The sequence below is a fragment of the Clostridium sp. B9 genome (genome assembly GCF_050509515.1).
Taxonomy (GTDB): domain Bacteria; phylum Bacillota; class Clostridia; order Clostridiales; family Clostridiaceae; genus Sarcina.
Genome location: NZ_JBNWKA010000003.1, coordinates 2,645,044 through 2,702,714, shown reverse-complemented (window position 1 = coordinate 2,702,714; position 57,671 = coordinate 2,645,044). Strand labels below are relative to the sequence as shown.

54 protein-coding genes, 1 other RNA gene and 1 riboswitch (2 of these 56 only partly in view) are annotated in these 57,671 nt (G+C 28.2%); of the genes, 43 read left to right on the top strand and 12 right to left on the bottom strand.

The window, feature by feature from the left end; genetic code table 11:
- The 4 genes from ACQZHJ_RS11820 to ACQZHJ_RS11805 all read left to right on the top strand — a co-directional run.
- Positions 1-685: the 3' portion of an ABC transporter permease gene (locus ACQZHJ_RS11820; RefSeq protein ID WP_430485760.1), read on the top strand. It extends 251 nt beyond the left edge of the window; only the last 685 of its 936 coding nucleotides appear in the window; the start codon falls outside the window, past its left edge; it ends in the stop codon at positions 683-685.
- Positions 686-706: 21 nt separating this feature from the next.
- Complete coding sequence (rbsB, locus tag ACQZHJ_RS11815; protein ID WP_430485759.1) at positions 707-1,612, top strand: ribose ABC transporter substrate-binding protein RbsB; 906 nt, start codon at positions 707-709, stop codon at positions 1,610-1,612.
- Positions 1,613-1,772: 160 nt separating this feature from the next.
- Positions 1,773-2,774, top strand: coding sequence for a LacI family DNA-binding transcriptional regulator (locus ACQZHJ_RS11810; protein ID WP_430485758.1), 1,002 nt, complete (start codon positions 1,773-1,775; stop codon positions 2,772-2,774).
- A gap of 118 nt (positions 2,775-2,892) precedes the next feature.
- Positions 2,893-6,147, top strand: coding sequence for an SNF2 helicase associated domain-containing protein (locus ACQZHJ_RS11805; protein WP_430485757.1), 3,255 nt, complete (start codon positions 2,893-2,895; stop codon positions 6,145-6,147).
- Between the two features lie 199 nt (positions 6,148-6,346).
- Here ACQZHJ_RS11805 and ACQZHJ_RS11800 read toward each other — a convergent pair whose 3' ends face one another.
- Both ACQZHJ_RS11800 and ACQZHJ_RS11795 read right to left on the bottom strand, forming a co-directional pair.
- On the bottom strand, positions 6,347-8,272 hold the full coding sequence (locus ACQZHJ_RS11800; protein ID WP_430485756.1) for an FUSC family protein: 1,926 nt from the start codon (positions 8,270-8,272) through the stop codon (positions 6,347-6,349).
- 223 nt (positions 8,273-8,495) lie between these two features.
- The gene (locus ACQZHJ_RS11795; RefSeq protein WP_430485755.1) at positions 8,496-9,161 is read right to left on the bottom strand and encodes a hypothetical protein; all 666 of its coding nucleotides are present in this window, start codon (positions 9,159-9,161) and stop codon (positions 8,496-8,498) included.
- A gap of 151 nt (positions 9,162-9,312) precedes the next feature.
- Here ACQZHJ_RS11795 and ACQZHJ_RS11790 point away from each other — a divergent pair, with 151 nt between their 5' ends.
- Both ACQZHJ_RS11790 and ACQZHJ_RS11785 read left to right on the top strand, forming a co-directional pair.
- Positions 9,313-11,271, top strand: a complete 1,959-nt coding sequence (locus ACQZHJ_RS11790; protein WP_430485754.1) for a hypothetical protein — start codon at positions 9,313-9,315, stop codon at positions 11,269-11,271.
- Between the two features lie 264 nt (positions 11,272-11,535).
- Positions 11,536-12,342, top strand: a complete 807-nt coding sequence (locus tag ACQZHJ_RS11785) for a cation diffusion facilitator family transporter (protein ID WP_430485753.1) — start codon at positions 11,536-11,538, stop codon at positions 12,340-12,342.
- Between the two features lie 84 nt (positions 12,343-12,426).
- Here ACQZHJ_RS11785 and ACQZHJ_RS11780 read toward each other — a convergent pair whose 3' ends face one another.
- Positions 12,427-12,891: a DUF2383 domain-containing protein gene (locus ACQZHJ_RS11780; protein ID WP_430485752.1), complete on the bottom strand. Its 465-nt coding sequence runs from the start codon at positions 12,889-12,891 to the stop codon at positions 12,427-12,429.
- Between the two features lie 190 nt (positions 12,892-13,081).
- On the opposite strand from ACQZHJ_RS11780, the gene helD reads away from it, so the two are divergent.
- The 4 genes from helD to ssrS all read left to right on the top strand — a co-directional run bounded on the left by helD (position 13,082) and on the right by ssrS (position 16,321).
- Positions 13,082-15,376 carry an RNA polymerase recycling motor HelD gene (helD, locus tag ACQZHJ_RS11775; RefSeq protein WP_430485751.1) on the top strand — a complete coding sequence of 765 codons (2,295 nt, stop codon included), beginning with the start codon at positions 13,082-13,084 and terminating at the stop codon, positions 15,374-15,376.
- A gap of 17 nt (positions 15,377-15,393) precedes the next feature.
- Positions 15,394-15,651, top strand: a complete 258-nt coding sequence (locus ACQZHJ_RS11770) for a DUF1292 domain-containing protein (protein ID WP_430485750.1) — start codon at positions 15,394-15,396, stop codon at positions 15,649-15,651.
- An 18-nt stretch (positions 15,652-15,669) separates the two neighbouring features.
- Positions 15,670-16,065, top strand: a complete 396-nt coding sequence (locus ACQZHJ_RS11765) for a hypothetical protein (RefSeq protein WP_430485749.1) — start codon at positions 15,670-15,672, stop codon at positions 16,063-16,065.
- 59 nt (positions 16,066-16,124) lie between these two features.
- Positions 16,125-16,321, top strand: a non-coding RNA gene (ssrS, locus tag ACQZHJ_RS11760) — 6S RNA.
- A gap of 81 nt (positions 16,322-16,402) precedes the next feature.
- Here ssrS and ACQZHJ_RS11755 read toward each other — a convergent pair.
- Positions 16,403-16,591 (bottom strand): hypothetical protein, encoded by a 189-nt coding sequence (locus ACQZHJ_RS11755; RefSeq protein WP_430485748.1) that lies wholly within the window; start codon positions 16,589-16,591, stop codon positions 16,403-16,405.
- 68 nt (positions 16,592-16,659) lie between these two features.
- Complete coding sequence (locus ACQZHJ_RS11750; protein ID WP_430485747.1) at positions 16,660-16,941, bottom strand: hypothetical protein; 282 nt, start codon at positions 16,939-16,941, stop codon at positions 16,660-16,662.
- 192 nt (positions 16,942-17,133) lie between these two features.
- Here ACQZHJ_RS11750 and ACQZHJ_RS11745 point away from each other — a divergent pair, with 192 nt between their 5' ends.
- From ACQZHJ_RS11745 to ACQZHJ_RS11735, 3 genes are all read left to right on the top strand, one after another.
- The gene (locus ACQZHJ_RS11745; RefSeq protein WP_430485746.1) at positions 17,134-17,331 is read left to right on the top strand and encodes a hypothetical protein; all 198 of its coding nucleotides are present in this window, start codon (positions 17,134-17,136) and stop codon (positions 17,329-17,331) included.
- 277 nt (positions 17,332-17,608) lie between these two features.
- Positions 17,609-18,898, top strand: coding sequence for a murein hydrolase activator EnvC family protein (locus tag ACQZHJ_RS11740; RefSeq protein WP_430485745.1), 1,290 nt, complete (start codon positions 17,609-17,611; stop codon positions 18,896-18,898).
- Positions 18,899-19,039: 141 nt separating this feature from the next.
- Complete coding sequence (locus tag ACQZHJ_RS11735) at positions 19,040-19,408, top strand: hypothetical protein (protein ID WP_430485744.1); 369 nt, start codon at positions 19,040-19,042, stop codon at positions 19,406-19,408.
- Between the two features lie 39 nt (positions 19,409-19,447).
- Here the strand turns inward: ACQZHJ_RS11735 and ACQZHJ_RS11730 are convergent, their stop codons facing one another.
- A complete protein-coding gene (locus ACQZHJ_RS11730; protein WP_430485743.1) occupies positions 19,448-20,107 on the bottom strand; it encodes a TVP38/TMEM64 family protein in 660 nt (219 codons plus the stop codon).
- Positions 20,108-20,197: 90 nt separating this feature from the next.
- Here ACQZHJ_RS11730 and ACQZHJ_RS11725 point away from each other — a divergent pair, with 90 nt between their 5' ends.
- Both ACQZHJ_RS11725 and ACQZHJ_RS11720 read left to right on the top strand, forming a co-directional pair.
- The gene (locus ACQZHJ_RS11725) at positions 20,198-20,464 is read left to right on the top strand and encodes a hypothetical protein (RefSeq protein WP_430485742.1); all 267 of its coding nucleotides are present in this window, start codon (positions 20,198-20,200) and stop codon (positions 20,462-20,464) included.
- Positions 20,465-20,628: 164 nt separating this feature from the next.
- Entirely contained in the window at positions 20,629-21,618 is a 990-nt protein-coding gene (locus ACQZHJ_RS11720; RefSeq protein ID WP_430485741.1) for a polysaccharide deacetylase family protein, read from the top strand.
- A gap of 33 nt (positions 21,619-21,651) precedes the next feature.
- Here ACQZHJ_RS11720 and ACQZHJ_RS11715 read toward each other — a convergent pair whose 3' ends face one another.
- Positions 21,652-21,948, bottom strand: coding sequence for a hypothetical protein (locus ACQZHJ_RS11715; RefSeq protein WP_430485740.1), 297 nt, complete (start codon positions 21,946-21,948; stop codon positions 21,652-21,654).
- Between the two features lie 255 nt (positions 21,949-22,203).
- On the opposite strand from ACQZHJ_RS11715, the gene ACQZHJ_RS11710 reads away from it, so the two are divergent.
- The 16 genes from ACQZHJ_RS11710 (at position 22,204) to ACQZHJ_RS11635 (ending at position 35,577) form a co-directional block, all read left to right on the top strand.
- Entirely contained in the window at positions 22,204-23,154 is a 951-nt protein-coding gene (locus ACQZHJ_RS11710) for an ABC transporter permease (protein ID WP_430485739.1), read from the top strand.
- A complete protein-coding gene (locus tag ACQZHJ_RS11705) occupies positions 23,147-24,109 on the top strand; it encodes an iron chelate uptake ABC transporter family permease subunit (protein ID WP_430485738.1) in 963 nt (320 codons plus the stop codon). Before ACQZHJ_RS11710 ends, ACQZHJ_RS11705 begins: the two co-directional genes overlap by 8 nt.
- Positions 24,109-24,864 (top strand): ABC transporter ATP-binding protein, encoded by a 756-nt coding sequence (locus ACQZHJ_RS11700; protein WP_430485737.1) that lies wholly within the window; start codon positions 24,109-24,111, stop codon positions 24,862-24,864. The genes ACQZHJ_RS11705 and ACQZHJ_RS11700 overlap by 1 nt, the downstream gene beginning before the upstream one ends.
- A gap of 36 nt (positions 24,865-24,900) precedes the next feature.
- The gene (locus ACQZHJ_RS11695; RefSeq protein ID WP_430485736.1) at positions 24,901-25,857 is read left to right on the top strand and encodes a siderophore ABC transporter substrate-binding protein; all 957 of its coding nucleotides are present in this window, start codon (positions 24,901-24,903) and stop codon (positions 25,855-25,857) included.
- Positions 25,858-25,971: 114 nt separating this feature from the next.
- On the top strand, positions 25,972-26,622 hold the full coding sequence (locus ACQZHJ_RS11690; protein ID WP_430485735.1) for an alpha/beta fold hydrolase: 651 nt from the start codon (positions 25,972-25,974) through the stop codon (positions 26,620-26,622).
- Between the two features lie 61 nt (positions 26,623-26,683).
- The gene (gene msrB / locus ACQZHJ_RS11685; RefSeq protein ID WP_430485734.1) at positions 26,684-27,127 is read left to right on the top strand and encodes a peptide-methionine (R)-S-oxide reductase MsrB; all 444 of its coding nucleotides are present in this window, start codon (positions 26,684-26,686) and stop codon (positions 27,125-27,127) included.
- A gap of 15 nt (positions 27,128-27,142) precedes the next feature.
- On the top strand, positions 27,143-27,442 hold the full coding sequence (locus tag ACQZHJ_RS11680; protein WP_430485733.1) for a DUF6483 family protein: 300 nt from the start codon (positions 27,143-27,145) through the stop codon (positions 27,440-27,442).
- Positions 27,443-27,479: 37 nt separating this feature from the next.
- Positions 27,480-28,289: a RelA/SpoT domain-containing protein gene (locus ACQZHJ_RS11675; protein ID WP_430485732.1), complete on the top strand. Its 810-nt coding sequence runs from the start codon at positions 27,480-27,482 to the stop codon at positions 28,287-28,289.
- Positions 28,290-28,590: 301 nt separating this feature from the next.
- Entirely contained in the window at positions 28,591-30,294 is a 1,704-nt protein-coding gene (locus tag ACQZHJ_RS11670) for an MFS transporter (protein ID WP_430485731.1), read from the top strand.
- 47 nt (positions 30,295-30,341) lie between these two features.
- A riboswitch (TPP riboswitch) is annotated at positions 30,342-30,442 on the top strand.
- Positions 30,443-30,566: 124 nt separating this feature from the next.
- The gene (thiS, locus tag ACQZHJ_RS11665; protein WP_430485730.1) at positions 30,567-30,761 is read left to right on the top strand and encodes a sulfur carrier protein ThiS; all 195 of its coding nucleotides are present in this window, start codon (positions 30,567-30,569) and stop codon (positions 30,759-30,761) included.
- A 97-nt stretch (positions 30,762-30,858) separates the two neighbouring features.
- Positions 30,859-31,665, top strand: a complete 807-nt coding sequence (gene thiF, locus ACQZHJ_RS11660) for a sulfur carrier protein ThiS adenylyltransferase ThiF (RefSeq protein ID WP_430485729.1) — start codon at positions 30,859-30,861, stop codon at positions 31,663-31,665.
- 1 nt (position 31,666) lies between these two features.
- The gene (locus ACQZHJ_RS11655; RefSeq protein WP_430485728.1) at positions 31,667-32,431 is read left to right on the top strand and encodes a thiazole synthase; all 765 of its coding nucleotides are present in this window, start codon (positions 31,667-31,669) and stop codon (positions 32,429-32,431) included.
- 13 nt (positions 32,432-32,444) lie between these two features.
- Positions 32,445-33,548, top strand: coding sequence for a 2-iminoacetate synthase ThiH (thiH, locus tag ACQZHJ_RS11650; protein WP_430485727.1), 1,104 nt, complete (start codon positions 32,445-32,447; stop codon positions 33,546-33,548).
- A gap of 102 nt (positions 33,549-33,650) precedes the next feature.
- A complete protein-coding gene (locus tag ACQZHJ_RS11645; RefSeq protein ID WP_430485726.1) occupies positions 33,651-34,232 on the top strand; it encodes a thiamine phosphate synthase in 582 nt (193 codons plus the stop codon).
- A gap of 154 nt (positions 34,233-34,386) precedes the next feature.
- Complete coding sequence (locus ACQZHJ_RS11640; protein WP_430485725.1) at positions 34,387-34,815, top strand: DUF3783 domain-containing protein; 429 nt, start codon at positions 34,387-34,389, stop codon at positions 34,813-34,815.
- 405 nt (positions 34,816-35,220) lie between these two features.
- Positions 35,221-35,577: a hypothetical protein gene (locus ACQZHJ_RS11635; RefSeq protein ID WP_430485724.1), complete on the top strand. Its 357-nt coding sequence runs from the start codon at positions 35,221-35,223 to the stop codon at positions 35,575-35,577.
- Between the two features lie 219 nt (positions 35,578-35,796).
- Here the strand turns inward: ACQZHJ_RS11635 and ACQZHJ_RS11630 are convergent, their stop codons facing one another.
- Positions 35,797-36,660: a ComEC/Rec2 family competence protein gene (locus ACQZHJ_RS11630; protein ID WP_430485723.1), complete on the bottom strand. Its 864-nt coding sequence runs from the start codon at positions 36,658-36,660 to the stop codon at positions 35,797-35,799.
- Between the two features lie 483 nt (positions 36,661-37,143).
- On the opposite strand from ACQZHJ_RS11630, the gene ACQZHJ_RS11625 reads away from it, so the two are divergent.
- The 5 genes from ACQZHJ_RS11625 to ACQZHJ_RS11605 all read left to right on the top strand — a co-directional run bounded on the left by ACQZHJ_RS11625 (position 37,144) and on the right by ACQZHJ_RS11605 (position 45,071).
- Positions 37,144-40,422 (top strand): M14 family zinc carboxypeptidase, encoded by a 3,279-nt coding sequence (locus tag ACQZHJ_RS11625; RefSeq protein WP_430485722.1) that lies wholly within the window; start codon positions 37,144-37,146, stop codon positions 40,420-40,422.
- A gap of 253 nt (positions 40,423-40,675) precedes the next feature.
- Complete coding sequence (locus ACQZHJ_RS11620) at positions 40,676-41,638, top strand: acetylxylan esterase (protein WP_430485721.1); 963 nt, start codon at positions 40,676-40,678, stop codon at positions 41,636-41,638.
- Between the two features lie 94 nt (positions 41,639-41,732).
- On the top strand, positions 41,733-42,056 hold the full coding sequence (locus tag ACQZHJ_RS11615; protein WP_430485720.1) for a thioredoxin family protein: 324 nt from the start codon (positions 41,733-41,735) through the stop codon (positions 42,054-42,056).
- Positions 42,057-42,254: 198 nt separating this feature from the next.
- Positions 42,255-43,973: a phosphatidylglycerol lysyltransferase domain-containing protein gene (locus tag ACQZHJ_RS11610; RefSeq protein ID WP_430485719.1), complete on the top strand. Its 1,719-nt coding sequence runs from the start codon at positions 42,255-42,257 to the stop codon at positions 43,971-43,973.
- Positions 43,974-44,303: 330 nt separating this feature from the next.
- Positions 44,304-45,071 carry a hypothetical protein gene (locus tag ACQZHJ_RS11605; protein ID WP_430485718.1) on the top strand — a complete coding sequence of 256 codons (768 nt, stop codon included), beginning with the start codon at positions 44,304-44,306 and terminating at the stop codon, positions 45,069-45,071.
- Positions 45,072-45,194: 123 nt separating this feature from the next.
- Here ACQZHJ_RS11605 and ACQZHJ_RS11600 read toward each other — a convergent pair whose 3' ends face one another.
- Positions 45,195-45,674 carry a threonine/serine exporter family protein gene (locus tag ACQZHJ_RS11600; protein ID WP_430485717.1) on the bottom strand — a complete coding sequence of 160 codons (480 nt, stop codon included), beginning with the start codon at positions 45,672-45,674 and terminating at the stop codon, positions 45,195-45,197.
- Positions 45,671-46,444, bottom strand: coding sequence for a threonine/serine exporter family protein (locus ACQZHJ_RS11595; protein ID WP_430485716.1), 774 nt, complete (start codon positions 46,442-46,444; stop codon positions 45,671-45,673). The genes ACQZHJ_RS11600 and ACQZHJ_RS11595 overlap by 4 nt, the downstream gene beginning before the upstream one ends.
- 244 nt (positions 46,445-46,688) lie before the next feature.
- Here ACQZHJ_RS11595 and ACQZHJ_RS11590 point away from each other — a divergent pair, with 244 nt between their 5' ends.
- From ACQZHJ_RS11590 to ACQZHJ_RS11575, 4 genes are all read left to right on the top strand, one after another.
- Positions 46,689-47,390 (top strand): hypothetical protein, encoded by a 702-nt coding sequence (locus tag ACQZHJ_RS11590; protein WP_430485715.1) that lies wholly within the window; start codon positions 46,689-46,691, stop codon positions 47,388-47,390.
- A gap of 99 nt (positions 47,391-47,489) precedes the next feature.
- Complete coding sequence (gene glgB, locus ACQZHJ_RS11585) at positions 47,490-49,487, top strand: 1,4-alpha-glucan branching protein GlgB (protein ID WP_430485714.1); 1,998 nt, start codon at positions 47,490-47,492, stop codon at positions 49,485-49,487.
- A gap of 104 nt (positions 49,488-49,591) precedes the next feature.
- Positions 49,592-52,801, top strand: coding sequence for a type I pullulanase (pulA, locus tag ACQZHJ_RS11580; protein WP_430485713.1), 3,210 nt, complete (start codon positions 49,592-49,594; stop codon positions 52,799-52,801).
- Positions 52,802-52,957: 156 nt separating this feature from the next.
- Complete coding sequence (locus ACQZHJ_RS11575) at positions 52,958-53,290, top strand: hypothetical protein (RefSeq protein ID WP_430485712.1); 333 nt, start codon at positions 52,958-52,960, stop codon at positions 53,288-53,290.
- A 46-nt stretch (positions 53,291-53,336) separates the two neighbouring features.
- On the opposite strand, the gene ACQZHJ_RS11570 is transcribed toward ACQZHJ_RS11575, so the two are convergent.
- The gene (locus ACQZHJ_RS11570; RefSeq protein ID WP_430485711.1) at positions 53,337-53,852 is read right to left on the bottom strand and encodes a rhodanese-like domain-containing protein; all 516 of its coding nucleotides are present in this window, start codon (positions 53,850-53,852) and stop codon (positions 53,337-53,339) included.
- 227 nt (positions 53,853-54,079) lie between these two features.
- On the opposite strand from ACQZHJ_RS11570, the gene ACQZHJ_RS11565 reads away from it, so the two are divergent.
- The 3 genes from ACQZHJ_RS11565 (at position 54,080) to ACQZHJ_RS11555 (ending at position 57,253) form a co-directional block, all read left to right on the top strand.
- A complete protein-coding gene (locus tag ACQZHJ_RS11565; protein ID WP_430485710.1) occupies positions 54,080-54,637 on the top strand; it encodes an ECF-type riboflavin transporter substrate-binding protein in 558 nt (185 codons plus the stop codon).
- Between the two features lie 82 nt (positions 54,638-54,719).
- Complete coding sequence (locus ACQZHJ_RS11560) at positions 54,720-56,426, top strand: ABC transporter ATP-binding protein (RefSeq protein ID WP_430485709.1); 1,707 nt, start codon at positions 54,720-54,722, stop codon at positions 56,424-56,426.
- Positions 56,426-57,253 (top strand): energy-coupling factor transporter transmembrane component T family protein, encoded by an 828-nt coding sequence (locus ACQZHJ_RS11555; RefSeq protein ID WP_430485708.1) that lies wholly within the window; start codon positions 56,426-56,428, stop codon positions 57,251-57,253. Before ACQZHJ_RS11560 ends, ACQZHJ_RS11555 begins: the two co-directional genes overlap by 1 nt.
- A gap of 63 nt (positions 57,254-57,316) precedes the next feature.
- On the opposite strand, the gene ACQZHJ_RS11550 is transcribed toward ACQZHJ_RS11555, so the two are convergent.
- A protein-coding gene (locus ACQZHJ_RS11550; protein WP_430485707.1) for a sigma-54 interaction domain-containing protein crosses the window boundary here: on the bottom strand, positions 57,317-57,671 show its 3' end. The gene runs 1,016 nt beyond the window's last position; only the last 355 of its 1,371 coding nucleotides appear in the window; its start codon lies off the right edge, out of view; it ends in the stop codon at positions 57,317-57,319.

The window sequence follows — 57,671 nt, the reverse complement described above, 5'->3', positions numbered from 1 at the left end:
GTCTACTGGAAACGTATTCTTAGCTATAGTGGTAGCAGCCATTGTAGGTATAATAGTAGGATTAATAAATGGATTATTAGTATCAAAAGGAAAATTACAAGCATTTATAGTTACTTTAGCAACAATGACAATATTTAGAGGGGCAACATTAGTATTTACAAATGGTACTCCAATATCAAAATTACCAGAAAGTTTTGTTAAGATAGGAAATGGTAAAATAGGATTTCTTCCAATACCAGTAATAATAACAATAATCATAGCAATCATAGCAATTTATGTTTTATCTCAAACTAGATTTGGAAGATATTTATATGCATTAGGTGGAAATGAAGATGCATCAAGATTATCAGGAATAAACACAGATAAGATAAAAACTTTAGTTTATGTAGTATCAGGATTTGCATCAGCAATAGCTGGAGTAATAATAACAAGTAGAATAGGTTCAGCTTCCCCAAATGCAGGTACTGGATTTGAATTAGATGCAATCGCAGCTGTTGTAATTGGAGGAACTTCATTAGCTGGTGGAGAAGGAACAATTACAGGAACTTTGATTGGTGCTCTTATAATTGGTGTACTTAATAATGGATTAAACCTTATGAATGTATCACCATTCTATCAATCAATAGTAAAAGGTTTAGTTATATTAATAGCAGTACTTTTAGACAAAAAGAGCAGAAAAAATTAAGAAGCTTAAGAGGTGAGTTTTATGCATATAAATAAAAAGATATTCTCAGTTGGGTTAATGCTCATGATGCTTATGACTTCATTCATTGGATGTGGAAAAGATAACAAGCCTAAAATAGGAATGGTAGTTTCAACACTAAATAATCCTTTCTTCGTTAACATGAAAGATGGTGCTGAAAAGGAAGCTGAAAAGTTAGGTTATGATTTAGTTGTTTTAGATTCACAAAATGATCCAGCTAAGGAAAGAGCAAATGTAGAGGATTTAATTCAGTTAGGGGTAGTAGCTTTACTTATAAACCCAACTGATAGTGATGCTGTAGTTAAAACCGTAGAGGTGGCAAATCAAAAGAATGTACCAGTAATAACATTAGATAGACAAGCTAATGGAGGAAAAATAACAAGTCATATAGCTTCAGATAATATAAAAGGTGGAGAAATGGCAGCAGAGTTTGTTGAGGATAAATTTAAAGATGAAAAAGGCCCTATAAATGTAGTAGAAATACAAGGGATACCAGGAGCTTCTGCAACTAGAGATAGAGGACAAGGATTTCATAATATAATGGATAAGGACAGTAAGTTTAATTTCGTATCAGTCCAAGCTGCCGACTTTGATAGACAAAAAGGTCTTCAAGTTATGGAAAATATACTTCAAGCAAATCCTAATGTGCAAGTTGTATTTGCTCATAATGATGAAATGGCATTAGGGGCAGTAAAAGCAATAAAAGCTATAGGATCAAAAGCTATGGTAATAGGTTTTGATGGAAATGATGATGCCAAAGATTCTATTAGCAATGATGAAATGACAGCTACAGTAGCACAACAGCCAGATTTAATAGGAGCTTTAGGAGTAGAATTAGCTAACAAGATTTATCATGGTGAGTCAGTAAAAGAAAAAATAGCAGCAGATTTAAAAGTATTTACTAAGTAATTATATTGATTAAAATTAAGTGTTGATTTCTTACAATGATGTAATTTGTATAGAAATCAACACTTCTTTAAAAGTTAAAGTAATAATAAAGATACAGAAAATTTATTATATGGTATAATTACTGTTGTTAAATGAAGCAGACAAGAGGTGTTGTAGTAAAATGGGAAAAACTACATTGTTAGATATAGCAAAAGCAGTAAATGTATCAAAAACCACTGTATCAATGGTGTTAAATAATAAAGATATAAATGTTTCAAAGGAAACGAGAGAAAAAATATTAAAAACAGCAAATGATATGAATTATATTCCAAATACATTAGCTAGAAGTTTAAGTACTAAAAAAAGTTATACTTTAGGAATGATAATACCAGATATTCAGAATCCATTTTTCTCAGAGATGGCAAAGGCTATAGAGATAGAAGGGGAAAAACATGGATATAGTATGATCTTATGTAATACTTTAAATGATGAGAAAAAGGAGATTGAATATTTAAAGCTTTTAATAAGTAAATTGGTAGATGGAGTTATAATAGCAGCTTGTAGTGATGAAAAAGAATGGATAAAAATATTAAAAAATAATAAGATCCCATTCATAATGTTAGATAGAGTAATAGCAGATGAAAAAGATACTAATGGAGTATTTTGTGATAATAAAAAAGGAATAGAGCTAGGAGTTCAGTACCTTGTTAATAAAGGAAATAAGAATATTGCTTTTGTAACAGGTAAATCTAATGTAGAAATAGCAAATTTAAGACTTGAAAGTTTTAAAAATATAGCTGAAAAACTAGGCGTTTTCAATGAAAACTTAATTGAAGAGGCAGAGTTCACTATGGAAAGCGGAATTGGTGCTACAGAAAAGTTACTTGGCAAAAGTGATATGGTCGATGCTATTTTTTATAGTGCAGATGTCATGGCTATTGGAGGAATGAAATATTTAATTAGAAATGGATATAAAATTCCTGATGATATAAGTATATTAGGGTATGATAATATAACTATATGTTCTTACATGGAGCCGGAGCTAACAACTATAGCACAGCCAATTTATCAAATTGGTGAATATTCATGTAAATTACTTATAGACTTAATAAATAGTAAGAACTCAAAAAGTGAAACCATAACTTTAGAGCCTTTTTTAATTGAAAGAGGAACAGTGAAATAATAAATATCAGATATAAATCAGAAAAGGTTTATATCTGATATTTTTTTGTTTATTTTTCAGTAAATTTAACTTTATGATATAATAATAAGATATGAATTACGTGTATAGAGGAGAAACTATGTCAGTTGAAGATTTATTATTACAAAGATTTAAAGAAGAAACATCAGGAAGAAATTATAGTAAGGGTCAAAGAATTGTAATTAATGATCTAGTTGAGAGTATAGATATTTGCAAAGAAGATGATTTAATATCTATTAGTGGAGAGGTCATATCAGAGCAATTATTTAGTAAGTATAGTACAAAGCTTGAAATGGATATTAAGACAAAAGGAATATTATCAACATATTGTACTTGTGCAGATTATGAAAAACATGAATTTAGTAAGGATAATTATTGCTGTAAGCACCTCGTAGCTACATTTTATAAATCTTTAAGTGATTTGGCCAAAGATAAAAGCTTGGCTGAAAAGAAAAAGATGTTCCTAAACAAAAAAGAAAATTCACTACTTGATTTAATACTTCAAGAAGAAAGAGAAAAAGAAGAGTTAAAAATAGAAGTTTATATTAATAAAAATGAGTGGAGTAATAGTTTATTAGCTGAATTTAAGATAGGAACAAAGTCAATGGGATCTAATAAATTATATATTTTAAAGGATATAGAACAGTTTTTAGTTTCCTACTATAACAAAATACCAGTTAAATACAGTAAGAGTTTTACTTTTAACATAAAGGAGCAAAGACTTTCATGTAAGGATAAGGAATTACTGGAGTTTATAGAGACACTAAAAGAAATTGAGAAGCCTATAAAAAGTTTTTTAAGAAATAGAGATACATTTATAGATGGAAAATTCATTAAAATACCCAATTACATGGTTAGGGAATTTTTTAATGTAATAAAAAATCACAGGGTTTATTTGAATGAAGGGTTTTTCTATAGAGCTGTAGAAGGAGAAATACTTTATGAGGATGTTCCAGTGGACTTTTCATTAAAAGAAAACAGTGAAGGATATGAATTAACTTCACCAAATGGTATGCCTAAAGCTTTAGGAGAAAAGAAAGATGTATTTTTATATGGAACTACAATATACATACCTAGAAAAGAGTTCTGTTATAAATTGAATAATTATTTAAACATATTCCAAGAGGGAAAAGGACTTAACATAGATAAGAGTGAAGAGGAAAGAGTTTATAGAAAGCTTATTCCAGCATTAAGAGAAATTAGTGAAAGAGTAAATTTGTCAAAGAGTATAATGAAGAAAACTGTTTTAGAACCAGTAAAGTTTAATTTCTATTTTGATAAGGATGGTAAAGAAGTAACTTTAACATTAAAGGTTAAGTACGGAGCTTATGAGTTTAACATATTTGATGATTGTAAAGAAAAAATAATATATAGAGATATAAAAAGAGAAAAGGAAGTTTTAGGATTATTAGAAAGGTTTAGTCTTGAAGAGATAAATAATAAGTTTTACTTTCTAAGAGGTGATGAATATATATTTAGTTTCTTTAAGTATGACATAGATAAGCTTCAGAAAGTTGGAGAAGTTTATTATTCAGAAAACTTTAAAGGCATAAAAAGTATTGGAAGCAAAGGAATAAAAGGGGAGATAAAGCCAGGAAGATATAATTATCTTGAATTTGACTTTAAGATAGGAGATATTCCGTCTAGTGAAACTAAGGAAATTTTAAAAGCTTTTAGAGATAATATTAAATTCTATAAGCTTAAAAGTGGAGAGTATCTTGATTTAGAGGAAATAGAGCTAAATCAGTTTTTAAAGTTAATAGACTCTATGGATATAGATTCTTTAGCTGATAATAAATTAGAACTTGGAAATAATAGAGCAATTTATATTGCTAACTATATAGAAGAGCATGGAATTAGATATATAAAAGGTAAAAAGAAATTAAATGAAATAAAGAATAAGTTTAAAAATATAAATAAACTAGAATTTGAAATTCCAAATGACTTAAAGGCAGAGCTTAGAGAATATCAAAAGTTTGGATATAATTGGCTTAAAACCTTAGAGCATTTAGGATTAGGTGGAATATTAGGAGATGAGATGGGACTAGGAAAAACTCTTCAAGCCATAACATTTATTCTTTCTAATAAGGGGAAGAAAACCCTAGTAGTGGCACCTACATCTTTAATATATAATTGGAAAGAAGAAATGGAGAAGTTTGCTCCAAGTCTAAAAGTTGAAGTTTTAAATGATTGTAAGAGTAAAAGAGAGGAAACATTAAAAAATATAAGTGACACTGATGTAATAATAACCACTTATAATTTGCTAAAAAGAGATTTAGACGAGTATAAAAAGATAAGATTTGATTATTGCTTTATAGATGAAGCTCAGGCTATTAAAAATCCAGATTCACAAAATTCAGAGGCTGTTAAGGATGTGAATGCAGAGTTTAAATTTGCCTTATCAGGTACACCAATGGAAAACTCTCTTATGGAGCTTTGGTCAATATTTGATTTTATAATGCCTGGATATCTTTATGATAGAAAAAGATTTACAGTAAGATATTATAAAAAATTAAATGAAAGTGAAGATGTTTTAAACGAAATTCATAGCTTGATAAAGCCATTTATTTTAAGAAGAAAGAAGAAGGATGTAATAAAGGAGCTTCCAGATAAGATCGAAAAGAGGCTTTTAGTTGATTTGGGAGAAGAACAGAAAAAGGTATATTCTATTTATGCCAATAATGCTTTAGCAATAATGGAGAAGAAGCAAGATGCTGAAGAGTTTAATAAAAGCAAGATAGAAATACTATCATATATTACTAAGCTTAGACAATTAGCTTTAGATCCATCTGTTGCTATTAATGATTATGATGGAGAAAGTGCTAAAATAGAAGCATTAATAGAAGTTTTAAATCAAGGTATAGAAGAAGGGCATAAAATACTTGTATTTTCTCAATTCACTTCTGTGTTAAAGAATATAAGTAAACGCCTTGAAGGAGAGAAGATTTCATTTAGTTATTTAGATGGAAGCATTTCTTCTAAAAAGAGAGTTGAAATGGTAAATGACTTTAATAGTGGGAATAATTCTGTATTCCTTATAAGTTTAAAGGCGGGAGGAACAGGTTTAAACTTAACTTCTGCTGATATAGTAATTCACTTTGATCCTTGGTGGAATCCAGCAGTTGAAGATCAAGCTACAGATAGAGCTCATAGAATAGGTCAAAAGAATATAGTTGAAGTGATAAAGCTTATAGCTAAGGGAACTATTGAAGAAAAGGTAGTAGCTCTTCAAGAAGAGAAAAAAGCTCTAATCTCTAAGGTTATTGAAGAAGGAGAATTAGGAGCGGGAAATGCATTCAATAGCTTAAGCGAAGATGAACTTATGGACTTATTTAAAGTGGATTATCTTGTTTAATGAATTTATGTAAGGTTTTAGTTTCTAGTCTTATTTAAATCAAGACTAATAAATAAAGGTATATAAAATTTGAAAAAATAGGCTCTGTTTTAGATTAGTGCTAATTTTAGATGGAAATTTAAGGTGCTCTTAATAGAATTTAAGAGTACCTTAAGTGTTGACTAGAAAATTATTGCTAACTTAAAACAGAGCCTTTTATTTAATCTATATATCCACTAGTAATCGCACTTGTATGGTGCTTAATAGGCGAAGGACAATTTATAAGTGAATCATTTGTCTTAGTTATAAATACTATTAAATCATCTAAAGAAGCTTTTTCATCTATTAACTTTTGAAGATTTTCTTGAAAGCATATTAACTTATCTTTATTAACTCCACAAATTAATCCAAGTTCGCTTTTTAGTATGGTGTAATAGCTTAAAGAGGTAGTTAAGTGGTATGTTGAAAATAGTAAAAGGTTAATATTTTCATATTTTTTTTGTATATTTCTCAAAGCTAGTTTATTACATAGAAGATTTATATGTATTATTAAATTTATAATAAGGGCTTCATTTCTGTCCTTCTTTTTTATAAGCTCGATAGACAAAATATTTATAAGCTTTATAAGTTTGAAACTTAATTCATTTATTCCTCTATCTAGGCTATATGGGAATAATATTTTGTTAGCTAAATAGGTTATAATTATTCCTAATATTAAATAGAAAATCCTATATAAAGCAAGTGAATTTACCTCATAGTTTATAGAGGCCATACATATTGCTGATATGGCTGTAAATAAAGATAACTTATAATAACTTTTAAAGGCATAAGTTAAATAAAGTGTTATTGTTAATGTTATAAAGTAAATAAATTGACTTTGAAATATATTTAAAATAACAGTAATTATAACAACAGCAAATATATTTCCCTTGAATCTATCTTTACTTTTGCGTTTTGTGTCCTCATAATAAGGTTGCATTATAGACATTATTGTTATTCCAAGCCAACTCATTTTTGTCCAGTCAAAGAGGGAACTTATCAGAAGAACTATGCTTAGAGTTAGAGCTATCCTTAAAGAAAAATTAAATTTTATTGTTCCCAATTTTAAACTTTCTCTAAATTTAAATTGATACTTATCAGTATTTTCCCAGGGTTTATAGGGCTTATAGCCAATAACTTCTTCAAGGGTGTTTATATCAGCTAAATATAAATAAAGATTTTTTATAGACACTGATATATCATGTATGAATACAAATTGATCTGGTAATTTATTATGAAAATCAACCAATCTATCTAACTGTTTTTCTAAAGACTGGTATGAACTTTCGTTTTTTAAATAAGAACCTATAGCTATTAAAGAGTCCCTAAGTTCTTTTAAAAATGATTTTATAATTTGACTTTCATATTCACTTTGAGAGTAAAGCTTATCTAAATTATTTAAGCTAATATTGAAGTTATCAAGCACTATATAGATTTTAAATTGGATACTTCCAATATTATTTGTTAAACTTTTTCTTCTTCTAGTTGTATATAGATTATAGCAAATAGAATTTATTTCTTTTGAAATAGTTTTTTGTAAATCTAGGTTATAATTTTTATCTAAAATATTATCTACTTGATTAGTAAGTAGAGTAATGGACTTTAAGATACTTTCTTTTATTAAGGTTTTATAACTAAACTTATTAAGAAATAATTGAAATATTACTATTAAACTGAATCCAAAAAACATAGATAAAAGCCTTTGTGGAAGCATATTAAAATTAATCCTATAAAAGTTAGTGAAAATATACAACATAAGAAATGGCTTGTATAATAAAGGATTATATCCAATAGAAAATTTGTAGGCTATAAAAAATATTGAAAAAAAGTTTATAAAAAATCCTAAAACTACATTTGTTGTTGATAAAAAAGATAAAATAACTAATGTAGTATCTAACATTAAGAGATGAGTTATCTTTTCAATTGGATTTATTTTAAAATTTTCCTTCCAAAGAATAGAGGAAGTTAATGCTATTGGATATGCTAATACAGCATTTTCAATACCAAAAAAAAACCAAGAAATTAAAAAAGTTAAAAAAGCAATTGTGCCTTCTTGTTTCATTGCATGTACGTCTAAATTAAATTTTTTTATAAGATTATTAATCATAAGCATCACCTAATAATATTATTTCACTTACAATTTAAATTTATTATATAATATAAAATTTAGGCTCTGTTTTAAAGTGTGTAATAAAAAAGAGCTGTATCAAAATAACTTGTTAATAAAACTTACAAACAGTATGAAGAGAATATATAAATTCTTAGCAAAATATGGTAATTCTCGGAATATGTTTGTAAGTTTTATTATTAAGTCTTGATATAGCTCATTTTTATTGCATGTCAGGGAAAATAGCACTTAATAAAGGTACAGTGCCACTAAATACTATTATTATTTTATCATTTTCAGTTGTTATAGATTTTATCTGAAGATATTTGATTATATCTTTAAATGAAAGGATTATATCTCCATTATTTTTATCGAAAGAAAGTAGTGAATTGTTTTGTAGATTTTCAAAAATCATATCTTTAGGAATATTTATAAAACCAACTTTTCCTTCTTTATAATGAAAAATACCTTTGCCATCTTTGCTTTGGCCTGTAAAAACAAGTTTAGCTTGGAATGGTATATCCTTATATTTTATATTGGCATATATATTTATATCATTATTTTCTATATCTACCTTCAATCCAGTAAGATTTTTTATAGCATCAGGTTCTTCTCTTAGGGCTAAAATAAATAAATCAGTTAACTCTTTATCTGAGAACTCTGTTGTAGATTCAACATTTATTTCTTTTAATGATAAATCAACATTGCTAGGAAGAAATTTTTTTATTAAATTCCAATTGTTAAGTTCAATATTAGAGTTAATTGGAGTTACTGGTACCTTAGGAGCAAAGTAGGATTTATAAACTAAACGCACGCCTATTATTGATGCCATTATGAAAAATACTAATGATAATGTAATTACTAGGAGCCTTTTTTTCTTTTTGGTCATTCTATTCTCTCCAATCTTTAGAATTTTATATATTATATTATTTTAATTATAAACTAAATATAATTAAATTTCATTTATTTTTACGCATAAGTAACAGATGTATTTACCATATATAAACTAGTAATATAGTAGATATATTTAGGAGGATAATATGCTTTTAAATAGAAAAGAAAAAATATTGGATATTAAATCAGGAGATGTTACGGGCAATGGAGTTGATGATGAGGTTTATATTACTGCCTGTTTAAATGCAACTTGCAAATATAGGTCATATTTAACATTAAAGGAGAAAATGAGTGGAAAAGTTCATAATATAGGTATAGATGAAGAATACTATAAATTTGAAATAATGTTAGAGTCTTTTAAAGATCCATGCAAGAAGGATATTTTTTTGAGGTGTATTGGAGATGGATATGGGGGGCACGTTAGAGGAAAAATATTTTCATATGAAGATGGAAGGTTAGCTGAAATATTTGATAGTGAAGTTTTTTATGAAAAAAATAAGCTTAGTGCTTTTTATAAAAATGATTATGAAATAGAAGTTAGAAATTCAGAGAGAAATAAAAAATATTTTATAAGTATAAGGGAAAACTATAAATATTATTTAGACTTTGTATATGATAAAAATGGTAAAGTTAAACATGGAAAGGAAAAAGTTAACATAGGTAGAGTGTTTGAGTGCTATCCATTTTACAAATTTGGAAGTGAGGTTTCTTCATTAAGTATATCACAAAAAATTTTAGGACAAGCTGATACTGATTATATTGCTGATGTCGAAAGTATTGTTAAGTGGGAAGAAGAGGATTTCATGATTATAAATCAAACTGTCAATATAAAAGGAAATCTAATAAACCAAAACTATAGAGGCAGTGATATATGTGTCAATGAAGGTTGTTTTAAAATTATAAAAGGTAGAGAAGAAGTCAATGAAGAGGTTAATAATATTATAAAAAAAGAGTTTAATATTGATGATCATGATTTTAGATATATAAGATATGATATAGATTTAAATAATGATGGAGAAGATGAAGTATTTATATATTTAAAAGATTGGTATTTTTGTACTGTTAAAGGATGTAAGGCATTAGTTTTAAAAAAGGATAATAATAGCTATAAAGTCATAGGAAGTTTTGAAAATTTGATATATCCAATTATAGTTTCTAATACAGAAACTAATGGATATAAGGAATTAATTTTATATATTTCAGGAATGGGTATAGAGAATGGATATAGAAAAGCTAAGTTTGATAATGGGAAATATACAGGTAATATATTTTTAGAAAATGTAATTAGCTTAAATGATTTACAGATAGAGAATGTAAAGGGATATCTATTAGGAGAATATTATCAAGAAGGAGATGGAAAATTTGTTATAGATACTAAGATAAAAAGAAAAGATTTAGCTGAAATAGTTAAAAATTTTATTAATAAAGGAAGCGAAATATTATTTACAAGTGAGACTGATGTAGATAAAGATGGAAATAGAGAGATAATTGCTGCTTATAGATATGCAAAGGGTTTGTACTTAGTTATTATAGAGGAAAGTGATGGTCAATGGGGACTTGTAGATGTAATAAAGGGTAAAGGCTATAATGTGAATAAGATTATAATTGCTCCTTTAGAAGAAGGGAAATATCACTTGATTGTAGTTTGGGAAATGTCAGATATATGGTCAACCTTAGATGTTTATTCAAAGGATAAATATGGACTTTATAATTATTTAGAAATAAGCAAACCATTTAACAATTTAGAGGTTGAAGATATAGATGGAAATGGACTGTTTGAGATTATAATTTGGAATAGAGATAGTGGAGATGCGTATAAAATTGATATTTATAGAGTTCAGAACAATAATCTTATTAAAGCAAGAGAGCTTTATGAGAAGTATTTTAAGGATATAGTAAAGTATTATAAGGGGCTAGTAAATAAGAATCCATCATCTCCAATATATTGGTATTATCTTTCAGAATCTCAATTTATAGCTGGTTATTTAGAAGATGCTCTTAAATCTATAAATATGGATTTGAGTTTTCAGTATCCTTACTATTCTAAAGAAGATGCATTACTATTTAAAGAAAAGATAGAAGGAAAATTAAAAAAACAAAAATAATAAAGTGTAATTAATATATTGCAGTTTAGGGATTAAAGTGTTTTTATATGAAAAGTTAATGGGGTACGAACATTATATTAGTGCATTATTTAAGGCTTATTAATGATTAGAAAAATTTCTCATGAAATCATAAAATAGGATTAAGAAAATTATTTTGAGGTGGAATTTATGAGGAATGAAAGTTATTTATTAAAGATATCGGCATTAGGAGCATTGTTTTTTGCAGTACTTGGAATTGCTTGGGGATGAACTCTAGAATCTGAAATGATTTTATTTGATGGAATATATTCATTAGTGAGCGTTATATTATCTTTATTAGCTTTAGTTGGAAGTATTTATATAAATAAAATTGAGAATGAGAAATATCCATTTGGTAAAAGAATGATTGAGCCATTAATAATTATAATTAAATCATTAGCAATATTACTGATGTGTACTTACTCCTTAGGGGGAGCATTTATAGATATATTAAGTGGTGGAAATGAAGTACAATATGGATATGCTTTAACATATGCTACAATATCAACTTTGGGATGTGGAGTTGCGTATTTATTCTTAAAGAAAAAAGGAAATTTAATAAAATCTAATTTGTTAGAAGTTGAGAGTAGCCAATGGCTTATGGATACTTTGTTAAGTTTTGGTGTTTTAGTTGGATTCTTAATAGCAACAGGATTAAATTATACTGAGTTTGCATGGTTTAATAGGTATATAGATCCATTAATGGTTATAATATGTTCGGCTATATTTATAAGAATGCCTCTTAGAACATTGATAATAGGTTTAAAAGAGCTTCTAGAGTTTAAAGCTGATGATAGCATAAGTGAAGAAATAAATAAATTAGTTAGAAAAATAGAATCAGAGTATGCTTTTGAAGAAACTATAACTAGAGTTTCTAAAAGTGGGAGAGATTTAAGGATAGAAATAGATTTTATTTATAGTGATGAGTCAAATATTAAGGGTTTAGATGAGATGGATCAATTAAGAGAAGAAATATATTCATCATTAAATCATATTAATTATGAAAAATGGTTAAATGTTTCTCTTACTAAGGACAAGAAATGGGCAATATAAAGAAAGTGAGCTGTACAAGGTTTCGTATAGCTCACTTTTTTGCACAAATTTATATAGTATTCATTTATTTTAGGAGAATTAGGTTTAGTTAGATTTATTTAGATTAGAAAAATCATTTAGTTTTTGACTAATATCTTCATTTTCTTTAAGCATATTCTTTATAAGATTTTTTGAATCTTTATCTAAAGCATCTCCTTTTTCTGATAAAAATTTTTGGAACATCATAATTCCAGTCTTATGTGCTTTTATACTTTCTTCAAGAATCTCACTGTCTGTATCTGCAGCAACGGTTTTTAAGTTATAAAGAATTTCTGACGTCTTTCCAATTATTCCAACATTTGAAGAAGGCTTTTCACCTAAGGAAACTATTTTGTTAGAAATTTCTAAGGCTTCTTTTTCATAAAGGGTAATAATCTCCATAAGAAGTCTTTTTAAGTCTTGAGACTTACACTTTTTAGCATATCTGTCGAAAATATCTCTCCCCATATAAAGGCCTTTAAGATTATCATTTAATGCCTCAGCTGGAGTTCTATCTGTAATTTTTTCCATTAATATCACCTCAGTAGTATTTTGTCCTTCTATTTAAATTTAATGTTATATGGAGGAATGTTTTAATTGTAAATTAACAAAATTTTTTATAAAGTTTGTATAGTTAACTTTAAGATAGTATAATTAAATTCATTGATTACTTTTATAAGAAAAATTTAATATAGATGGCTTTGCGAAGGAGGTATTTATTATGAGTGAGAATGAAGTTTTAAAGTATGAGAGAGAAGTGCTTTTTGATACTAAAAGTTGGATTAAAAGTGAAGAAAACAGATTAGGTGAAGAAAAAGCAAAAGCTGATGATAAGTTAGACTTACTGAACAAAAAAAGTAAGGGGACATATAACACTGAAATTGAAATAATAAAAAAATCAGTTGAGTTTTTAGGAAAAGAACTTGAAAAGTTTAAGGAAGCTTATGATAAACCATACTTTGCAAGAATTGATTTTAGAGAGTATAGAAAGGATATGGAAAGTTTCTACATTGGAAAATGTGGACTAGGAGATATGATAGAGGGTGATGAAAGAGTTATAGACTGGAGAGCACCTTTAGCAGATTTATATTATAGTGGAACACAGGGAGAAGCATATTATAAGGCACCAGCTGGAATAATAGAAGGTGAGTTAAGTTTAAAAAGGAAATTTCTTTTTGATGATGAACAAAATCTTAAAGAATGTTTTGATGAGGGAATAAATGAAATAATATTAAAATCAGGTCTTAATGAAGAAGGGGACGGGTTAATAGATGAGTTCCTTAGAATAAACCTTGAAAATAGTACCGGAACAAAGCTTAAGGATGTTGTTGCAACTATACAAAAAGAACAGAATGATATAATAAGAGCTCCTAAAAATGCTCCTTTAATAATACAAGGGTCTGCTGGATCAGGGAAAACAACAGTAGCTCTTCATAGATTAGCATATCTTTTATATAGATATAAAGGCAATATAACAGGAGAAGATATCCTTGTTATAGCACCAAATAAAATATTCCTAGATTATATATCAGAAGTTTTACCAAACTTAGGGGTAGATAAGGTGGAACAGAAAACTTTTGAAGAACTGGCTTTAAAGAAACTTGGAATAAAGGGGAAAGTAATAACTAAAGATAAAAAATTAGTTGATATATTATCAAGTGATGAAAAAACTAATAAGTATGTAATTAATGATAGTAAAATAAAAGGCTCTATGCTGTTTAAAGAAATGCTAGATAGATATATTCAAGTTCTTGAAAGAGAAGATAGTAAAATAGAGGATATAACTATTTGTGGATATTCTGTTTTTGATGCAAATGAAATCAAAAGACTATTCTTGAAGGATCTAGTTAAATATCCAGTTAACAAAAGAAAAGATGAAATCAAAAAGTATTTTTCTAAGAAATTAGGAGATAAGGTTACAAGAGTATTAGACAAGGTTGATTTTCAATATGAGTATAGAATTGCTAGACTTAAAAAGAGCATGGAAGATTCACAAGAGAGAAGACAAAAACTTATTGCTCTTTATGATGAAAGAGATGCTCATAAAAGTGAAATAAAGAAATCTGCTAAAAAAGAATTTTCAGATTACTTTAATCACTGGAAAGGGATAAATACAGCTAATGTTTATAGAACTTTCTTTGAGGATAAAGAAGTTTTTGAAGAAGTTACTGCAGGTAAAATTCCAGGGAAATTAGCTGATTATATGAGAGAAAATCTTGCTTATAATATAGATAATAAGAGAATTGATTCTGATGATTTAGCTGCAATGCTATATTTAAAAATTAGAATTGAAGGAATAGATGATAATAATCTTTTAAAACATATAGTAATAGATGAGGCACAGGATTATTCAATGTTCCAACTTTATGTAATGTCTATGATGGCAGCAAATAAATCTTTAACTATAGTTGGAGATATAGGCCAAGGTATTTATTCATTCAAAGGTATAGATGATTGGCAGAAAACTATTTCTTTAGTTTATGATGGAAATGCTGATTATAAACATTTAAGTCAGAGTTATAGAAGTACAGTTGAAATAATAAAATATGCTAACAAGGTATTGCTTAAACAAAATCACTATGAAGAGCCAGCTAAACCAGTTTTAAGACATGGAATGGTTCCTCAGGAGTTAGAATTCACCAATGCTAAAGACTTCTGTGAACAGTTAGATTCCATAGTTAAAAAGGTGAAAAGTGAAGGGAAAAGTTCTGTAGCTATAGTTGGGAAAACTCTTGATGAGTGTAAAAAGATTAAAACTGCAGTTAAGAAATATTCAGAATTCGATTTTGATTTAGTTAAAGATGATCAGAAAGAATTTAATTTAGATTTAATAATAATTCCTTCATATTTAACTAAAGGGTTAGAATTTGACTGCACTATAGTTTATAATTTAAGTAAAGAAATTTATGATGAAAATAGTGAAATGGATAAAAAACTTCTTTATGTTGTTTTAACAAGAGCATTACACTATGAATATATATTTTTTAAGGGTGAAAAGTCGCCTTTAATAGATTAATTTAGGAGGAGTTAATAATGGAAGAAAAGCAAATAATGGCTTTTAGAGATGAAGAAGGAAATAAGGTTGAATTTGAGGTTGTTGCTAAGATATATCTTGGAGATAAAAAGAAAAAAGAATACATAGTATTATCACCAGTAGAAGGTGATGGAGATGAAGCAGATGACTTTGTATTTAGAGTAGATACAGTTAATGACTCAGTTGAGTATAACTTAGTTGAAGATGAAGAAGAATTTAGAGAAGTAAAAAAAGAATATAAAAAATTATTATACTAAGGTTATAAGGGGGATATTATGGATAAGTATAGAATAATAAATTATTTATCTACTAATGGTTTGTCAGATATAGAGGAAGTTTCTTTAGAAGGTGATGGATTAGCCCTTAAGTTTTATTATGATTTTGATGATATAGAAATTCAAGCTGCTAGAGCTTGTGCAAATGATGAAACTGATTATGAAGAAGAAAGTAACGAGTGGATAATGGAAGGAGTAATTCCTTACTTAGATGACATTGCTAATGATGGAGTAGATGAACTTTTAGAAGAAATTATGGAAGATTTTGAATTGATTGCTAAAGCTGATGGATATGAGATTGAATGTTCAAATTATTCAGGAAAACAGTTTTTAGTCATATTTCTTCCAGAAGATGAAGAATTAGAGATAGATGATATTTTAGATGAACTAAAGTAAAAAGATTCTGAAAATTCAAGGTTGATTTTTAAAAATCTTGTGTTATAATAAAAACATAGTTAATCCTGAGATGTACGCGAAGCTTATTAATTTTAACCTACATGATAAATACGGGATTTGCAACAAGGTTAAAGAGAGCGGACTTCAAGTGAAAACTTCACAGTTGTGACGGAAGATGGTCAAATTAATTTGAGCAGAGCCCACCTGCGAGAGGCAGGTATAAAATTGTAAGTGTGACGGCATATTTGGGAATAATTAATTGAGTTTGTATTAAAGGTTCAACTTTTAGTTGAACCTTTTTTTCATATGTAAAAAAGTAGCTTCAATATAAGCTACTTTAAATTAGTGATATATTCTTTAATTTTTCTTTCATTGCAAAGAGTTTGCTTTCTAAAGAATCAACTTTTTTAGAATAAACCTCTCTATCCTTAGGATTTAGTTTTTTACTTAAAATATCATTATAATAATCTATATCTCCCATTAATGAAATAATTTCTAAAGTATAATCCCATGCAGTTTTACTCATGAAAAAAACCTCCTAAAATTAAAATACTAGTACATAGTATAGCGTTAAAGGAGATTTTGTGATTCTTATTAAGAATGTTTAACTTTTTTTGATACTAAAAAGTACAATAATTCTACAACTATAAATAAGCTTATTATTAAAACTAAGAATCTTTCTGCTATATTTAAAATAGTATATACCTTAAAAATAGCTAATAAAAATATTAATACTGTGTATGAATAGAATGCTATAACTCTCGTCTTAGAGTCAACACTTATCCCTAAAGTTTCAGTGACTTTATTTTTCTCGAATCCAAAGAAAAATTTAAATTTATCTATTATTGTTATTTTATCTTCTTTGATTTTAATCAACTCCTCATTGGTATTTAAAGTAAGCTATGTTTTAAAATATAGCTCTTAAAGTAAAATTATTATATCACTAAATAAATAGTTATAGTTATAGGTATATAAAAATATATTTTAAGAATATCTTTTATATCTTTTAACCTATGTGTATAATATATTTATGAATAAATTATTAATAAGTTAAGGAGAGATGGATATATGAGTAATGATAGAGAAAATATAATAAGAAGAATATATGAAAGAATGAAACATGATTTTAAAGAAGAAGTATTTTATTCAGAAGTTTCTTTAGAAGAAATGAAAGATAGCATACAAAAGCATTATATAAAAGAAGGAAGTAAATTCAAAACATTAGAAGAGCTTATAGATGATGAAATATCAAATGAGAGGTTTTAATCTTATTTAAAATCAAAATTTTTATATATTAAGTGTTTTTATTTTAGAGTTGTACTATGACTTAATTAGTACAACTTTTTACGTTTAAATTTTAAATCAGTTTTAAGTGAGTGTTGATTTAAAACACAAAGTAAATTTAAAATATATGTGTTTAAAATATTAATTGAATTCATTGTATATATTGAGTATATTAACAAATGGGTGATTATAGTGTATAATATTAAGATATATGGTGTTTTAGCAACGAAATATATATATAAAGAAATAGGTGGAATAAATGAACAGAAGACGACTAACGGCAGTTATATTAAGTATAACTATGATTTTAAGTGTTTCTTTAAATAGCACCAATATTGTACAAGCTAAGACAAAAGAGGAAGCACAACAAGAAATCGATAATAATAACAGTAAAATCGGTGATCTTCAAGACAAAAAAGATAATTTAGATGCGGAGAAGAATAAAAGTCAAGCTAAACTTGATGAAATTCAAAATCAAATAGCTGAAAAGAATAAAATGCTTTTAAGCTCACAAAAGAAAGTTGATGAGTATAAGAATAACATTGATTCTTTACAAAAAAGTATAAGTAACTTAGAGGGAAAAATTACTGATGTTCAAAATAGCATAGAAAAAAAGAAAAAAGAAGAAGCGGAAAAAGAAGATATACTTTCAAGTAGAATAAGAAGTGCTTATAAGTCAAATTTAAGCAATCAATTTTTATATATAATGCTTGAATCTAAAAATGTAGGGGAATTTATAAGTAACATATCAAACATAAAATATATAGTAGAAACTGATAATAAATTAATAGATGATATAAAAAAGGTGCAAGAAGAATTAAAGGTTGAGGAAAATGATTTATCAAATCAAAAGAAAGATTTATCAAATCAAAAATCAAGACTTGAAGCAGAAAAGAAAGAGTACGATAATTTAGTTGCTCAATATGAAAGTCAATTAAATGAACTTAGTTCTTTAGAGGCACAAAAACAGGCCGAAATTGATAGTTTAAGTCAAAAAGAAAAAGATGTATTAAATGAGATAAATAGCTATAAAGAGGATAATGCTGACCTTAAGGATTATATAAATAACCTTATAAATGAGGAAAATAATAAAGGTGGATCAAGTGGAGGAACAAGTGGTGGTTCAAGTACTGATGGGGGATCAGGAAGTGAAACACCAAGTGCAAGTGGGTTTATAAGACCAGCTCCAGGTGGAGTTACAGATCCTTTTGGACCAAGAACTCATCCAGTTACAGGTAAGCAAAGTGTACATACAGGAGTTGATTTAGGAGCATCATATGGAACACCTATAAAAGCTTCCAAATCAGGAACAGTTGTAGAGGCAGGCTGGAATACTGCATATGGAAATATGGTTATAATAGATCATGGTGATGGGACAAGTACTTTATATGGACATTCATCAAGCTTAGCTGTACAAACAGGACAACATGTTTCACAAGGGCAAGTAATTGCTTATGTTGGCTCAACTGGATATAGTACAGGACCACATTTACATTTTGGTATAATGATAAATGGTAATTGGGTTAACCCAATGAACTATATAAGTTAATCAATAAAGGTGGGGTATCAAAGTAGACTTTAGTGTTAAATTTTGATACCTCATTTTTGTTAATATGTATTAATAGATTGATAAATTTATGGAATAACTAATTATATATTGGATTACCTAAATTGAATAGGAGATGGTATTATGAAGACTTTAATAGTTATAGGAATAGTTATATTAGCTGTAGGCTTATTGTTTGAATCTTTGCTAAATGTTAAATCAGCATTTAAATGGTTTTCTAAGAATTCAGAAGGCGAAGTTGGGAAAGATTTTAATACTGATTTTAAAAGAGAATTTAATAATATAAATAAAGAAAAGCAAGAAGAGTTTATAAATAAATTAGAAGATGATGAAAAGATAATTTTTAAAAATTATTTAATTTGTAGCAAAGAAGAAGAAAATGAACTGAAAGAAAAATTAAATGAAAAGCATGTATTTAATTTATTTAATAGATGGGCGAGACAGAATAGTATTAATCCAATAAATATGAGCAGTTATAAGAAAATAGATTAATAGTATAAAAAGCAAAGGTTTAATAAAGCCTTTGCTTTTTTATGAAAGTTCATTTTTATCAATATGCTTTTTTATATAGACCTTCTTTAAAATTATTGAGAAAAGTATAAATAATATTAGTAAAGTTATAGAAAGATAAATACTTGTTTTGTTTAACCCTATCCATTGAGCACCTAAATTAACAAAGACAATAATTCCAGGGATGGTTCCTATTAGTGTTCCAAGAATGAAATCTTTAAAAGATATCTTTGTTAGTCCAGCACCATAACTTATAAGATCAAATGGGAATAAGGGAATAAGTCTTAATAATAAAATCATAAAGAAACCATTATCTTTTATAAGTTCTTGAATATTCTTTAGCTTAGGATTATTACTATCTTTTATAAATTTATGTCCAAAATATCTAGAGATAAAGAATGAAATAGTAGAACCGATTAAAGCACCTATAAGAGTATAAAAACTTCCTTTAATTAGTCCAAATAAGCTACCTCCCAATATTGCTAAAAGTGAATCAGGGAATAGTGTTAGTGGAACAAGTGAAAATGCAATGATGTACATCAAAGGAGCAAATATTCCAGCTTTAAGTATAAATATTCTAATATTATCTATATTTAATAAATCTCTATTTATAAAGGCGAAGGCTAAAAATATAATTATAGCTATTAATATGAGAATGAAAAATTTATTAAATTTTTTCATTTATAATCATCCTTTATATTTATTTCTTAATTTTTATTGTAAAATAAAATTATTATATTGTAAAACATACAGATTTTTGAGGGGTGAGGTATGTTGATTAAAGATTTTATTATGAGTGCAGTTATAATAGTGTGCTTATTATATCTTCTATATATTTGTTATTCAAAATATATAGAAAATAAGCAAGAATATTTTAAGATATTAACAATGTTTTTTGTAGTAGAGGTAGTTAGAAGAAGTTTAATATATGGAAAGGTCAATGGGAAAATAGTTAGTATTGTATCTATTTTTCAAATTTTTCTTTTAATAATAAGTTGTTTGATATATATATTAAACAACTTAAGAAATATACAATAATATAATAAAAAAATGAAAAGTTTTATTGTTAAATATAGATATTAAGATTAAATTAATAAAATGTAACTATTTTGAAATGATAAAAACTAGTTTTTAAAAGATAATATTAAATGGATGGACAAGTATATTATTAAAAGTTAATAGAGGATAACATAGGAGGAAAAATGAGTAGAGGGATATTTTCAAAGAGAAGGAAAGGTCCAAATAGAGGAGACATTCTTAAAGTATTGTTAGGAATTATAGGTATAATTATTTTATTATGGATTGGTACAAAAGTTATAACTATGATAGGAAGTAGTCCTATAAAGAATGAGGCGGCAGAAAAGCCAAAGGTTGAAGAGGTAAAACCTAAGCCAGATGATGTAATGCCTGGGATGAACGTGACATATGAAGGAGATAAGTATGGAGTAGATGCTAAAGATGTAGAGGAAATGGTTAATGGAACATATGAGGGTGATGGGAAATATGTCTTTTTAACTTTTGACGATGGGCCTTCAAATGGAACAGAAAAAATATTAAATATATTAAAAGAAAAAGATGTTAAGGCTACATTTTTTGTCTTAGGAAGCAGCATAGAAGATAATTCGAAAAGACAAGAGTTCTTAAAGGAAGAGATAAAGTCAGGGAATGCAATTGCTAACCATAGTTATAGTCATGATTTTAAGAAATTATATCCACATAATAATTTAAATATAGATGTTTTTATGGATGAGTTTAATAAAACTAATAATATAATGAAAAGTATTATTGGAGAAGAGTTTGATTGTAGAGTATTAAGAATGCCAGGGGGATATGGAACAAGAAAATACTATAAAGATCCATCATTACAAGCTTTTGATAAAACATTAGAAGAGAATGGAATAGTTAATGTGGATTGGAATGCATTAAATGGAGATGCAGAGGGAAAACCATACTCACCAGAAGAAATGATGAATTATGTTAAGAAAACTTCGAAGGGAAAAGATCATGTTGTTATTCTTATGCATGATGCAGCTGGAAAAGAAAAAACAATAGAAATTCTTCCACAAGTTATAGATTATTTTAAAAGTGAAGGATATGAATTTAAAACAATAAAAAATAGTTCAAAGGTTGGAGATTTCAAAGTGCAAGATTCAAATAAAGCAAACGAGTCTAAAACAATTGAAGATAAATAAAAAATAAGAGTATCATTAGAAAAAATGATGCTCTTATTTTTTTTGTCCTCTTAACTGCCATTCCCAAAAAGCTCTTATAGTTAATTCATAAAGTTGTTTTTTTTCTCTTTTAGTAAAAGCTTTGCTTATAAACAACAACTCAATTTCTTTAGATAATAACTCTAAATATTCTTCTTTGTTTTTACAATGATATTCTATTTCTTTGGAATCTATTTTTTCATAGTTAGTAGAATGTTTGTTTGAGAGCCAACTACATTGTTCTTTAAAGTGACCTTTGGATATCATTTTGTTGGTTTTTAGTTGAACTTCTTTAAGGTTATCGGTATTCATTGACAAAACTCCTTTGTTGGTAAAAATAACCATATAAAGTATATATTCTTGAAATAATTTTAATATCCTCTATAAAATATATAAAAAGTTAAAAAAATACTTTTGTATGTATAAAATATGTCTATTGCTAACAAATTGTAAAAGAGAAAAAATATATATTGACTGTGATAATCATTATCAGTAAACTATACAAGAAGAAAGAAGTAGATAAATCTTATTAAAAGATATCAGTTATTTAAAAGGAGTTTTATAGATATGAAAAAGAGGTACTTAGTTTTAGTTTTAATTATTTTGTCATTTATTTCTCTTTTCATAGGTGTTTATGATATAAGCTTTAATGATATTACAAGTGGAAACATAGATAAAATAGAAGTAATGCTTATAAGTAGATTACCAAGACTTGCAAGTATAATATTTGCAGGGGTTGGCCTTAGCATAGGAGGAGTAATAATGCAGCAAATAAGTAATAATAAGTTTGTTTCTCCAACAACAGCAGCTACAATTGATTCTGCTAAACTTGGAATTTTGTTTGCTTCATTATTATTTGGTTCAGTGACACTTATGCAAAAAATGATATGGGCCTTTATCTTTGCTATGATAGGAACTTTTATATTCATGAGAATATTGAAGAAGATAAAATATAAAAATGCTGTATTCATTCCGTTATTAGGAATAATGCTTGGGAATGTAATAGGAGCAATTACTGATTTTATAGCCTATAGATATGATATGGTTCAAAATATGAATTCATTTTTGCAAGGAAGTTTTTCGGGAATATTAAGAGGAAATTATGAACTTATGTACCTAACTATTCCTTTAATAATATTAGCCTTATTATATGCTAATAAATTTACCATCATAGGTATGGGAGAAGATATTTCAAGAAATCTTGGATTAGATTTTAATAAAATTGCTAACATAGGAATCTCTATAGTAGCAATGATATCAGCAGTAGTTGTAATAACTGTTGGGAATATACCTTTTGTAGGACTTATAGTTCCTAATATTGTTTCTTTGAAGATGGGTGACAACCTAAACAAGAGTATATGGCATACTGCACTATTTGGAGCAATCTTTGTACTTATATGTGATATAGTTGGAAGACTTATTATCTTCCCATATGAAATTCCTATAAGTGTAACTGTTGGAACGATAGGAAGTATAGTATTCCTTTATCTTATATTTAGGAGGAACAGTAATGACTAAAGGGGTCTTAAAAAGTGATAAAAGAAAATTAATTATATTAGGAGTTATGGCAATAGCAGTTGTTTTACTTTTCTTGTTTCAAGGACTTAATGCAAATAATTTTGATTATAACTTATCAAAAAGAATACCAAAAGTAATAGCAATAATTATAACCGGAGGAGCAATAGCTTATTCATCAATGATATTCCAGACAGTAACAAACAATAGAATTTTAACACCAAGTGTTTTAGGCTTAGATTCATTATATGGCTTTACACAAACACTCTCAGTATTTGCTTTCGGGACAAGCAGTATAGTTATGCTAAATCCTAAAGTAAACTTTGGAATATCGGTAATTTGTATGATTTTAGCTAGTATGGTTTTATACACATTTATGTTCAAGAGAAATAGTAATATATATTTTTTATTATTAGTAGGAACTGTGCTAGGAACTTTATTTAGAACGCTTTCAACCTTCATGCAGGTATTAATAGATCCTAATGAATTTGAGACATTACAGACTACTCTTTATGCAAGTTTTAATAATGTAAATACAGATATATTATTTATAGTTATTGTGATTGTTTTATTAATATTTGCATTTATGTATGATGACATAAGGAAATTAGATGTTTTACTTCTGGGAAGAGAAAATGCAATAAATCTAGGAATAGATTACGATAAGCTTTCAAAGAAAATTTTAATAGTAGTAGCTATATTGGTATCAGTATCAACAGCTTTAGTTGGACCAATTACTTTCTTAGGAATACTTATAGTAAATCTTTCTTATGAGTTTTTCAGCACATACAAGCATAGCGTACTAATATCAGGAGCTTCCTTAATGGGAATAATAGCCTTAGTTGGAGGGCAGTTTGTGGTAGAAAGAATATTAAACTATACAAGTACGGTAAGTATAATAATAAACTTTATAGGTGGATCATACTTCTTATATTTATTGTTAAAGGAGAGTAAGTAATGATAGAAATAAAAAATTTAAGTAAGAAATATGGGGATAAATTTGTTGTTGATAATGTTTCATTTAATATAAATAAAGGTAAAATAACATCTTTTATAGGACCAAATGGAGCAGGAAAAAGTACAGTTTTATCAATGATATCTAGAATTATGAAAAAAGATAATGGAGAGGTAATAATTGATGGAACAAAGCTTGAAGATTGGAATGATAAAGAGCTAGCTAAGAAGATAGCAATATTGAGACAGTCTAATAATATAAATGTTAGATTAACCATCAGAGAACTTGTTGGATTTGGTAGGTTTCCACATAATGAAGGAAGACTTACTAAAGAAGATGAGGAGTTTATAGATGAAGCTATAAAATACATGCAACTTGAAGAAATTCAAAATAGATATTTAGATGAACTTTCAGGGGGACAAAGACAGAGAGCTTATATAGCTATGGTTATAGCTCAAAATACTGAGTACATACTTTTAGATGAACCACTTAATAATCTTGATATGAAACATTCTGTTAAAATGATGAAGGTTTTAAGAGGATTAGTAAATGACTTAAATAAAACTGTTGTAATAGTAATGCATGATATAAACTTTGCATCATTCTATTCAGATAATATAGTTGTTTTAAAAGATGGAAAAATAGCAAAAAATGCTGATACATCAAAAATAATAAATAAAGATTTCTTAGAGGATATCTATGAAATAGATTTTGAAATAAAAGACTTTAATGGAAATAGATTATGTGTTTATTTCTAATATAATAAAATTTTCAATACATAGGAGGCAGTATATATGAATAAAAAAGTTTTAGCTATAGTAGGGATAAGTATAGCAGTAGTTGCAGGCGGTTTTGCACTATTAGGAAAGAGTGGGGAGTCAACTAAAGTTTCAGCAGGCGTTGAAATGGTCAAGGTTTCCCATAGAAAAGGAGAGATAGAGGTTCCTAAAAATCCAGAGAAGGTTGTTGTTTTAGATTACTCTTCATTGGATATTATAGATGAAATGAATAAAGAGTCTAAAGTTGTAGGATTACCAAAAAGTAGTTTGCCAGATTATTTAGATGAGTTTAAAGGTGATGAATTTAAAGATTTAGGTTCATTAAAGGAATTTAGTTTAGAGACTATAAATGAATTAGATCCAGATTTAATAATAATTGAAGGAAGACAAGAAAAGCAATATGATGAGTTATCAAAAATAGCTCCAACACTATTCTTAGGTAGAGAAGGAAATGACCATTTTGGTTCACTAAAAAATAATGCAAAAACTTTAGGTGTTGTATTTGGAGAAGAAAATTTTATTGATGAAAAAATGAATGAAATAAATAAAAGAATAGAGGGGATATCTTCAAAAGCTTCTAATTTAGAAGAGAAAGCATTAGTAACAATGGTTTATGATGGAGAAATAACTACTTTTGGAAAAGAGTCAAGATTTGGAATGATTCATAATGAGTTTGGATTTAAGCAAGTAGATGAAAATATAGCCACTGAGGATCATGGACAAACAGTTTCAAATGAGTATATAGCAAATATAAATCCAGGATATTTATTTGTAATAGACAAAGGTATAATATCAAGTAGTAAACAAGAACCAGCTAAGGATATTATAGAGAATGAATTAGTTCAAAGAACAGATGCTTATAAAAATGGAAACATAACTTATTTAGATACTAAAGCTTGGTACTTAGGGGGACCAGGGTTACAATCAACAGATGTAATGTTAAGTGAAATAGAAAAGTCATTAAATAAATAATATAATTTAACTTAGGTCATAGTAATTTTTAATGAGAACTATGACCTAAGTTTTTTATTGCTTGAAAAATTTTGGTATATAATTATAATATAATAAAAAGAAGGTGTAAAAATTATGAGAACTTTTAATATAGAAAAAGATTCAATGTGGGGATGTGCCACGAAAAATAAATTTATATGTAATGATAGTGATAAGTTAGTAGTCTTACTACCTGGTATGGGATACAATCTAGATAAAGCATTAATGGATTATAGTAAGCAATTAGTTTTAGACTTAAAGTTTGATTATTTAGGTTTAGAATATGGCTTTCAAGCTAATAAAAAAGAGTTTGATAGAAATAATAAGGAAGAAGTTAGAGAATTAGCACTAGAGAGTTTAGATGTTATCTTAAGTGTAATTGAATTACAAGGTAGAAGGCATAAAAAAATAATATTTATAGGAAAAAGTTTAGGAACAGTTCTGCAAAATTCATTAGGTGAGAAGATTAAGAGTATTCAGGAAGTTAAGATAAAAGATGTTTATTTAACTCCTGTTAATAAAACTGTTGAAACTGGAATAAGAGAAGGATCTTTAGTTATAACAGGAAGCAAGGATGCTTTAATCACAAAAGAAAATATTGAGAAAATAAAAGAACTAAATGGTTTAGAACTTGTAGAGGTTGAAGGTGCTGGACATTCTCTATGTGTAAAGGGAGAAGTACTAAGTAGTATAGAGGTTCTAAAGGAATCTATAGGTAAAATTAAAAATTATTTACAAAGAATATAAATAATATAGCACGGTTATTATAAAGGGATGGAAAATTATAAATAACTAGGAGTTGAGAATTTTGAAATATTCTAAAAAAGAAAAAGATGAATTGAAAGAAATATTAACAGAGGAACAATATTATGTAACTCAAGAAAATGGAACAGAAAGACCCTTTACAAATGAATACTGGGAATTTGATAAGGAGGGAATATATGTAGATGTAACCACTGGAGAGCCTTTGTTTACTTCTAAGGATAAATTTCCATCATCATGTGGGTGGCCAGCTTTTTCAAAGCCAATAGAAAGAAGGGTTATAAAAGAAAAAGTTGATAAGACTCATGGTATGATTAGAACAGAGGTTAGAAGTAGATTAGGAGATTCTCATTTAGGGCATGTATTTTGTGATGGTCCAGAAGAGTTAGGTGGATTAAGATACTGCATAAATTCTGCATCTTTAAAATTTATTTCTAAGGAAGAATTAAAAGAAAAGGGATATGAAGAATTTTTAGAGATATTTGACTAAAGAAGAGGTGTTTAAATGGGATTTTTATTTAATAATGATGGTGACAGTGATTTTAAGTTAAGTGATACTTATTCAAAAGATGATATATTTTGGATAACATTGAGAGGACTTATTTCAAAAGGAAAAATCGATGAAGCTGAGGATATGCTTTTTGGAGAGATTGAAAATAACCCCAGTGAAGAAGTATATGAAATAGGTGAAAAGATGTATGCTCTTTTATCAAAGAAAAGTGATGAGGAGCTTGTTGAGTATAACTTCTCTAGAGAGGAAATAGAGTTAGGCTTACAGGATTTAAAAAAGATAATGAGAAAATAGATTTGAATTTATTTCATGGACTAAGGGGAGGTATCTTATGAGAACTTTAAGCAATAAGAGCTTTTTAGAAAAATATCCTCATGCTGAGGAAATAATAGAGAGAAGTAATATTGAGTTTAAAAATTTAGAGGAGATATTTTACGATTTTGTTAAGTTTGAAAGTTCCTATGAAAATCAAGCTGATTTTATAGCTAATATATTGCGTTCAAATGAAAATGTCCATTCTGTTAAATCAAGAATAAAAAACCCAGAGAGACTTATTGAAAAGATAATAAGAAAGACAGATGATAGGAGAAGCAAACACGGTGGAGATTTTCAATTCACTGTTGATAATTATAAAAATGAAATAACAGATTTAATAGGAATAAGGGTATTACATATATTTAAAGACCAATGGAGAGATATTCATGATTTTATAATGAAAACATGGAATATCATAGAGATAACAGCAAATATAAGAGATGGAGATGATAGATTTATCTTTGATGATTTAGGAATAGAGGTTATTTCAAGACCATCTGGTTATAGATCTGTTCATTATCTTGTAGAGTGTTATCCAACTAATCAAAAGGTGATTGCTGAGATACAGGTTAGAACTATATTTGAAGAGGGTTATGGAGAGATAGATCATAGGCTTAGATACTCACATACAGAAATTCCAGAAATATTAAAGTCAAATCTACTTTTATTTAATAGAATAGTTGGAAGTGCTGATGAAATGGCATCTTTAATTAATCAACTTAACAATAGTTTAGATGATAAGTGTAATTACTATGAAAGCAAGCTTAGAGAGAAAGATGAAGAAATTAAAAAATTAAAGGAAGTAATAAATAATAGAGAAATATAATTATATGGCAGTACTGAAGCTCATTTAAAGTTTTGGTACTGCTATTTTAATACAGTATGAACAAAATATTAACGAAATGTTAATAAGATAAAGAAAACTTTTAGCTAAAAGGGTAAAATAAAGAAATTTGAACCTATTTGCCTTTTGAACTTGAATTTAAAAAGGAGTAATATGAACATAGTTCATTGTGAATTGTATTAATAGTATTTAAAGTTATTATTTCTTTAAAATAGATTTTATACTAAGTTTTGTAAGTTAAATAAGATTAATACAATTCATAACTAAGAAAGGTTGTGAAGAAATGAATAAAAAATCAACTGCTATAACTATGCTTGTATTTCTACTAGGTATATTTATGGGAGCAATTGATTCAGGTATTGTATCACCAGCTAGAGATATAATAGCTAATGGATTAAATGTTTCACAAGATGCTAGTGTATGGGTTGTAACAATATATACTTTAGCTTATGCTGTTTCAATGCCAATAATGGGTAAACTTTCTGATAAATTTGGTAGAAAGAAAGTTTACATGGTATCAATAATTTTATTTGGATTAGGTTCTTTATTATGTGGAGTTTCAGATTATGTAGGTAGTTATTCATTCCTATTAGCTTCAAGAGTTATAGAAGCAATTGGTGGCGGTGGTATAATGCCAATAGCTACAGCATATATAGGAACATCATTCCCAGTGGAAAAGAGAGGATCAGCTTTAGGAATGATTGGTGGAGTATATGGAATAGCAACAGTTATAGGACCAACTTTAGGTTCAGGGATACTTTCTATATTCGGAGATAAAAACTGGGGATTTTTATTCTTGGTAAATGTTCCAATAAGTATAATAATATTACTTTTAGCAACTAGATTAGAAGAAAATACTTCAACTGAAAAGGCTAAGAAATTAGACTTATTAGGTTCAGGCGTATTGGCTGTGTTAATATTATCTTTAATGTACGGAGCTACAAACTTAAAATTCTATGATTTTACGAATTCAATAAAATCAACTGAAGTTTGGCCATATTTATTAGTATTTGTGATTTCAATACCAGTGTTAGTTTGGGCTGAAAAAAGAGCAGAAGATCCAGTTATCAACTTATCATATTTTACTAATAAAGAGATTGCAATAACTTTAATATTAAGTTTTGTAGTAGGTTGTGGATTAATGGCAACAGTATTCATTCCTCAATTTAGTGAAAATATATTAAAAACACCAATGGGAAGTGGAGGATATATAACTACTATATTTGCAGTGTTTGTAGGTATTGCAGCACCTTTAGGTGGTAAGTTTATTGATAAAATAGGGGTTAAGAAAGTATTATTAACAGGTTTGTTTTTAGTTATAATAGGTAACCTTTATCAAGGATACATAACAACAAAATATCCTGGTATGATGAATTTAATAATAGGACTAGCTATCATGGGATTTGGATTAGGTTTCTCTATGGGAACTCCAATAAACTATTTAATGCTGAGTTTAGTTCCAGATAAAGAAGCTACAGTAGGACAATCAGCAGTATCCTTAGTTAAATCAATAGGTATTGCAGTATCACCTAATATACTTATTAACTTTATATCAGATGCAGGAAGAAGAGTTCCAGATGCATTACAAAAAGTTATGCCACATATGGATGGAATGTCAAATGCCATGACAAATGCAAGTGGAGCATCTACAAGTTTATCAAATGCAATGAGCAATGCAAGTGTTACTAATATTTTTAGTATTGTAAAGGAAATGGTTAAGTCTCAATTTGCAGCTTTAGGAGATAAATTTGCAAATAATCCTCATGTGAATATAAATATGATTCAAAATTCATATATGGATAAATTAGATAGTGCTAAAGGAGCAATAGAGGGTGCATTCCAACATACAATGAATACAGGTTATACTAAGTTATTCTTAACATGTGCAATAATAGCTTTAGTTGGATTAATACTAACATTTATGTTAAATAATAAATTAATAACTGCAAAAAATAAAACATTAAAAAAACAAGAAAAAAATAATTGATAAAAATTTTCTATTGATGTATTATAAAGTAAATTAAATAAATTTTAAGATATTGCTAGGGGTGCTGTAAAAAGCTGAGAGGGAGAAATCCTAACTCTAATAACCTGATTTGGTTAATACCAACGTAGGGAAGTATATTTTAGACTTTGATTCATCATAGTCAATAGAGATATTATGATTGATTAGAATATATTTTTTAAAAGGTTTAGCAATAATTGCTAAACCTTTTTTCTTTGGGTTAAAGCAATATTAAGAGGAAAAGAGGTGGGAATATGAAAGTCAATGGAAAGCAAATGGATAAAAAGGATTTAAAGACTATTTCTGATTTGTTAGAAAAATTAAATGTTAATAAAAATAGAGTAGTAGTTGAGTTGAATAGAGAAATAATTAAAGTTGAAGACTTTGATGAAATCCTATTAAATCATGAAGATTCTATAGAAATAATAGCTTTTGTAGGTGGAGGCTAAGAGCGTGTGATTATATTTTAATTAGATATAAAGTTTCTTATTAAAATATTTAAGGGAAAGAAAATTTAGAAATAGTATTTTAGAGAGTTGAGAGCTTATGAAAGTAAAAGTTAATGAAAAGTGGATTGAGGTTTGCGAAAGTAAAGATTTATATTCTTTAAAGAAAGAGGTTTTAGAGGAAGCAGATATTGTTGTTTTAAATGGATATCCAATAAATGAAAATAAGGTGTTAAAAGAAAATGATAGAGTTGTTTTTATAAAGAAAGGAATTGTTCCAACCAAAGATGAATTGGAAGCATTAATGGTTTCAAGACATAGCCCAGGAGTTCATGAAAAGCTTAAGAAACTTAAGGTTTGTATAGCAGGCTGTGGAGGACTTGGATCAAACATAGCTATTTCTCTAGCAAGATTAGGTATTGGATATATTAAACTTATAGATTTTGATGTGGTTGAGCCTTCAAATTTAAATAGACAACAATATTACATTGATGATATAGGAGAGTTTAAATCACTTGCATTAAAGAAGAATATAGAGAGAATAAATCCCTTTATAAAAGTAGAGGCTGAAGTCATGCTTATTACAGAAGACAATATGGATGTATTAAATGAGGTTAATGTAGTTTTAGAAGCTTTTGATAATGCTGAGTATAAGGCTATGCTTTCTAATTATGTTTTAAGAAATATGAGAGAAAAGTACCTAATAGCAGCTTCTGGTATGGCTGGATTTTATGATTCTAATTTAATAAAGACAAGGAAGATTACAGATAAGTTTTATCTTTGTGGTGATGAAGTTAATGAAGCTAAGGAAGGGGATGGGCTTATGGCTCCAAGAGTAGCTATATGTGCCAATCATATGGCAAACTTAGTTTTAAAAATTGCAGTAGAGAAATGGGAGGAAGTATAAAATGGACAAGTTAATCATAGGTGGAGTAGAAATAAAAAATAGACTTTTTGTTGGATCAGGAAAGTATCCTTCAAATGAAATAATAAAAGATGTGCTAAAAGGAAGTGGGGCACAAGTTATAACACTAGCTTTAAGAAGAGTAGATTTAGATAATAAGGAAGAGGATATTCTTCAAAATATACCAAAGGATGTAATCTTACTTCCTAATACTTCTGGGGCAACTAATGCTGAGGAAGCAATAAGAATAGCTAGAATAGCTAGAGCTATGGGCTGTGGGAATTGGATAAAGATAGAGGTTATTTCAGACTCTAAGTATTTACTTCCTGATAATGAAGAAACAATAAAAGCTACAAAGGTTTTAGCTGATGAAGGGTTTATTGTTTTACCATATATGTGTCCAGACTTATATGCTGGAAGAAGATTAATAGAAGCAGGAGCAGCTGCTGTTATGCCATTAGGGGCACCAATAGGAAGTAATAGAGGAATAAAAACTAAGGAGCTTATTCAGATTATGATAGATGAGTTAGATATTCCTATAATAGTTGATGCTGGTATAGGTAAGCCATCACAGGCTATGGAAGCTATGGAAATGGGTGCAGCAGCTTGTTTGGTTAATACAGCTATAGCATCTTCAGAAAATCCAATAGAAATGGCTAGAGCTTTTAGCATGGCTGTAGAAGGTGGAAGATTAGCTTATGAAGCTAGACTGGGAAGAGAATCTAAATTTGGAAATGCATCATCTCCATTAACAGGATTTTTAGATTAAGGGGATGAATGAAGTGAGTTTTTATGAAGTAATAGAAAAATATAGAGAGTTTGATTTTAATAAATATTTTGAAAGTGTACGAAAAGGGGATGTACTTAGAAGTATATATGAGAGAAATAAAAGCGAAGAGGATTTATTAAATTTACTTTCTCCAAGAGCTACAGAAGTTTTAGAAAATATGGCTCAAGAAGGACGAGAGCTTTCTTTAAAATATTTTGGGAAAACAGTTTTATTATATACGCCAATGTATATTTCAAATTATTGTATAAATAAATGCTCTTACTGCGGATATAATGTTGAAAATAAGATTTGTAGAAGAAAACTTAATCAAGAAGAAATTAAAAAAGAAGGGAAATTTATTTCAGAGGAAGGTTTTAAGCATATTTTGATATTAACGGGGGAAAGTGAATATCACACTCCGGTTGAATATATAGAAGAAAGCATAAGGACTTTAGGCGAAATGTTTCCTTCTATAACCTTAGAAATATATCCAATGACAGAAGATGGATATAAGAAAGCTGTTTTAGCAGGGGCAGAGGGGCTTACTGTTTATCAAGAGACATATGATGAAGAGGTTTATGATAGAGTGCATATAGCAGGCCCAAAAAAAGATTATAAATTTAGATTGGATGCTCCTGAAAGAGGGGCTAAGGCTGGCATGAGAAGTTTAGGGATAGGTGCATTACTGGGACTTTCTGATTTTAGGGTTGATGCTTTCTTTACAGCTTTACATGGAAGGTATCTAAGAAAAAAATATCCTCATATAGATATAAGTTATGCATTGCCTAGAATAAGGCCTTGTGAGGGAGGGCTTAAGGAATTGAATGCTGTTAGTGATAGAGATTTAGTTCAGATGATTTTAGCATACAAGTTATTTGATCCACAAGGAGGGATAAACATTTCAACTAGAGAAGAAAAGGAGTTTAGAAGAAATTTAATACCACTAGGGGTAACTAAAATAAGTGCTGGAGTATCAACAGAGGTAGGTGGACACTCATTAAAAGAGAAAGGAACTTCTCAGTTTGATATAAGTGATGAAAGTTCAGTAGAAGATGTTAAAGAACTAATAAAATCAAAAGGATACCAACCAATATTTAAAGATTGGCATAGATTTTAAAATTTAGTTTATAAATTAATATAAAACTTATAAATTTATAAAAGTAATAGTAAACTTTTTAGGATTTATAGGTTTTATTATTTTATATAAGGGAGAATTTACATGTTTTTAATAAGTAACAGAAATTTAGTGAATAAGGAAATGTATTTTGAAACTTTGAATAAAGCTAGTAAACTAGGGGTTAAAAATATCATCTTGAGAGAAAAAGATTTAAATGATGAGGAATTCTTTAGCTTGTATTCTAAAGTGAAATCTCTAATTTCTAGTGATACTAATTTAATAATAAATTCTAATGTTGATGTTTTTAAAAGAGTTGATGAAAAATATATTCAACTACCTTTTGAAATATTTATTAAGAGAAGAGTGGAGATTACGGATAAGAAGATAATAGTATCTATTCATTCCGTTGGAGAGGCTATTGTTGCAGATAATTTAGGTGTTGAATATATAATGGCTTCTCCAATTTTTGAAACTGAATGTAAGCCTGGTACTAAAGGGAAAGGTGTTGATTTTATAAGAGAGCTTAGACAAAAGGTTAAATGTAAAATCATAGCATTAGGAGGAATAGATAAAAATAATTATAAAGAAGTTTTAAAGGCTGGAGCAGATGATTTTGCATGTATGTCAATTTTATTTAAATGTAATGATATAGAGAATGAAATAAAAGGTTTTGAGTTTTTTTAGTAAATTAAAGTTTGGATTTTTAATTGGTTATTACTTTAAAACTAGAAGGGTTCTTTGAATAAAATATGAATTTGAATTAGAAGAATTGGATAAAATATGATATAATTAATGTCAATTAATAATTATAATTTGTTAATAAAGAGGAGAGTATATTATGTCATTTGAGAAAATAGATATTTCAGATAGAAGTGAACAAGAAGGAAGAAGTTGTGTAATATTATATAACTTTGGAGCTAAAGAGTTAAAACAAGTTCAAAACTTTGCTAGAATAATGGGAATAAAAGACCAAATAGTTTTAAACTATAAAAATAGTGAAGAAGTTTTAAAAAATATATTAGAGGATAAAATGGATAATAGCGAAGCTAATGGTGTTAAAGAGAGAGCTATAATATTCAATGCTATAGCTCCAGGAAAGATACATGTATTCTTAGAAAATTTAAAGAAAGCAAGAATACAAAGACCAATAGTAGCTACTGTTACAGAAACTTCTGTAAATTGGACTATGGATTTCTTGCTTAAAAATCTAATAGAAGAAAGAAGAGCATTAAGAGCTGGAAACATGACTACTCATGAAAATGCTTAAGTGTATTTAACGAGAAGTTCCAACTTTTATAAGTGGTGAGTAGTTCATAATTGAATTAATACAATGAATATTTAAGTTTATTAGTTTGTATATAAACATTTATTATTAAAATCTACAGGTTTTCTGTAGATTTTTTGTTTTTATAGAACTTTTTTTACGTAAAGGATCTAAGTAGTGAATAATAAAAACATATCTGTATATGGTTAAAAATGATAAAAGTTTGGAGTTGTAAAATAATTCAATCAATAATAATTAAGGTCTTTAAAAGTTATTTGAAGAAAATTTTATATTTTTGTTCAAATAGATTACTTTTGGTAAAAAAAGTAGATTTTGAGTCTGTTTTATTTTAAAATAAAATCGTAAAGATTAAACTTTAAATGTTTTAATACAGAGAGGATATTACAAATGAATATTAAAAAGATAAGTATTATAATTTTATCTATATTAGTTGTAGGTGGTATTATTGGAGGTGCTGCTTATAAAATTTATGCTAAAAGTTCAGAGCCACAAGAGTTAGACATTGAACATATAAAGGAAAATTCATATAAAGACCAACAAACTAAAGTTCAAGAAGTAGATAATATAAAAAAGAAAACTATACAAGAAAGAGAAGAATATTATTATAAAAAAATTAAAGATGCCAAGAATAAGCAAAGTGAGTATATTAATTCATTTGATAAGACTGAGGTAAAACAATCATTACAGACATCTCAGTCAGCAGCAATTGGAGAGGCAACTTTATTAGAGATAGAATTTCCATAAGATACTAATATTATAGAGGCAAGCTTAAAAAAAGTACTTGATGGAAAGTAATAATGCATATATTAAAATCAAGAAAAATATAAAGCACTATTATGAAGTTGTAAAGACAGTATTGATTATTATATAAATGATTTTAAATATATATAAAATAGGGGAGATTTGTTTTCGCACCAATCCCCCTATTCTCATTTAAAGTTTTGGAATGATTTTTTGGAAAGATTATTTATTAAAGTTTATTGTTTTTCCATCTGATGTTAGAATTATTTCTCCATCTTCATCAGTTCTAAAAGTTTCTATGTCATACTTTTTAATTACATCTAAAGTTTCTCTGTGAGGATGTCCGTATTTATTGTCAGGAGCACAGCTTATTATTCCGTATTCTGGTGAAACTGCCTCTATGAATTCAGGTGTCGATGAACTACTTGAACCATGATGGCCAAATTTTATTACATCAGAATCTAGTGAATTTTTATATTTAGCTAAGGCCTCTTCTTCAGCATGGGATTCTGCATCACCGGTAAACATATATGATGTTTCACCAAAGCTTAATTTCATTATAGGTGAAAAATCATTAAGCTCTTCATATGAAGATGATTGAGGAGTGAACACTTCAAATTCAGCACCTTCTCCTAAATCAAGAACCATTCCACCTTTTAATTCTTTAATTTGTAATCCTTCATTTTTAACCGCTTTTACAAGGTTTTCATATGTTTTAGTTGTATGTGTAATCTTTGGTGCATAGAAGTTTTCTACGTCATATTCATTAAATACATTAACCATTCCTCCAATATGATCTTCATGAGGATGCGTTGCTATAACTAGTTCTAAGTCATCTATATTTTTATCTTTTAATTGCTTCATTAACTTTTCAGAATCACTTCTTGGACCTGCATCTATTAAAATGTCATTTCCATTGACGTTTATATAAGCCGCATCACCTTGCCCAACATCCATATATGAAATCATAAGTTTTTCCCCTTTTGGAACATCGTTTTTCTGAGTCATATCTATTCCAAAATATCCACCAATGACTACAACTATGATACCTACTATAGAACTTATAATCTTCTTTTTCTTATCCATTTTATAATCTCCTTATTTTAATGTACTAATGAATACAATATTCATTAGTACATAATTATAATTCAATATATGACAAAAATGATGTACATTATATAGCTTAAGAGTAAATTTTTTAATAAGGTTAAATTGTTACAAGAAACTAATTAAGATAATTAAACCTAATGATTATTAGAAGGCTTTCATATGTAGCTAGAAATGAAAAGTTTAATTAAATATATATAATAAAATGGCTAAGGAGAAAGTTTATACGAAATTAGTGTATAAATATACAGGTGAAAAGTGGCCGGAATTAGAGGAGTGAGGTTATGAGTGTGGTAAGATGGGTAAAATAAGGGGTAATGTTATTATAATTTCTAACAATATAAAAAGTTTATATTATAATTATGCAAAATTACACTTGAATAATGTATAAATATACAATATAATAAGTTTGTGAAAAGCAATAAGCAATAAATATACAATTTAATAAAGGGGGCAAATAATATGAAAAATGCGAAATTAAAGACTTTAATAGCGGGGGCGATTACATGTAGTCTTTTAATGAACAATTTCGTAATTAATGTTTTAGCTGAAGAAAAGAAAGAAGAAAATGGAGTAGCTATTTCAGAAGAAGTTAAGAGTAATAATGGGGCTATTAATCTTAACAATGAAAATGAAGGAGAAATAGAAAATTCTTTTGAAGAAACTAAGGAAGTAGTCAATGAAATTAAAGTAAGCAATAATTTAGTGTCTATGACTGAAGAAAGAGAGATAGAAGTTGAAATATACTTTGAAGATGAAGTACAAGTTGAAAATTTACAATGGACTTTTGGGGGAAAAGAGCTTAGTGAATGGAAAACTTGGAATATTGAAGATGGAGGATATACAGGGGAAGATTATATAGAATTTGCTTCAGAACCTGTAGCTGAGGGAAATAAAGTTAAGGCCACATTAAAGTTTAATCTTTTATATGGTACAACTAACGCTTCTAGATATAGAAGATATTTCCCTGAGTTAATTGGAGATTATGAACTAAAGGTTAGTGACTCAGTTTCAGGAGAAGAAATGAAGGCTTTAATGAAGCTTAATATATATGATAGTTATAAAAAGTATGATGATTTAAAACCAGCACTTGATGAGATATTTGAGAATGCTAATGATGATATATATTTAGAGTATGAAGTTTTAGGACAATCAGTAGAGGGAAGAGATATGCACTTTGTCATAATGGCTAAGGATAAGGAGTCGGTTGATAAGTATTTAAATGAAATAGTACCTCTTATGAATGAAAATCCTGCTAAACTTCAAGCAATGATGAAAGATGGATCCTTAGGTGATTATAAGGTTCCTATGTTTATAAATAATATTCATGCAGATGAAACTCCAGGAGTAGATGCTCAATTAGATTTATTGAAAGAGATAACAACCAAAGATGAGATTACTTATAAGGTTGCTATTGATGATAAAACTATTGAAGGAGGAGTAGAAGAGTCAAAATTAAATGTTGATGAGGTCTTAGATGATGTAATACTTCTTATGAATTTAACTGAAAATCCAGATGGAAGATACTATAATAAGAGACAGAATATTAATGGGTTTGATTTAAATAGGGATAATGGATATCAGACTCAGAAGGAAACTAAAATAGTAGTTGAAGAGATTGCTAAGTGGAATCCTATAACATTCTTAGAGTTACATGGGTTTGTATCTGGGTTTTTAATAGAGCCTTGTACACCACCTCATGATCCAAACTATGAGTACGACATTTTAATTGATAGTATGTTAGATCAAGCAAATATATTTGGAAAAAGTGCTATAGCTAACACTAAATATGAAGAATACTTTATTCCATATGAAGATTCAAAAACAGGATGGGATGATGGAGGACCTTCTTATACACCAGTATTTGCAATGCATCATGGATCTTTAGGACACACTATTGAAATTCCGGAGTTAAACCAAGATAGTGTTGATGCATTAGTATATGGGCTATATGGCTCAATGAACTATATAAAGGATAATAAGGATGAATTATTCTACAATCAGCTTGAGTATTTAAATCGTGGAGTACAAGGATTAGATTTAAAAGACAAAGTTGATCCATATTTAGTTAATCAAGCAGGGGAAGTAGTAGGAAGACCAAGAGGAAAAAATGATAACTTCTTCCCAGAATATTATGTGCTTCCTGTAGATGATGATTTACAAAAAAATGTTTTAGAAGTTTATAACATGGTAGAGCACCTTCTAAGAAATGGAGTTAAGGTTGGAGTTACTACTAAAAAAGTTAAGGTTGATGGAATTGAGTATCCAGAAGGAAGTTACATTGTAGATATGCATCAAGCAAAAAGAGGAATAGCTAATATGCTTTTATATGATGGATATGATGTTTCAGATTTTGATGAAATGTATGCTGAAATAATGGTTAACTTCCCAGCGCTTAGAGGGTTTGATGAATATGAAATTAGAAAGAAAAATGCTTTTAAAAATAAGTATAAAGAGATAGATGATGTAAATAAGCCAATAACTGCTTTTGAAGAGGGGGATGAGGTAGTTGTTGAAAATACTAGCACAGATACTATAAAGGCAATAAATAAACTTTTAGCTAATGGAGAAGAAGTAGAGGTTATTTTAAATGCAGGCGAAGATTATTCAAAGGGAGATTTTTTAGTAGATGCTGATGATTTAAAGAATTTATGTAGTGAATATTATCTAGAAGTTGAGGAAGCTGCTGATGATATTAAGAGTGAAAAGATTAAAGAGCCTAAGGTAGCTAATATTGGGACATCTCAAAGTAATTGGATACTAAAAGAATTAGGATTTAATTTAGTGACTATAGATGAGGCTGATATTATTGTAGATGACTCTGGAAATGCAGATGATGAAGTTTTAAATAGTGATAAAGATTATTTAGGTTTAGGTATGTGGTCTTTAGATACAGTGGAAAATAGTAGTATAATGCCTGGCTTTGATTATGAAACAACAGACCCATCAGGATATCACGAAGGATTGGTTAACGGAGTGTTTAACTTAGATAGCATAATAACTTCAGGGTATAAAGAAGATGAATTTATTTATACTGCTAATGGAGCGTGGATATCAAGTGTTCCAGAAGGGGCTACTATTTTAGCTGAAATAAGTAATGAAGATGATTTTTATATTGGTGGATGGTGGCCAAATCATAATAAAGCTAAAGGACAAGTTATGGCATTAACACAAGAGGTTAATGGAAAAGATATAACTTTATTTGCTGGTAATTTAATGAATAAGGCACATCCTCAGCATCAATATAGATTAATTTCTAATACTATATATTCTTCAGTTTATGATGAAAATAAAGATATAACTCCACCAGAAATATATGTAGAAGGTGTAGAGGATGGAGAAATCTACGACGAAAAAGTAACTCCTATAATAACTACAGAAGAAGGCTCAGATCTCTATATAGAATTAAATGGGGAAGAATGGGATGGAAAAACAATTGATAAGTCAGGAAAATACACTTTAGATGTTACTGCAACTGATAAGTCAGGGAATATTAGTAAAAAAGAAATATCATTTAAAATAGATTTAGATGATGATATTGATGAAGACGATGACGAAGATGAGGATAACAATGATGGAGATGAGGACAATAACGGGGATGGTAACAAGGATGAAGATAAAGATGAAGGTCGTTTACCTCAAACAGGAACTGAAGTAGGAAGAGAAGCTGTATTGGCTTTAGGAATGCTATCAACATTAAGTGGAGCTTTTTTGAAATTTACTAAGAAAAAAGATGAATAGCATATTAAAATAATTATTTAGAAGAAGTTTTCTATCTATATAGAAAACTTCTTCTATTGTTTTTTTAGTTAATAAAATACTTTATAAGTTTATAAGAATGTAACATTATATACATTGTAGTTGTTTGAAAAAAATATAATATAATGGTAAAATTTAACTATGAATTATGGTGGTTTATAGTAATTTAAAGGGAATTTAATGGGAGTTATTAGAGATTAATTAAGGGGTTATATATTTAAGGGGGAATTTTTTTATGCCAATGTTAGATATGTCTTTAGAAAAACTTTATGAATATAAGGGAGTAAGTCCTATTCCAAAAGATTTTGATGAATTTTGGGATGAGGAATTAAAAAAGCTTGATAAAATTAATCCAAATGTTGAAATGATAAAGTCAGATTTTGAAAGTCCTATAGCTGATTGTTATGATTTATATTTTAATAGTGTTGATGGAGCGAAAATATATGCCAAATTTATGAAACCTAAAAATATTAAAGGAAAATTACCTGCTTTATTAGAGTTTCATGGTTATCAAGGAAGAAGCACAGATTGGAGTAATAAATTACAGTATGTTGCTAGTGGAATGTGTGTTGTTGCTATGGATTGTAGAGGACAAGCAGGGCTTTCAGAAGACGTTGGAGGAGTGAAAGGTATAACTGTAAAAGGGCATATAGTAAGAGGTTTAGTTGAGGGAAGAGAAAAACTTCTTTTTAAGAGTATATTTTTAGATGCAGTAATGCTTGCTAGAATAATAATGGACATGGATTGTATTGATGAAAATAGAGTTGCTACTACAGGTGGTTCACAAGGCGGTGCATTAGCATTAGCTTGTGCAGCTTTAGAGAGCAGAATTAAAGGTGTGTATGCTTATTATCCATTTTTATGTGATTATAAGAGAGTTTGGTTTATGGATTTAGGGGGGGAAGCTTATGATGAGCTTAAGAGATACTTTAAGTTTATAGATCCAAACCATGATAATGAGGAGTATGTATTTAATACTTTAGGATATATAGATATAAAGAATATGGCACATAGGATTAAATGCGAGGTTAATATGGCTATTGGGCTAATGGATGATATTTGTCCACCATCTACTCAGTTTGCTGCATATAATAATGTTGAAATGAAAAAAAACTTAGTTTTATATCCTGATTATGGACATGAGCCTTATCTTCCAAAATTAAGTGATAGGATATATAGTTGGGCTTTAAGTATTTAAAATTGAATAATTAAATATTATTGATATAATTATATTAGGGGGATGAATTTTTTAGATTCGTTCCTTTTTATTTTTTTAGAAAGAAGATGATTTTGTGAGAGTTATAAATAAAAAAGATGAATTTGAAAAATTTTATAAAGAGAAAGGTATAAGGATAGTATATCTAAGTACTAATACTTGTTGTGCTTGTGGAGTTTTAAAACCTAAAATAGAAGATATGATTAAAAAATATGATAATGTTGAAATGGTTGAAATTGAGGCTGATAAAAGTGTAGAAATTGTATCACAATTAGGAATATTTATGTTTCCAGCTTTTATAATGTATATAGATGGAAAGGAAGTTTTGAGAGAAGCTAAATATATAAGTGTTGTTGAACTAGAAAAAGTAATAGACAGATATTTCAAACTATACCAATAGAGATTAAATAGATATTTTAAAAAGTAGGGCATATTAGAAATAGGCTCTACTTTTCTTAAATTAATCTTAAAATTTCAAGTTGATGCCTGAAAAATAAGAGAGTAATTTGATTTATAAAATAAAATTATATATACTATAAACAGTTAAATATGAATAATATGACAATATTTTAATAAAAAGTTAAAGAAAGGAGATAGTATGTGGGATTCAATTAAAAAAAGTTATGAAAATATGAAAAATGCTATAAGTTTCATAACTGAAAAGAAGAATTATGAGAACATAAAAAAATTGTTGAAGAATTACAAGATACTAAGTGATATATCTAATCTTATTGTATCAGCACTAGTATTCTTAAGTGGAATATTACTTATAGTTTCAGGAATTTATCCAACAATATTTTATAAGATAAAAATACTAGATAATATATATAGTTTGTCATTTTTAAGATTTTCACATAGAGCTTCAATTTTAATAGGACTAATGTTGATTATGACGTCTAAAGAAGTATTCTTTAAAGTAAAAAGAGCATACTACGTAACATTAACGCTACTTATAATTGGAGGTGTTTTTGCTTTTGTAAAAGATTTGGACTATACAGAAGGATTATTTATGCTTGGTGTTATAGTACTTTTAATTTTATCTAAAAAGAGTTTTTATAGGGAAAGTGTTCCTATGAAAATCACTAGATTGAGTTCAATGGTGATAGTCTTATCATTAATAACTATTATATTTGCTAGATTTGTACATAAATTTAATATACATTTTAGTAGGGATTATAGATATTACGTTGATTTTATTCATAGTACCAAGGACTATTTAAGCGTAGCCTTTTATACTTATTCGGCCTTTATAATTTTTGTTATTGCGTGGTATTTAACAATGCCTAAGATTGAAAATGATAAAAGATATGAATCAGCTGATTTAGATAAAATAGAAAAATTTTATGACAGTATAGATTATGGAACAATATTTTCTCATTTAGTTTATTTAGGAGATAAAAAGGTTTTTTGGGCAAATGATGGAGAGTCCTTAATAATGTATAGCAAATACAAGGATAAAATAATAGTCTTAGGAGATCCAATCGCTAAGAGAGAAAATCTTTATAGTAGTATAGAAGAGTTTCAAAAATTTACAGATTTATATGGCTATGATGTTGTATTTTATGAGATAGAAGAAAAGAACTTTTCTGTTTATCATGATGCAGGTTATTACTTCTTTAAACTTGGAGAAGAGGCAGTTATAAACTTAGAAGAGTTTAATCTAGTTGGTTCTAAGAAAAGTGCATTTAGGAATACTTTAAAAAGAGTAGAGAGAGAAGGCTATAGTTTTCATATAATTGAACCTCCATTTAGTAAGGAAGTTGTTACTCAAATGCAAGGAATTTCAGATAAATGGCTTGGTAGTAGAAAAGAAAAAGGATTCTCATTAGGGTGGTTTAGTGAGGAGTATATACAAAGAGGACCAGTTGCTATTTTAAAGAATGATGAAGAAAATAAGATAATGGGGTTTGTAAGTCTTATGGATGCTAAAGATGGAAAAACTATAGCAATTGATTTAATGAGAATTGATAAGGAATCTCCAAATGCTTCAATGGATTATCTTATGCTAAATCTTTTCTTAGCGTTTAAGGAAAAAGGATATAAATATTTTAGTTTAGGAGAAGCACCACTTTCAAATGTTGGATTTAATATGCATTCACACTTACAAGAGAAGCTAGCTAGAGTAGTTTATAATGGTGGAAATATATTTTATAGCTTTGATGGATTAAGAAGATATAAATCAAAGTTCTCGCCTAATTGGCAGCCTAGGTATTTAGCATATCCTAAGTTTACTTCACTTCCAGGAGTTTTTATTGATTTATGTACATTAATAGCAAACTCAAAGGAAAAATCAGAAAAAAAGAAAAATAGAGTGTAAAATATTAGAGTGGCTTATTATTAATTTGTTTATGAGAAATTAATAATAAGCCTATTTTATTTTGATTAATATTTATCTTTCTTAAAATAATTTGCCCTAATATTTTTCTTTAAGCATAATATTGCAATAAGTTTTTAAATTTATATAAAAAATAAAAAGATTTATTGATTCATTTGTTAAATTAAAATATTTTAAAGTGATTTTTAATAGGTGTATAATTGAAAGAAATACTAAATAAAATAAGTTGGGGTTTTGTTTAGTATTATATAAAAGTTTTAAAAATTAATAATATAAAAACAAATTTTTATATTTTATTAAGGAGGGTATATTATGGGAAACTTTTTTTTAGAAAGTGATTTTAGAGCTTTTAATATAGAGAATTCAGGAAGTAGAGATAAAATACTTTTAGAGGGAAGAAGGAGAACTGCTGAGAAGTTAAAAGAGCTTCATAATGCAGGATTGCTAGAATTTATGAATTCTAGAGGATTAAATTCTCATTGGGAAAAACAATATACAACAAGTATAACTTGGCCTTCAAAAAGAGTTAATGATGAACAAGTTGATAGAATTTATATATCATATGGTAAGGGTAGAGATGATGTTAGGAGATTTGTAAAAATATTAAGTATGTTAAATGCTATAGATGGAAATAGAATAGAGGATGATATGGTATTTAGATATATTCCTCAAATACAACTTGGACTTGACGGCGAAGGCTGGAATACAAGTTTTTACTTAGATAGATATGGATATATAGAACAAAAGAATTTAGTTAATAAGATAAGAGCAAATTATGAGCTTAAAGATAAGTTTAAGAATATATTACTAGCCTTAGAAGATAAGGGATACAAATTATGTATTGTTAAAGACAATAAGTCTGAGGATTATAATGATGAGATTTCCTATGTTGAAGATATAATAAAATATACTGATAATAATGAGAGATATTCTATATTTATAAAGAAAAATTATGATATGAATCATAGATACAATAATAGAAATAACATATTAGATGTTGTTAAAGATGAATTTGATAATTTAATGGATGCTTATTATTTTATTTCATGGGATTCAACAGAAAATGACTATTTAAGATAATTATTAATTAAAATTATGTTTCATATATTTAGAAATAGACACTGGTTTAAAATAGAGATTATTATTAAAGTAACATGGAGAGTATTGTATCAAAAGAACTATTGATGCAGTACTCTCTAGTTTTTATATAGAAAGATTTTTAGGTGAATCTTGTTTTTTAGATTGAATTAACTTTTTTATGGAGTAGAATAGCTTAGTTATAGAAGACATAAGAACTATTCCTGTGGCTAAAGAGCCTGCAAGCATTAGCGTGTTTGCTCCTAGTGAAAGGGAGAGGTCTATATTTCCTTTTATAGCTTCTAGCATGGTGTAATACATACCGCTTCCAGGAACTAGTGGAATAATACCACAGACTAAGAATACAAGTACAGGCGCTTTTAATTTTCTAGCTGATATTTCAGAGAATAGAGATATAAATAAAGCTGCTAAAAAGTAGTTGAAACTTTCACTCATATTTAAAAATTCAGATGAGGATAGATATACAAACCAACCTAATCCACCACATAGAGATGAGTAGAATAGATTTTTACCTTTTATATTAAAAATTATTCCAAATCCTAGAGCACTAAAAAATGCATAAAGAGAATTGACTATTAGGCTCATATTAGACCACCTCCATATGTATTTATAAGTATTGCTAAGATACTAGCACTTCCAATGGCAATTCCAACAGCTATTAAAAAAGCTTCTATAAGTTTTGCACTTCCAGCAACCAAATCTCCTGCTATTATATCTCTAAGCGAATTAGTTATGGCTAGTCCAGGAACAAGGGGCATTAGGGATCCAATAACTATCTCATTAAAATTTGAAGCTAAATTAAAATTAACAGATATTATTGCTAAAAGTGTTGCTAATGCACCAGATAATATATTTACAAAGAAGTTGTTGGTTTTAAAAATTCCTAAAAAAAATGATATTAAGCACAGAACTATTCCTATAATTCCAGAAATTATTGCATCTTTAAAATTTCCACCAAAGAGTAGTGTAAATGAAGATGCAGTAACTAAAAAGCCGATTATTTTTATATGTAAGGAATATTCTTTTTCTAAAAATATATTTCTTAGTTCTTTTTCAGCGTTCTCTATGGATAAATTTCCAAATCCTATTTCTCTAGATAGGTTATTAAGTTTAGAAATTTTGTCTAAATTTATAGTTCTATTTGTAACCCTCTTTGTTCTAGATAGTGCATCATCCTTGTTTGTTTTTATAGTTATTATTATATTTGTTGGAATAACAAATACATCCACTTTAGTTATTCCATAAGCATGACAAATTCTACTCATGGTTTCTTCAACTCTAAAGGTTTCAGCACCATTTTCAAGCATTAATGTTCCAAGTTCTGTAGAGAGATTTATAATTCTATTAAAGTCCACAGGTACATCCTCCCTTTAATTAGCATAAGCATAATATAAGACTAATAGGAAATTATTATTTTAAAATGTACATATAGTAAAAATATTGTGAAATTATAATAATTTATTTGAGTAGTTTTTATAGAGAGATTTTAAAGAGTCATTAAAATAACTTTTGTAAATAATAGATAAAAATATAGAGTGTGTGTCTAGAAGTTTAAATTGTGCATAAAGTAAAATAGTTAGATTTTATTGGAGGATTAATATGAGAATGGTTATTTTGGATGTTAAAAGTGGTCATTTAAAAAGTAGAATATCTAATGATAAGGTTATTTTGAAGGGAATGTACCCGTTTGAAAAAGGACAACTAGCAGATGAATTGGAGATAAATCTTTATTTAGAGGGAGATGAGAAAGTTGTTAAGCAGAAAGTACCGTATGGAGGTTATTATGTACAATTATTCCTAGGAGATTTTTTAGGGAATGGAACTGATAATATTTTAGTTAAAGGTAGATTCCCTGGTTCGGGTGGAATTGCAATACTAGTTCTTTATGAATATAAAGATGGAAAACTAGAAGAAATAGCTAATCAATGGACTATTGGAGAAATAAATAAGAAGGAAGTAAGATATCTTGAAAATTATAAAGTTGAGATTAATTATGGAGCTGGAGAAAAATATATCTTAGATATTTCATCAAGAAGCAAATCTTACTTAAATCTTATTTATGGAGAAGATGGGAAAATAAAAGAAAATGTAAATCCAGAGATTTCAGATATTAATGATTATTATGAAATTAAGGAATGGGAAATTGATAAATATGACCTTTTAGTTAGGCAGAGAATTATAGGGGTGGTTCTAGTTGATACTTTAGGGGTGCTTCAAAGTACTATAAGTTTTAACAAAAAAGGAGAGTTTTCTAATAAAAATAGAGAGTTAGTAATCTTTGAAGAGGGAAAATTTAACTGATAGTATAATTATTTGTAATTTAATGTATTAAATGGTACAATTAAATAGAAAATTATATTAGTAAATTTTACAATATTTTTTATAGATGAGGGGATTACTATGGTGGTTAAAGAGAAGAAGAAAACTTGTGAAAAACTTATTAATGTGAAGAATGGTAACGTTACCGAAACTAAAACCAAGAAAGTCAAGAGTAATGTTAAAAAGAAAGAAAAAGAAGAGTTTTTAAAGCTAGATTTATTTTTGGATGGAAAAGATCATGCAGCATATAACTTTATGGGAGCACATTTTATAACAGAGAATAGAAAACGAGGAGTAAGATTTACTACATGGGCTCCAAGAGCTAGTAAAATTTATATTATAGGAGATTTTTCTTCTTGGGAAATTAAAGAAGAGTATTCTATGATAAGAGTAAATGATAGAGGAATATGGAGTTTGTTCATACCAAAGTTAGAAGAAGGAATAAAATATAAGTTTGCTATAGTGAATGAATGTGGAAATAATATAGTGTATAAATCAGATCCATATGCATTTAAATCAGAATTAAGGCCAAATACAGCCTCAGTTCTAACTAAGCTTAAAAAGTTTAGATGGGGAGATAAGAGATGGCTGAATAAAAGAGAAAAAGAAGATTTAGATAGTAAACCAATGAATATATATGAGCTTCATTTAGGCTCATGGAAAACAAAAGATGGAAAATTCATGACTTATGAAGAAATAAGTGAAGTTTTACCTGAATATATTAGAGAAATGGGATATACTCATGTTGAGTTTATGCCAATAAATGAGCATCCGTTAGATGCTTCTTGGGGATATCAAGGGGTAGGATATTATTCTGTAACAAGTAGATATGGAGATTTAGAAGGATTTAAGGTGCTTGTAAATACATTACATAAGAATAATATTGGAGTATTATTAGATTGGGTTCCAAGTCATTTTTGCAAAGATGAGCATGGATTGTTTATGTTTGATGGTTCACCAACTTATGAGTATCAAGCTTGGTGGAAGGCCAACAATAAAGGATGGGGAACTTGCAATTTTGATTTAGGAAGACCAGAGGTTAAGTCATTCTTATTCTCAAATGCAATGTTTTGGATAAATGAGTTTCATATAGATGGTTTAAGAGTAGATGCTGTTTCCAATATGCTTTACTTAGATTATGGTAGAGAGTATGGTGAGTGGGAACAGAATATTTATGGAGGAAATGGAAATCTTGAAGCTATAGCTTTCCTTAAAGAACTAAATACAATAGTTAAAAATGAAGGAAATGGGGCTATAACAATAGCTGAGGAATCAACTTCATGGGAAGGTATAACTAAACCAGTTGAAGAAAATGGTTTAGGATTCGATTATAAATGGAACATGGGATGGATGAATGATACCTTAAGCTATATAGAAATGGATCCTATATATAGAAAATATCATCATAATAAAATGAACTTTTCAATGATATATAACTATTCAGAAAAGTTTATTCTTCCAATATCTCATGATGAGGTAGTACATGGAAAGGGCTCTCTTATAAATAAAATGTGGGGAGATAACTGGAATAAATACGCTGGCTTAAGATTATATTCTTCCTTTATGATTGGGCATCCTGGTAAAAAACTTATGTTTATGGGATGTGAGTTTGGTCAGTTTGTAGAGTGGAGAGAATGGGAACAACTTCAATGGAATATTATAGAAGAGTTTGATATACACAAAAGAACTCAAGAATACTTTAAAACATTAAATCATTTTTATTTAGAGAATAAGTCATTATGGCAACTAGATTATGATCAAAATGGATTTAGATGGATAGATGCAGACAATTCTAATCAAAGCGTATTATCATTCATTAGGAGCGGAGAAAAAGAAGAGGATAAATTAATATTTATCTGTAACTTTACTCCAGAGGTTTACTACGACTTTAAAATAGGAGTACCTGATTTAGGAGAATATGTTGAGGTGCTAAATTCAGATGCTTTAGAATTTGGTGGAGCAGGAAATATTATGGGTGATGTATCAATTGTTTCAGAAGAAGATGAGTTCAATGGATTACCTTACTCAGTTAGGGTTAAGGTACCTCCAATGGGAACTTTGGTATTAAAATTAAAATAATAAGTGATAAAAGCTACTATTAATTTCTTTTAAAATGCAATTATATTGTTTTGAGATTATAGTAGCTTTTGGTACCTAAACTATAGGCAGAGGAGTAATTAGATATGTTTAATTCTGTTAGAAAAAAACTTATTTATTATAATGAAAATGAGTACTACATAGAGGTAAGTCCATTAACTAATACACTAAGAGTATCTTTAAGTTGTAAGGGTGCTATAGAGGCGTACTTAGTTGGAGATTTTAACAATTGGGAGAAAAGTGATGATTTTAAGTTAACGTGGGGACTTGATACCAATGACGGAAGAGTTAAGATGATGAAAGATATTACTTTTCCTCATGGGCTTAAAAAGGGAGAGTACAAGTACGGATATATAATTGTTGATTTAGATGGTAACGAGATACATATAGATAATTGGAATGATAATCAAAAGGAGTTTTCTTTTATTTGGGAACCATTTGAAGAATCTTTAGAAATTAAGAGTAGTAGAAATTTTGTTGCTTCAAATTATCCTATAGAGCTTTTAGCTGTTAGAAAATCTTCTTATGGAAATATAACAATTGAAGAAGCTGAAATAACTTTAGAAAATGAAGTTCCAGGAGTTGAAATTGAGGGTGACTACTTAAGAGTGGATGAATCTGTAGAAGAAGGAAGTAAAATAATTTTAAAAGCTTATGACTCAATTTGTAATATGAAAGCTTATAAAGAAATTGAGGTAAAAAAAGTAACTGATGATGCTGGTGTTTTTGTACAATTTTTAAAAGATGATGGGATGTATTATGGAGAGAATTATAGCTGGAATATATGGGGCTTTGGTGAAAATACTGGAGGAGACGAGTTTCATATAGATATAAAAACTGATTTAGGAGTAGGAGCATTTGTTAATAGAGATAAGTTCATAGTTAGAAAGAGAACATGGGGATATGGATGGGTTAATGATTGGGATGAACAAACATATACCTTTGATTTAAATAAAAATGAGGATGAAATTTTCTGTATATATGAAAATAATAAAATTTCAACTTCATTAAAAGAGGCTATAAGAGAAACAACACCTAAGATTAAGGTTGCATTGATGGATCATAAAAATACTATTAAAGCATATCTTTCTCATGAGCCGTTAATAGGAATAAAATATGGTCTGTATGTTAATGGAATAAAAGCTAAGGGTGTTTCAACAATTGTTAGAGAAAAAGAAAAGGAAATACTTTTAACAAATCTACCTCAAGATATTCATCCTTCAGATTTATTAGAAATAAGAGCTTCAAGTATGTTTTCACCTTGTAAGGTACGAGTAAGAGAATTTCTAGAAGATTATTATTATGGCGGAAATGATTTAGGAATAAGGTTTAGAGAAGAGGAAATAAACTTAAGACTTTGGGCTCCAACTGCTAAGAGGGTTGAAGTTTTAATATATGAGAATAATGATGATTTAAATACTAAACCTTTAAGAAAATATGAAATGCTTAGAGAAAGAAAAAATGGTACACATTTAATATCAATCTCTAGAAAAGAAAATGAAGATAAATATTATTTGTATAAGCTTTATTTTAATGAGCTAAATGAAATTGGAGAGCAAATAAGTAAGATAACATATGCAGTTGACCCTTATGCAGTAGCTGTTGGAGTCAATGGAAATAAAGCTGTTTTACTTGATTTATCAAGCAAAGAATGTGTCCCTTCAGGTTGGCAAAAGTATAATAAACCAAAGCTTGTTAATAAAGAAGATTCTATAATATATGAAATGCATGTAAGAGATTTTACTATTAATAAAAGTTCAGGTGTTTCAAAAGAGCTTAGAGGAAAGTTCTTAGGTGCTGTTGAAGAAGGAACTTATTATGAAAATGAAAAGACGGGAGTTAGAGTTAAAACTGGATTAGAGCATTTAAGTGAGTTAGGAGTTACTCATGTTCATCTATTGCCTGTATTTGATTTTGCATCAGTAAACGAGGAAATATCAGATGATGAGAATAATAGAAACTGGGGATATGATCCTAAGCATTTTAATGCATTAGAAGGAAGTTATTCAACCAATCCATTTAATCCTAAGGTAAGAATAAAAGAATTTAGAGAAATGGTAAAGAAACTGCATGATAGAAAAATAAGAGTAGTTTTGGATATGGTTTATAACCATATGTATGAAACTGGTAATATGGATAGTATTGTTCCAGGTTATTATTTTAGAAGTGATAAATGGGGGAAATATACTAATGGTTCAGGCTGTGGAAATGAAATGGCATCAGAAAAGCCTATGGTTAGAAAATTTATAGTTGATTCAATAATACACTGGATAAAAGATTATCATATAGATGGGTTAAGATTTGATCTGATGGAGCTTATTGATTTAGATACAATGAAAGAAATTGTAAGAAGAGCTAGAGAAATTGATAGCAAAATTCTTATATATGGAGAACCTTGGAAAGGTGGAAATTCACCACTTACTAATGGAACATATAGAGGAAGTCAAAAAGGTCTTGGCTTTTCAATATTCAATGATGAATTTAGAAATGCTTTAAGAGGAAACAATGATCCTTCAAATGGTTTTATAAATGGAGAGCAGCATAATAAAAATAAAGCTTGGCAAGTTATAGAAGGTATAAAGGGTTCGATAAATACAATTGCATATAAGCCTATTGAAAGTATTAACTATTTAGAAGCACATGATAATTATACTTTATGGGATCAGATAGTTAAGAGCCAGAATTATAGTATAGGAGAAGGTCATTATAGAGATGGAGTAGAAGAAGATATTATAAATAACTTCTATGTTAAAGAAGATTTGTTTGGTGCAGGAATAATCTTTACATCTCAAGGGCTTCCATTTATACAGGCAGGTTCAGAATTTTTAAGAACAAAAGAAGGTGACCATAATAGTTATAGAAGTTCTGATAGAGTAAATGCATTAAAGTGGGAGGAGAAAGAGAAGTTTATCAGGGTATTTAAATACTATAAGGGTTTAATAGAATTAAGAAAGAATCATAAAGCTTTTAGGATGAAAGAGCCTGATGATATAAGAAAGAGCTTAGATGTTTATTTCTATGAGGGCAATGATACAAGTGGAGTTATAATAGCTCACTTTAAAAATAATGCTAATGGAGATAGGTGGAAAAATATAGTAGTTGTGTACAATGGAACAACTATAGATGATTATAATGTAAATTCTTCAATGCCAAAATCATTTAGTGGTACTTGGAGTATTGTATGTAATAGTGAGAAGATTGGTGAAGAAGTAATAATGAAGGCAAAGGAAGGGGAAGTTCCTTTGGTTAAGTCTCATTCAATATTAGTTATGTATGATGTTGATGAACTAGAATAATAATGTGAATTAAAGACCACGATTAGAATTCAAAATATTCTAAGTGTGGTCTAATTTATTTTATATTGTAACAAATTTAGAACTTAATAATATATTAAATGTAGAGACTTAGAAGTAATAAAAAGTCAAAATTAATAGATAAAAGGAGAAAAAATAGTGAGTAGAATAGATAAAGTATTAAATATTTGTGAGAAGAGTTTGGAGTATAGAGATTATCATGAGTATATACTAGGCATAATAAAAAAATGTACAGAAAGTAAATTGGACAATTATGATGAATGCAAAGATAGATATTTTGAGAAGGATAGAAAATTGGTTAACATAAATTATCTTTTAGAACAAAAGAAATTAGATTTTTTATGGAAAATGAATAGAATATTTCAAGGATTAGAAGAAGAAGAGCTAAAATTCATAAGAAAGAATGCTGAAATGTATGAATTAAAAAGGCTTGCCAATTTTGTTATAAAAGAAAAAATAAATGAGAATTAATGCATTGAAATACTAAATAAAGTATTTCAATGCATTAAATTTTATATTATTTTATTATTTCTCCATCCCAAGCAGAAATACCATCTTTCATATGAACTAAGTTAGTAAATCCGTTTTCTTTAAGAATATTCATAGCATCGCCACTTCTGTTTCCACTTTTACAGTAAACTAAAACTAACTGATCTTTAAACTTTTCTATATCAGCCAAGTTATCTTTAAGATCCTCAACAGCTATTTGGATAGAATTTTCTAAATGTCCTTCATTATATTCTTTTTCAGTTCTAACATCTAGTATTAGTGTAACTTCTCCATCAGCGATAAGTTTTTTTGCTTCCTCAATACTAATATCCTTTGCTACTGGTTCTGCAGGTGTATCATTTGTAGCTTCTTCGGAAGTTTTCTCACTACTTTCTTCACCAGATGTAGCTTCATCGGAATTTCCTTCTTGAGATGTTGATGGTTTGCTTGAATCATCAGTTGATGAAGAAGTGCTGCTACCACAACCTATAAATAAACTAGTTGATAAAGTTAAACTTAATAATAATAATGTTATTTTCTTCATAGTATCCTCTCCTAACTTCAATATATATAAAATTTATCATATTATTACAATATAAGGTAATTAAATTATTGTGAACTTTCAAAAGGAAATTCTTAGGCTGTTGACAATTAGTTTAATAGTCTTTATAGTTAACTATGTGAAATTATGTTTATACACTTGATTAAAGGAGAGTTTAATCAAGTAATTTAAATATCTAAAGATAGATTTTTCTAAGATGGAGATGAACAATGAGAAGAAACAAACTATCAATTAAAACAATCGTAGCTATAGGAATTGGTGCTGCAGTTTTTATGATATTAGGGAGATTTGGTTCATTACCTACAGGTATACCAAATACTAATATAGAAACTGCATATGCATTTTTAGCATTAATGGCACTTTTATATGGACCTTTAGCAGGATTTTTAATAGGGTTCATAGGACATGCATTAAAGGATATTGTATTTTTTGGCTCACCTTGGATAAGCTGGGTATTTGCTTCGGGGGTAGTAGGGTTAATAATCGGTTCAGGTGCTAGATTGATAAAGATAGATCAAGGAGTTTTCAAGTTAAAACAGATAGTTATGTTTAACTTGATACAAATAATAGCTAATGCTGTAGCTTGGTTTTTCATAGCGCCAACTTTAGATATATTAATTTATTCAGAACCTGCAAATAAGGTTTACTTACAAGGGGCAATAGGTGGAATTTCTAATATGGTTACTGTTGGAGTTTTAGGAACTATTTTAATATCTAATTATGCTAAAACAAGAATACAAAAAGGTAGCTTAAGAAAAGAATATTAGGAGTACATGAGGTTGTCAGAAATGTGATTTTCAGGCAACCTTTAATTTGGTCCTATTGATTAATTTGTATAAGGAGATTGATATGGAAAGAAAAGCAATAATAGAGTTTAAAGATTTTACTGCGCATTATACGGTTCAATCAAAACCAACTTTAAATAACATAAATTTAACTATATATGAGGGAGAAAAAGTTTTAATTGTAGGGCCATCAGGTTCTGGTAAGAGTACGTTGGCCAATTGTATAAATGGTTTGATTCCTTTTTCTACTGATATCGAAATAAGTGGAAGCTTAAGGATTATGGGGAAGGAAACTAAAGACTTAAGTGTTTTTGAAATATCAAAAATGGTTGGAACTGTGCTTCAAGATCCAGATAGTCAATTTATAGGATTAACAGTTGCAGAGGATATAGCCTTTAAATTAGAGAATAACTGTATATCTCAAGAGGAGATGATTAAAAAAGTTGAGATGGTTTCAAAGGTTGTTGGAATATCAGATAGATTAGAAATAGCGCCATATAGCCTTTCAGGAGGACAAAAGCAAAGAGTAACTCTTGCTGGGACTATAGTTGATGATGTTCAAATCCTTCTTTTTGATGAACCTTTAGCTAGCTTAGACCCTGCTGCAGGAAAAGCATCAATAGAGCTTATAGATAGAATACAAAAAGAAGAAAACAAAACTGTAATAATAATAGAACATAGATTAGAAGAAGTTTTAAATTCGGATGTAGATAGAATAATACTTATGAATGAAGGAGAGATTATTGCAGATACAACTCCAAATGAAATTTTAGCTTCTAATAAATTAAAGGAATGTGGAATAAGAGAACCTCTTTACATAACTGCTCTTAAATATGCTGGATATGATTTGGATAAAAATATGGAATTAGAGCATATAAATAAGTTAACGCTTAAAGATAATGGAGATAAATTAAAAGAGTGGTACGGAAAAATAAATAGTGCTTCAGTAGAAAAAGCTAAAGATACTTTATTAGAGTTTAAAAATGTTTCATTCTCTTATGATAAAAAAAGAGATATATTAAAGGATATAAACTTTGAAGTAAATAGAGGAGATATTATAAGTATAGTAGGAAGAAATGGAGCTGGGAAATCTACTATTTCAAAACTTATATGTGGATTCTTTAAAGAAACAAAAGGTGACATAATATTTGATGGAAAAACTTTAAGTGGTAAAACAATTAAAGAAAGAGGGGAAGAAATAGGAGTAGTCCTTCAAAATCCAAATCAAATGATATCAAAGACAATGATATTTGATGAAGTTGCTTTAGGTTTAAGAGTTAGAGGCATGAAGGAAGAAGAAGTCAAGGAGAGAGTTGTTGAAACTTTAAGGATATGTGGATTATATCCATATAGAAATTGGCCAATATCTGCTTTGAGTTTTGGACAGAAGAAGAGAGTAACAATAGCTTCAATATTAGCTTTAGATCCTAAGATGATAATATTAGATGAGCCCACAGCTGGACAAGATTATAGACACTATAATGAAATAATGGAGTTTTTACTTGAACTTAACAAAAGAGGAGTAACTATAATTCTTATAACTCATGATATGCATTTAATGCTTGAGTATACAGATAAGGCTATAGTAATTTCAGAAGGGCAAAAAATAGCAGATACAACTTCAGCTGAAATTCTTACAGACAAAGAAGTTATTGAAAAGGCTAGTTTAAAGGAAACCTCTCTATATGAATTAGCATTAAAGGTTGGAATAGAAAATCCTAAGGACTTTGTTCATAAATTTATAGACTTTGATAGGGAGGTAAGAAAATAGTGGATGCAATGCTTACATATATAAAGAAAAATTCTCCTATTGATAGATTAACAGGGGCAACAAAGCTTATCTGCTTCATACTTTGGACATTAGCAGCAATGCTTACATATGATACAAGAGTATTAATAGGAATGCTTATCTTCAGCTTAATAATATTTAAGGTATCAAAGATTGAATTTAAAGAAGTAGCATTTATAGTTTATTTTATATTATTTTTCTTATTATTAAACGACTTAGCAATATTTGTTTTTTCACCTTATGAAGGGGTAAATATATATGGAACAAGACACGATATATTCCATATTGTAGGGCCATATACTTTAACTTGGGAACAATTATTCTATGAGTTCAATGTTACTCTTAAATATTTATCAGTAATACCTATGGCATTATTATTTATACTTGCTACAAATCCAAGTGAATTTGCAGCATCATTAAATAAAATAGGTATTAGCTATAAAATATCATACTCTGTTTCTATTGCTCTAAGATATATACCTGATATACAAAGAGAGTATCATGATATATCATTTGCACAACAGGCTAGAGGAATAGATATGTCTAAGAAGGAGAAACTTGGAAGAAGAATAAAGAACATGTCTTCAATATTAATGCCGCTTATATTCTCAAGCTTAGATAGAATAGAAAACATAAGTACGGCAATGGAACTTAGAGCATTTGGGAAGAATAAGAAAAGAACTTGGTATAATGCAAGGAAATTTACTAAAGGTGATTACTTAGCGATAATTGTTGTTGCTATAATATTAGGAATTTCATTATGGTTTAATCATAAAAATGGAAGTAGATTCTATAATCCATTTATATAAATTGAATTGATAGAAAATTATTATAAGATAGATATAATAAAAAAAGAGCCGTATGGCTCTTTTTTAGTTTTTAATTCCGTATCTTTTCATTTTATTATATAAAGCATTTCTACTTATGCCTAATGTGCTAGCAGCCCTTGTTACATTACCTTCAAATAAGAATAATGCCTTCTCAATCTCTTCTTTTTCAAGTACAACTAAAGGTTTAACTACATATTTATTTGAATCATTTGAAGTTTCCTCAGATATGTTTGCTATGCTAGCTTCTATTGGATTACCTAAATTATCAGTTTTTAAACAATGGCACTCATCAAAATTTATTTCATATGATGTAGTTCCATTTAAATTAACTATGTTTTCAACACAATTTTCTAACTCACGTATATTGCCAGGCCAACAGTATGAAAGCATTTTTTTA

Excerpts from the sequence above, each read along its gene's own strand:
- ACQZHJ_RS11590 (WP_430485715.1), top strand. The coding sequence starts at position 46,689 with ATGAGAATGGTTATTTTGGATGTTAAAAGTGGTCATTTAAAAAGTAGA.
- ACQZHJ_RS11655 (WP_430485728.1), top strand. The coding sequence starts at position 31,667 with ATGGACAAGTTAATCATAGGTGGAGTAGAAATAAAAAATAGACTTTTT.
- ACQZHJ_RS11695 (WP_430485736.1), top strand. The coding sequence starts at position 24,901 with ATGAATAAAAAAGTTTTAGCTATAGTAGGGATAAGTATAGCAGTAGTT.
- ACQZHJ_RS11605 (WP_430485718.1), top strand. The coding sequence starts at position 44,304 with ATGGGAAACTTTTTTTTAGAAAGTGATTTTAGAGCTTTTAATATAGAG.
- ACQZHJ_RS11645 (WP_430485726.1), top strand. The coding sequence starts at position 33,651 with ATGTTTTTAATAAGTAACAGAAATTTAGTGAATAAGGAAATGTATTTT.
- ACQZHJ_RS11720 (WP_430485741.1), top strand. The coding sequence starts at position 20,629 with ATGAGTAGAGGGATATTTTCAAAGAGAAGGAAAGGTCCAAATAGAGGA.
- rbsB (WP_430485759.1), top strand. The coding sequence starts at position 707 with ATGCATATAAATAAAAAGATATTCTCAGTTGGGTTAATGCTCATGATG.
- thiF (WP_430485729.1), top strand. The coding sequence starts at position 30,859 with ATGAAAGTAAAAGTTAATGAAAAGTGGATTGAGGTTTGCGAAAGTAAA.
- ACQZHJ_RS11620 (WP_430485721.1), top strand. The coding sequence starts at position 40,676 with ATGCCAATGTTAGATATGTCTTTAGAAAAACTTTATGAATATAAGGGA.
- helD (WP_430485751.1), top strand. The coding sequence starts at position 13,082 with ATGAGTGAGAATGAAGTTTTAAAGTATGAGAGAGAAGTGCTTTTTGAT.
- ACQZHJ_RS11770 (WP_430485750.1), top strand. The coding sequence starts at position 15,394 with ATGGAAGAAAAGCAAATAATGGCTTTTAGAGATGAAGAAGGAAATAAG.
- ACQZHJ_RS11670 (WP_430485731.1), top strand. The coding sequence starts at position 28,591 with ATGAATAAAAAATCAACTGCTATAACTATGCTTGTATTTCTACTAGGT.
- ACQZHJ_RS11635 (WP_430485724.1), top strand. The coding sequence starts at position 35,221 with ATGAATATTAAAAAGATAAGTATTATAATTTTATCTATATTAGTTGTA.
- ACQZHJ_RS11730 (WP_430485743.1), bottom strand. The coding sequence starts at position 20,107 with ATGAAAAAATTTAATAAATTTTTCATTCTCATATTAATAGCTATAATT.
- ACQZHJ_RS11680 (WP_430485733.1), top strand. The coding sequence starts at position 27,143 with ATGGGATTTTTATTTAATAATGATGGTGACAGTGATTTTAAGTTAAGT.
- ACQZHJ_RS11800 (WP_430485756.1), bottom strand. The coding sequence starts at position 8,272 with ATGATTAATAATCTTATAAAAAAATTTAATTTAGACGTACATGCAATG.
- ACQZHJ_RS11625 (WP_430485722.1), top strand. The coding sequence starts at position 37,144 with ATGAAAAATGCGAAATTAAAGACTTTAATAGCGGGGGCGATTACATGT.
- ACQZHJ_RS11725 (WP_430485742.1), top strand. The coding sequence starts at position 20,198 with ATGTTGATTAAAGATTTTATTATGAGTGCAGTTATAATAGTGTGCTTA.
- ACQZHJ_RS11790 (WP_430485754.1), top strand. The coding sequence starts at position 9,313 with ATGCTTTTAAATAGAAAAGAAAAAATATTGGATATTAAATCAGGAGAT.
- ACQZHJ_RS11560 (WP_430485709.1), top strand. The coding sequence starts at position 54,720 with ATGGAAAGAAAAGCAATAATAGAGTTTAAAGATTTTACTGCGCATTAT.
- ACQZHJ_RS11745 (WP_430485746.1), top strand. The coding sequence starts at position 17,134 with ATGAGTAATGATAGAGAAAATATAATAAGAAGAATATATGAAAGAATG.
- ACQZHJ_RS11765 (WP_430485749.1), top strand. The coding sequence starts at position 15,670 with ATGGATAAGTATAGAATAATAAATTATTTATCTACTAATGGTTTGTCA.
- ACQZHJ_RS11755 (WP_430485748.1), bottom strand. The coding sequence starts at position 16,591 with ATGAGTAAAACTGCATGGGATTATACTTTAGAAATTATTTCATTAATG.
- ACQZHJ_RS11715 (WP_430485740.1), bottom strand. The coding sequence starts at position 21,948 with ATGAATACCGATAACCTTAAAGAAGTTCAACTAAAAACCAACAAAATG.
- ACQZHJ_RS11780 (WP_430485752.1), bottom strand. The coding sequence starts at position 12,891 with ATGGAAAAAATTACAGATAGAACTCCAGCTGAGGCATTAAATGATAAT.
- ACQZHJ_RS11565 (WP_430485710.1), top strand. The coding sequence starts at position 54,080 with ATGAGAAGAAACAAACTATCAATTAAAACAATCGTAGCTATAGGAATT.
- ACQZHJ_RS11610 (WP_430485719.1), top strand. The coding sequence starts at position 42,255 with ATGTGGGATTCAATTAAAAAAAGTTATGAAAATATGAAAAATGCTATA.
- ACQZHJ_RS11640 (WP_430485725.1), top strand. The coding sequence starts at position 34,387 with ATGTCATTTGAGAAAATAGATATTTCAGATAGAAGTGAACAAGAAGGA.
- ACQZHJ_RS11630 (WP_430485723.1), bottom strand. The coding sequence starts at position 36,660 with ATGGATAAGAAAAAGAAGATTATAAGTTCTATAGTAGGTATCATAGTT.
- ACQZHJ_RS11690 (WP_430485735.1), top strand. The coding sequence starts at position 25,972 with ATGAGAACTTTTAATATAGAAAAAGATTCAATGTGGGGATGTGCCACG.
- ACQZHJ_RS11600 (WP_430485717.1), bottom strand. The coding sequence starts at position 45,674 with ATGAGCCTAATAGTCAATTCTCTTTATGCATTTTTTAGTGCTCTAGGA.
- glgB (WP_430485714.1), top strand. The coding sequence starts at position 47,490 with ATGGTGGTTAAAGAGAAGAAGAAAACTTGTGAAAAACTTATTAATGTG.
- ACQZHJ_RS11710 (WP_430485739.1), top strand. The coding sequence starts at position 22,204 with ATGAAAAAGAGGTACTTAGTTTTAGTTTTAATTATTTTGTCATTTATT.
- ACQZHJ_RS11740 (WP_430485745.1), top strand. The coding sequence starts at position 17,609 with ATGAACAGAAGACGACTAACGGCAGTTATATTAAGTATAACTATGATT.
- ACQZHJ_RS11675 (WP_430485732.1), top strand. The coding sequence starts at position 27,480 with ATGAGAACTTTAAGCAATAAGAGCTTTTTAGAAAAATATCCTCATGCT.
- ACQZHJ_RS11735 (WP_430485744.1), top strand. The coding sequence starts at position 19,040 with ATGAAGACTTTAATAGTTATAGGAATAGTTATATTAGCTGTAGGCTTA.
- ACQZHJ_RS11700 (WP_430485737.1), top strand. The coding sequence starts at position 24,109 with ATGATAGAAATAAAAAATTTAAGTAAGAAATATGGGGATAAATTTGTT.
- ACQZHJ_RS11795 (WP_430485755.1), bottom strand. The coding sequence starts at position 9,161 with ATGACCAAAAAGAAAAAAAGGCTCCTAGTAATTACATTATCATTAGTA.
- pulA (WP_430485713.1), top strand. The coding sequence starts at position 49,592 with ATGTTTAATTCTGTTAGAAAAAAACTTATTTATTATAATGAAAATGAG.
- ACQZHJ_RS11810 (WP_430485758.1), top strand. The coding sequence starts at position 1,773 with ATGGGAAAAACTACATTGTTAGATATAGCAAAAGCAGTAAATGTATCA.
- ACQZHJ_RS11785 (WP_430485753.1), top strand. The coding sequence starts at position 11,536 with ATGATTTTATTTGATGGAATATATTCATTAGTGAGCGTTATATTATCT.
- ACQZHJ_RS11570 (WP_430485711.1), bottom strand. The coding sequence starts at position 53,852 with ATGAAGAAAATAACATTATTATTATTAAGTTTAACTTTATCAACTAGT.
- ACQZHJ_RS11805 (WP_430485757.1), top strand. The coding sequence starts at position 2,893 with ATGTCAGTTGAAGATTTATTATTACAAAGATTTAAAGAAGAAACATCA.
- ACQZHJ_RS11705 (WP_430485738.1), top strand. The coding sequence starts at position 23,147 with ATGACTAAAGGGGTCTTAAAAAGTGATAAAAGAAAATTAATTATATTA.
- thiS (WP_430485730.1), top strand. The coding sequence starts at position 30,567 with ATGAAAGTCAATGGAAAGCAAATGGATAAAAAGGATTTAAAGACTATT.